We start from the raw sequence: 56,880 nt of genomic DNA, 5'->3' as shown, positions 1-56,880 counted from the left end.
ATCGACCGAACGCCCGAGTGCTGTATCGGGGGTCCATTCGCTAGGGTGAATGGCGCAATCGCTCCCGGCCGGTCGGCCGAACTGTCAGCGATGGTCGACGACGAGTGTCTAATCAGAGACGCGTGAAAGCGGGGTGATGAGGTCATGTCCAGACCCGGCGAGCCAAAGACGGCTGTCACCAAGGCCTTTGCCGCGATCCGGCGTTACGGTGAAGATCGACGCGCGCGCCGCAGGAGCGGACCCCCCGACCCAGCCGGGCGGCGTACTCAGGCTAGCGCCACCCCCGGCACACCTGCTGCCGACACACCGGACGCCGGCGTGTCGACGTCGCCGTCGAACGGCCCGTCGGCGGCGGAGACCGTGCAATTTGTCACACCGGGCTCACTTGATCAGAGCACCGACCGCAGAGAGGGCAACGACCCAGCCGTGGAAGATCCCACCCAAACCGACTTCGCCCCGGACAACACCGCTGACACCGACACCGCGCACGAGGAAAGCGCGGCGCCGACCGAGCGCCGGGACTCCGGGAACAAGCAGGACTCGGGGAACAAGCAAGATCCGGCTCCGGCACCGCCGAAGCCGAAGGGTGGACGCGGCATCGATGGCGCGACCCAGGTCATCCGCCGTGAAGACATGCCCGACACCAGCGACCTCCAGGACCTCGACGACATCGACCCGGTCGCCGCGAGCACCGACGACACCGGCGACACCACCGACGACGAAGAGTCGGCGGCGCCGGCCCGTCTGGGACCGAGCGACTCGAAGACCACGGTGATCCGGCGTGAGGACATGCCGGATACGAGCGACCTCGAGGACCTCGACGACATCGACCCGATTGCCGAGAGCGCCGACGACGCCACCGACTCGGAGTCGGACTCGGACTCCGGCTCGGGCTCGAAGGTCGCGGGTGCTGCCGGCGTTGCTGCTGTTGCCGGAGCCGCCGGTGTTGCTGCCGCGGTCGCGTCGAAGGACGACGAAAGCGATTCGGCAGCAGCAGAATCCGACGTTCCCGAATCGGAATCGGAGGAGCCCGCCGCAACAGAGTCCGACGCAGTAGAGGCCGACGCAGCAGAGGCCGATGCAGCAGAGGCTGATGCCGAGCCGGTTGCCGACGAGCCCGTTGCCGAAGAATCGGTCGCCGATGAAACAGTGTCGGAGGAGCCTGCCGCCGAGGATTCCGTCGCGCACGACCCGGTCGCAGAAGATTCCGCCACCGAGGAATCCGCCACCGAAGAACCCGCTGCCGAAGAACCCGCTGCCGAGGACGACGGTGCCGCCCAAGAATCGGCGGAGGACACCTCGGGAGCAGAGGCCGAGGCGGCCGAGCCCGAGGCAGAAACTGCGGCAGACCTCGACACTGCCGAACCCGAGGCAGACGACGCCGCAGCTGTCGACACAGAATCTGACGCCACCGAGACCGTCGACTCGGAAGACACAGACGCCACCGATGCCGATGCCGGCGCGGATGCGAAGACCGCGGTCATCGCACTCCCGGACACCGCAAAGGCGGATACCACCCCCGCGGACAGCGCAGCGACCGACACCACCGAGGCCGACGGTCCCGCCACGGAAGCGATCGCCGACCCGTCCGGTTCGGACGCCAAGACCGCGGTCATCGAGCGCCCGCAGCCTGCGCGCGTGGACACCAAATCCGACACCCCGGCGGTCGCCGAATGGTCGACCGTCGCACACGAACCGCAGGTCATCCAGGGCGCCAAGCCGGAAGAGAAGAAGGGTCGGGGCCGGCTGATCGCCGCGGCGGTGGCCGCCGTCGTGATCGTCGTGGCCGTGGTTGGCGGCATCTTTGCGTTCATCAGCCTCCGCGAGCCCGCCCCGGCGGACGAAGCGGCCGAGGTGGCGACCCAGTACACGACTGCGCTGTCGAACGGTGATCTCACCACTCTGGTCGAGATCACCTGCGGCACCGACCACGACTTCTTCGCAAGTCAGGATCCGGCGGCCTACCAGCAGACCTTCAACTCACAGAAGGCGCGCAACGAACTCGTTCAGTTCGGCGAGATCAGGGCGGTCCGCGTCGACGGCGACCAGGCCGTCGTCGAACTGCCCGCGGCTCCGGGCAACCGGCCGCAGGAGCAGGAGTTGGTCACCATCAACCTGCAGAAGTCGGGTGACGACTGGAAGGTCTGCGCGCCGCAGTGAACCGTGCCGCACCGAGTGGAGGCGACCATCGCTTCCCGGCGCAGCCCGGGCGGCCGGTGAACCCACACCCGGGCCCGGCACCAACATTCACGCCGCGGACGTTCACTCCGCCGGCGTTCACGGCGCCACCCCCGCAGTCGACGTGGCAAACACCCGCGCCGGCCGCCCCACCGCGACCGCCCTCCCGCAACGCACGATCCGCCCGCGTCCGAGCATCGCGCCCCAAGAAGCGCAGGATCGAACCCGAGGTGATCATCGCCGGCTTGGTGATGATCGCCCTCGCGCTCGCCGTGATCGTCGGGCTCATCGCGCTCTGACTTCGTCGGCAAACGCGGAGTCGAGAAGAGCGGCCAAGAAAGTGGGGGAAGAAACTTCTTCCCCCACCCTTGGTGTCCTCCCCCAGAAATTTCTAGCGGAAGACTATGAACCCCGGGGAAGAAGTTCTTCCCCTAGATTTTGCGGTCGCCCCGCTGACGCATTTTCCCAGCTCAGCAAAGCGGCAACCGGACATCAGGTCCGTATGAAGTTGTGCCCGGATACCGGGCACAACTTCATACAGATGAGATCGAGCGCGTCAGGCGCTGATCGACTTGCCGACCGACTTGAGGTCGGTGCAGGCCTCGACGACGCGCTCGCTCATGGCGGCCTCGGCCTTCTTGGACCAGACGCGCGGGTCGTAGGTCTTCTTGTTGCCGACGTCGCCGTCGACCTTCAGGACGCCGTCGTAGTTCTCGAACATATGCCCGGCGATCGGTCGCGTGTAGGCGTACTGGGTGTCGGTGTCGACGTTCATCTTCACCACGCCGTAGCTCAGCGCCTCTTCGATCTCACTCTTGAGCGACCCGGAACCGCCATGGAAGACGAAGTCGAACGGCTTGGAGCCCTCGGCCAGGCCGAGCTTCTTCACCGCGACCTCCTGGCCGGCCTTGAGCACGTCGGGGCGCAGCTTCACGTTGCCGGGCTTGTACACGCCGTGCACGTTGCCGAAGGTCGCGGCGAGCAGGTACTTGCCCTTCTCGCCGGTACCCAGGGCGTCGAGGGTCTTCTCGAAGTCCTCGGGGGTGGTGAACAGTTTGTCGTTGATCTCGGCCTCGACACCGTCCTCTTCACCGCCGACGACGCCGATCTCGCATTCGAGGATGATCTTCGCGGCGGCCGCCTTGGCGAGCAGATCCTGCGCGATCTCCAGGTTCTCCTCCAGCGGCACCGCGCTGCCGTCCCACATGTGCGACTGGAACAGCGGGTCCTTGCCCGCGTCGACGCGCTCCTGGGAGATGGCCAACAGCGGACGGACGTAGGTGTCGAGCTTGTCCTTGGGACAGTGGTCGGTGTGCAGGGCGATCGTCACGTCGTACTTCGCGGCGATCACATGTGCGAACTCGGCGAGGGCAACCGCGCCGGTCACCATCTCCTTGATACCGAGGCCCGAACCGAATTCGGCGCCACCGGTCGAGAACTGGATGATGCCGTCACTACCGGCATCGGCGAATCCTTTGATCGCGGAATTGATGGTCGACGAGGAGGTGCAGTTGATCGCAGGAAATGCGTACCCACCCTCCTTGGCCTTCTTGAACATCTCGGCGTACTGATCGGGGGTGGCAATCGGCATTTCTCACGTCCTCCAACCGGGTGGGTTTTCACGCTTTGCGAGTCGGTTACTCCTGTTCAGTATGGCAAGGCCGCGGGGGTCTCGTGCACCGGACGTCGGACCCGGCGCAGCCCGGTGTCAGGAAACACTCAGATCTTCTCGGTATCCTCGGGTTCCGTGACGAACTTCGCGATTGACGCAAACACGACAAACCTGGCATTGCTGCCCGGTTTCCTCGACCCCGTCAACCTGCTGAACTCGTTCGGCACCTGGATTCTGGCCGGCCTCCTGATCGTCGTCTTCGTCGAATCAGGACTGCTCTTTCCCCTGCTCCCCGGCGACTCACTGCTGTTCACCGCTGGTCTGATCGTGGCCGCGAAGTCCGCCGAGATCGAACCGTTCGCACCGCTGTGGGTGCTGCTCGTCACCATCCCGATCGCCGCCTTCCTCGGTGATCAGGTGGGGTATCTGATCGGCAACCGGGCCGGATACTCCCTGTTCAAGCCCGACGCGAAGGTGCTCAAAGAGAAATACATCATCGAGGCGCACGAGTTCTTCGAGAAGCACGGCCCCATCACCATCGTGTTGGCGCGGTTCGTCCCGATCGTGCGCACCTACGCCCCGCTCGTCGCGGGTGCGGCCAAGATGCGGTACCCCGTCTTCCTCACCTACAACGTGGTGGGCGCGATCGCCTGGGGTGCCGGGGTGACGCTGCTCGGCTACTTCCTCGGGCAGATCGCCTTCATCCGCGACAACGTCGACTACATCTTCTTGCTCATCGTGTTCGTGTCGGTGCTGCCGATCATCTCCGAGGTCGGCAAGCGGGTGATCCGCAGGCGGCGGGCGGTCGTCAAGGAGCCACTCGACACCGACGACGCCGTGACCGTCGACTCACGATAGCCACCGTTGCGGCTCGCTCTCAGGCTGACCGCGTAGCCTGATGAGCCGTGACGTCCACAGCTCTAGCCGAGACCACGACAAACGTGGCTCTCATGCCCGGCTTTCTCGACCCGGTGACCCTCCTCGGATACTTCGGCGGTTTCGCACTCTGGGGTCTGCTCCTGGTGATCCTGATCGAGTCGGGCGTGTTGTTCCCGGTCCTACCAGGTGATTCGCTGCTCTTCGTGGCAGGCATGGTGGTCGCCGCCGGCGGCAAGGACGGGATCGAGAGTTTCGCCACACTGTGGCAGCTGCTGATCCTCATCCCGATCGCCGCGATCATCGGCGGCCAGATCGGCTACTGGATCGGCCGCTTCGTCGGCACCGAGATGTTCAAGCCCGACGCCCGATTCCTCAAGGAGCGCTACCTCACCGAGGCGCACGAATTCTTCGAGAAGCACGGCCCGATCACCATCTTCCTGGCCCGGTTCGTGCCGATCGTGCGCACGCTCGCCCCGATCGTCGCCGGCGCGGCCCGCATGAAGTACTCGATCTTCTTCATCTACAACGTGGTCGGCGCCATCGTCTGGGGCGCCGGCATCGTGCTGCTCGGCTACTGGCTCGGTCGCTTCGAGATCGTCCAGAAGCTCATCGAACCAATCTTCATCCTGATCGTCGTGCTGTCGGTCGCCCCGATGTTCTACGAGTGGTACCGACGACGTCGGGTGGCGAAGCGGGAAGCCGCAACGACAGTCGAGACGCCGGCACCGACCGAGGAACAGACCGACACTGTCTGATCCGAAGAGATCGGTGACCACCGCGCTGAACTGGGCAAATGGGGTAGTGCCGTGCCCCCAAAATCTAGGGGAAGAACTTCTTCCCCGGGGTTCGAAGTCGTCCGCGAGAATTTTCTGGGGGAGGACTCCAGGGGTAGGGGAAGAAACTTCCTCCCCTACTTTTGTGGGCGCATGTTCTTGGCGTCGCGTTCGGCGGAACGCGACGACGGTGACTCAGATCGGTGACTGAGATCGGGCCCGTCAGCGTCCGCTTCCGGGAAATACCCGGAGGACCACCCTCAGGGGCCCGATCCTGGCCACCGGTTCGTGTGAGCCGGCGGTCTCTCGTCATCGTGCCGTCGTCAACGCCTCAGGTTGGCTCCGTTTCCACGGTTCAGGCTCAGGCAGCGGCCGCGCTCACCACGCCTGCCCGAGATCGGCGTGTTGTCGAATCCAGGAGTGCATGGCGATCCCGGCGGCGACGCCGGCGTTGATGCTGCGCGTCGAGCCGAACTGGGCGATCGACACGGTGAGGTCGGCGGCGGCCTGGGCGTCGTCGCTGACACCCGGTCCTTCCTGCCCGAACAGCAGCACGCAATCACGCGGCAGTTCAACGGTTTCCAACGGCAGTGCACCCGGCGTGTTGTCCACCGCCACCACCGTCAACCCCGAATCACGAGCCCACGCAATCAGATCCGCCACCGTCTCGTGATGCATCAGATGCTGATAGCGGTCGGTGACCATGGCGCCGCGACGATTCCACCGGCGTCGTCCGACGATGTGGACGGCGGCTGCGGCGAACGCGTTCGCGGTGCGGACCACGGTCCCGATGTTGGCGTCGTGGGCGAAGTTCTCGATCGCGACGTGGAACGGGTGACGACGGGTGTCGAGGTCGGCGACGATCGCCTCACGGGTCCAATACCGGTACGCGTCAACCACATTGCGGGTGTCGCCCTCGTCGAGAAGCGTCGGGTCGTACCGGTCGTCGGTGGGTGGCGGCGAATCATGTTCGGCCGCCCAGGGACCCACGCCTACCGCGGGGCCGGCCTGCCACTCGGTCGGGCCTGGCTCCCCGGAAATGTCAGGCAAGACCCCAGAATCAGACAAGGCCGAGGTCGCCCAGGCCCAACAGCGACCGATACGGCACGCCGAGTCCGGTGATCACGGCGTCGGCTCCGGTGGCGCGGTCCACGACGGTGGCCACGCCGACGACGGTCGCCCCCGCCTCACGCGCCGCCTCGACCGCCGCCGACGGCGACGCGCCCGTGGTGGACGTGTCCTCGACCACCAGCACCCGACGACCGGCGATGTCCGGTCCCTCGATGCGGCGTTGCATGCCATGGGTTTTCGCGGCCTTGCGCACCACGAACGTGTCGATGGCCCGACCGTCGGCATGCATGATCGAGGTGGCCACCGGATCTGCCCCGAGCGTCAGACCGCCGACCGAGTCGTACTCCCAGTCCGCGGTCAGTTCCCGCATCAGCCGGCCGATGAGCGGCGCCGCCTCGTGATGCAGGGTCGCGCGTCGGAGGTCGACGTAGTAGTCGGCTTCCTTGCCCGAGGACAACGTCACCTTGCCGTGCACCACGGACAGTTCCTGGACGAGGGCGGCCAGCCGCTCACGCGCCGACTGATCCACAGCGGGAGAAGACGAACCGGGGACAGAAGACATGACAGGAACTCTCACTCTCGGCCGGATGGCGGGTCAGTCGCGACTGTGACGATTTGGCCGCTCGATCCCGGGGTCGCTGTCAGAGCCACGCTCCCGGCGGACCGGCATGGGACTCAGCCCGCGAGCGCCACGGGTCGGCGTCGTGCCCGTCGCAGGGCTGGGTGCCGGTGCGGGCGCAGGCTGCCGGGGCTGGGCGGGCCGCCGATCGGGGTTCGGCGCAGCAGCCGGGTTGGGTGCCGCTTCCCCCCGTCGTCGGCGTTCCTTGTCCCGCATCGACTCGGTCTTCTCGTCGGCGAGTTCGGCGCGCGTCGGGCCGTGCGGGTCCCGGGGATCGGGGGTGTCCTGGGGATCGCGGACCGGCGGCAGGACGCGCAGCAGGTCGGCGAAGCGGCGCACAACTTCCAGCCCCGCGTTGAGGTGAGCAGCGTCGTTGGTCAAGGGCATCGAGCCGAGCGCCCAATTGCCCTCGTTCCAGAGCACCTCGACATACGCCGGCGCCTTGTTCGCCAGGGCGACCATGCGCCGGTCACACACCCTTCGGGCGACGTCAAGGTTGTTGGAGAACATCACGCGCGGACCCATCGCACCGAGCAGTTCGACGTCCTCTTCCATCGGGGCGAGTACGTCCTCGTGGCGCAGGTCGATCACCACTGGCGACGGCCCGGACCTGCGGACGGCGACCACGGTGGACGTGTCGACCAGGTCGAACACCACCGCTTCCGCGCCCCCGTAATGCCCGTATGCAACATCGCGAACCGCGACATGGTCCGGAACGTTCATCGTTGCGCGGTGAAAGACCTTGCGCAGCTTGGTGTCCGACTCACGGAACTTGAACTCGTGCTCGTCGCCCCACACCGCGCGCTGGTGACGCGCGACGTTGGATCGCTGCCGGTCCAGCCACAGCAGGACGACCGCGCCGGCGAGCGCCACGGCGGCTATGACGAAGTAGACGATGGTGGTCATCGCGCTACAGCCTACTATCGGCAGGCCAGCCACCGTGCTGCGTGACCCGCCACCGGCGTCGAGCGGGTCAGCGGGTCACGTATCCGCGCGCCTTGTCGACCACGTTGACCAGCGTCGACGCGAGGTCCGATGCGTCGGAATCCCGATATTTGCGCAGGTTGACGAGGATCTGGTCGGCCAGTGAGTCACGCCACCCCGCCACGTCGCCGCTCATGTGCGCCGAGATCGAGACTCCGGGCATATCCCACAGCGGACTGTCCTCGGCCAGCGGTTCGTCGTCGAACACGTCCAGCGAGGCCGCTCCGAGCGCACCCGAGCGCACCGCATCCACCAGTGCGGATTCGTCGACGAGCTGCCCGCGCCCGACGTTGACGAGGTGGGCGCCGGATTTCATGGCCCCGAGTACCCGCGCGTCGACCATCCGTTCGGTCTGCGGTGTGAGCGGCGCGACGAGGATGACGTTGTCGAAGGCGCCGATGTGATCGGCGAGGTCGGATGTGGCGATCACCTCGCCGAAGTCGGGGTCGCCGGTCCGTGCGACGCGGCCGGCCCCGGTCACCGACACCCCCACCGCCCGCAACAACCGGGCGATGGCACGTCCGATACCGCCCGTTCCCACCACGAGCGCCGACGTCCGATGCGTCGCGACCGTCTCCCGATGCCGCCACACGTGGTCACGCTGAAATCCCATCGATTCGTGTAATCGCTTGTCCCGAGCCAGGATCGAGCCCAGGACGAACTCCGCAATCGGGCGGTCGAACACGCCGCTGGCGTTCGTGACCACCACCTCGGAGGTCACCAGATCGTCGAAGAGCAGCGAGTCGACACCGGCCGCACAGACGTGCACCCAGCGCAGCGAGTCTTTCGCCACGTCCCAGTTGTCGACGAGGCCGCGGGAGAAGAAGTCCCACAGGACAAGGATGTCGGCGCCGGACAGGGCGTCGGCCAGTCCATCGGCGGTGCAGTGCCGGATGTCGGCGAGTTGGTCCAGCTCGGCCAGGTTGTAGGGCGGCGGCACGTCGTCGGCGCCGAGGAAGACGAGAACGGGATATGCGTCGGAAGCCATCGGCATCCACCCTATGCGTCCAACATTGACAGCATTCTGTCAATTATGACAGAATGCTGTCATAATCAACCGAAACCTCAGGAGGCTCCCGATGCATACCGTCCATCTCGCGCTCTACGAAGGCCTGGCCGACTGGGAGTACGGATATGTCGCCGCGGGCATCAACAATCCGGAGTTCCAGCGCGCGCCGGGGACCTTCGAGATACGTACCGTCGGCGTCACTCGCGATTCCGTCACGACCATCGGCGGCGTGCAGATGACTCCCGGGCTGACGCTCGGCGAGGTCGATCCCACCCAGAGCACCATGCTCGTTCTCCCCGGCGCGCAGAGCTGGGATGGCAACGACCCCTTCGTCGACGCCGCGTTGCGTTGGAATGCCGCAGGAGTGCCCGTCGCCGGGATCTGTGGTGCGACGCTGGGTCTCGCCCGCGCCGGACTGCTCGACCATCGACGCCACACCAGCAACGCACGGGAGCAACTCGCACCGACCGGATATCAGGGCGCCGAGCATTACGTCGACGCTCCCGCCGTCACCGACGACGGCATCATCACCGCCGCGGCTGTGGCACCGGTCGAGTTCGCACGCGAGGTGTTCGCCCTGCTCGGCATCTACGAGCCCGCGGTGCTCGACGCCTGGTGGCAGCTGTATGGCAAGAAGGATCCGGCCGGCTTCTACGCCCTGGCCGAGAACTGACGCGCGTGTCCGAACATCAACGACTGCTGTCCGACGCGGCGCTGACCGCGTTCCACCTGAACGGGCAGTTCCTCGCTCTCGCCGACGAGCTCGCACGTCCCGCCGGCCTGACGGCAACACGGTGGCAGGTTCTCGGCGCGGTCTTGGACACGCCTCGCACGGTGTCTGACATCGCCCGCGTCATGGGTATCACACGCCAGAGCGTGCAGCGCACGGCCGACATCCTGGTCGACGACGGACTGGTTGCCTACTCCGACAACCCCGCCCACCGCCGCGCGAAACTCGTTGTCGCCACCGACGTCGGACGCGCGTCGGTCGAGGCCATCACACCTGGTCATCGGGCTGCTGCCGACCGCCTTACCGCCATGCTCGGCGCGGAACAATGGGAGTCGATCATCGACGGAATGCATGCGCTGAGCCGGGCCCTCGACAGCCTCTGACCTGGCCCTGCGAGACGAACCTGTCTAATTGTTGACAATCCGACAAACTACCGTCACGGTGGAGCCATGACCGCCAGTGTTGACACCACTCCCCTGACCGTTCCGGCCGCGTCATCTCGCCAGAAGGCGTCGCTGAGTCCGTTGCTCAAACAGGCGACACCCGTGGTCGTCGACCACGCGTTCGGCTCCTGGATTCACGGCACCGACGGCAACGACTACCTCGACTTCACCACGGGGATCGGGGTCACCAGCACCGGCCACTGCCATCCACGCGTTGTCGCCGCCGCACAAGCACAGTGCGCCAAGGTGATTCACGCCCAGTACACCACCGTCATGCATCCACCGCTGCTCGAGTTGACCGAACGGCTCGGGGGCGTACTACCGCTCGGACTGGACTCCGTCTTCTACGCCAACTCCGGGTCGGAGGCCGTCGAGGCCGCGGTCCGCCTGGCGAGAATGGCCACCGCCAAGCCGAACATCATTGTCTTCCAAGGCGGATTCCATGGCCGGACGGTCGCAGCAGCAAGTCTGACCACGGCAGGCACCCGCTTCTCGGCGGGCTTCTCACCTCTGATGAGCGGCGTGCACATGGCGCCGTTCCCGTACGCCTTCCGGTACGGCTGGGACACCGACACCGCGGTCGACTTCGCCCTGAGCGAGCTCGACTACCTGCTGCAATCCCGCGTCGCACCCAATGACACCGCGGCCTTCCTGATCGAGCCGGTCCTCGGTGACGGAGGCTATCTGCCCACCCCGCCGCGCTTCCTGGCCGGCCTCCGTGAACGCGCCGACGCGCACGGCATCCTGCTGATCCTCGACGAGGTGCAGGCCGGGTTCGGACGCACCGGTCGCTTCTGGGGCCACCAGCACGCCGACGGGCTCGTGCCCGATATCCTCATCACCGCAAAGGGACTCGCCTCCGGGTTCCCCATCTCCGCCATCGCAGCGCCGACCGCACTGATGAGCAAGGCCTGGCCCGGCTCGCAAGGCGGAACCTACGGCGGCAACGCGGTCGCCGCGGCCGCCGCCATTGCCACCCTCGACGTGATCGAAAGCGAGGGCCTGGTCGAGAACGCTCGCCTCCGGGGTGAGCAACTCCTCGACGGACTACGTTCTGTGGCAGCGCCTTACAACGGCATCGGGGATGTCCGCGGGATCGGCCTGATGGCCGGCGTGGAGTTCGTCACCGCCGATGCATCCGGCGCACGAGTGCCCGACGCGGCAGCGGCAACCGCGGTGCAGCAGGCCACCACCGCGCAGGGATTGCTGACACTGACCTGCGGACCGGCCGGCAACGTCGTCCGCATGATCCCCGCACTCGTGGTGACCGAGGACGAGATCAGGCTGGGCGTCGAGCGTTTCGGTGCCGCACTGGCAGCCACACTCGGCCAGTGAGCATCGTCACCGACCTCACCACACTCGGCATCGACGCCGACGAGTCGACCCGGCGCCTGGCCGAATACTCCTACGACGCCTCGAACTATCGCGTGCCGCCGATCGCCGTCTCGTTCCCGCGATCGGCCACCGAGGTCGCCACCATTGTCCGCCATTGTCACGAGCACGGAGTACCGGTGACCGCACGAGGCGGCGGAACATCCATGGGCGGCAACGCCATCGGCACGGGCATGGTCATCGACCTGTCACGCCATCTCGCCGATGTCCTCTCGATCGACGCCGACGGCGAAACCGCTGTGGCGGGCGCGGGCATCGTGTTGACCACCCTTGCCGCGCAGGCACGCAAGGCCACCGACGGACGGCTCACCTTCGCCCCCGACCCCTCGTCGGCCTCCCGTGCCACCCTCGGCGGCGCCATCGGCAACGACGCCTGCGGCAATCATTCGGTGCGCTACGGACGCACCAGCGATCACATCATCGAGCTCCATCTGGTGACCGCCGACGGGTATGCGCTCACCGCAACGCGTTCCGGCCTCAGCGCCTCCGAGCCCGACGATGGAGCTGCCGCTGCACGTGCAGCTCAGATCACCCGGGATCTACACGATCTGACATCGGCCAACCTCGGCATCTTCCGCACGTGGCTGGAGACCATTCCACGTCAGGTGTCGGGCTATCACCTGGCAAAGCTGCTCCCGGAGAACGGTTTCGACGTCGCCCGTGCACTGGTCGGCAGCGAGGGCACCTGTGCTGTCGTGGTGTCGGCCAAGGTCCGTCTCGTCCCGGCGCCCACGTCGGCATTGTTGTTGTGCGTCGGCTACCACTCCCCGTCCGACGCGGCTCGCGACGTGCCCGCGATCCTGCCGTTTGCGCCGTCGGCCATCGAGGGTATCGACCGCAAGATCGTGGCCACCATGGCCGCCCGACGCGGACCCGACACCGTCGCCGGTCTTCCGGACGGCTCGGCCTGGTTGTTCATCGACATCGACGAGAACAGCGCCGCAACACAATCCGAAGAGGATGTGCCGGCCACGGCCAGACTGCTGCTCGACCACCTGCGCGGTCAGGGCCGAATGATCGAGGCCACCGTCGTCGACGATCCGGTCCGACGAAAGGCGTTGTGGCGCGTCCGAGAAGACGGCGCCGGTTTGTCGTCGCGCCTCGCCGACCCCGACGACGAGAACGTCGGCAGCGGCTACGAATCCTGGCCCGGTTGGGAAGACGCCGCGGTCGCCCCCGAACGCCTCGCCGACTACCTCGACGACTTCTCCGCACTCCTCGACGAGCATGGACTCACCGGCGTGATGTACGGCCACTTCGGCGCGGGCTGTATGCACGTGCGGATCACCTTTGACCTGCGGACCGAATCCGGTCGCGCGACGATGGACCGATTCTGCACCGCGGCAGCCGAACTCGTGGTCCGCCACGGTGGTTCCCTGTCCGGCGAACACGGCGACGGACGTGCGCGGTCGGCGCTGCTACCCATCATGTACGCCCCGGATATGTTGCGCGCCTTTGCCGAGTTCAAGAGGATCTGGGACCCGGCCGGCACTCTCAACCCCGGCAGCATCGTCGACCCACTCCCGATCACCACCGACCTCGCACTCGCCGACGTCCCGGATCGGCACTGGCCGACCAGTTTCAACCTCTGCCACTCCGGCGACACGCCCCTACCGCTCCCTGAGGTGCGAGCGAAGCGAGCCTCGAAGGGCCCGGCGACCACCCCGCCCGACCCCTTCACCCACGCCGTCCAAGGCTGCATCGGCGTCGGCCGTTGTCGTGCGTCGTCGGGCGGTGTGATGTGTCCGAGCTTCCGCGCCACGCGCGACGAGAAGGACTCGACGCGGGGCCGGGCGCGCGTCTTGCAAGACATGGTCCGCACCGCACCCTCGGTCGAAGAGGGTTGGCGATCAACCGATGTCGCCGACGCCCTCGACCTGTGCCTGTCCTGCAAGGCGTGCTCCACCGACTGCCCGACCGGCGTCGACATGGCCACCTACAAGTCGGAGTTCCTCGACCACCATTACCGTCGCCGCCTTCGTCCGCTCTCCCACTACTCGCTCGGCTGGATGCCCGCATGGCTCCCGACCGCCACCCTTGCCGCGCCTGTCATCAACAGGGTTCTCGCGTCGAAACTGAACCGGCTCATGGCACGGGCGGGCGGTATCGATCCGCGACGTTCCATGCCGCGGTTCGCCACACGAGCCCAACGCCGCGAGCACCTCGGAGCGCTGCCCGCGGTGAACGCCACCTCCGACGTGGTACTCGTCGCCGATTCCTTCACCAAGGCCTTCCGACCGCACGTGGCGACAGCCACCGCCGAGGTGCTGGGCGCCGTCGGCGACGCGGTCGGCTGCACCAGCGACGTCTGCTGTGGGCTCACGTGGATCTCCACCGGCCAGCTGAAACGGGCCCGTAAGACGTTGCAGCGCACGGCGTCGATCCTCGACGATGGAACAGACCGGCCCATCGTCGTCGCCGAACCCAGTTGCGCCGCAGCCCTGCGCAAGGACCTACCTGAGCTCGTCGACACCCCGGCGGCCCATCGCGTCGCGTCGAGGGTGCGCAGTTTCGCGTCGCATCTGGCCACCCTGACCGACGACGGTTGGCAGCCAACAGGACTGCCCCAGGCGGTCACTTTGCAGACGCATTGCCACGAGTACGCGGTGTTCGGTGCTGCGACGGGCGCATCGGCATTGCGGTCACTGGGTGTCGAGGTGCACAACGCCGAGGGCTGCTGCGGCGTCGCCGGAAACTTCGGGTTCGAACGTGGCCACTACGAGGTCAGCATGGCGGTGGCCGAGAACTCGCTCGCTCCGGCGCTGCGTGAGCAACCCGACCGTCCCGTCGTCACCGACGGCTTCAGCTGCGCCATGGCCGTCGATCACCTCTCGTCGGTCGACGCCGCACTCGCCTCGACGCGCAGCGTCCACCTCGCCGAACTGTTGGCCGATCCAGGAGGAAATCCCACATGACCACCATCGAATCCCGCACCGCTCCCGCGATCGACCAGGTCCATCCGGATCTCTTCATCGACGGCCAGTGGGTCCCCGCTGCCTCCGACAAGCGTTTCGATGTCGTCAACCCCGCCACCGAGGAGACCCTTGCCCGCGTCGCCGACGCCGACGCCACCGATGCCCGCCGCGCGATCGAGTCCGCGGCCGCGCACCAGAAGTCCTGGGCCGCGACATCACCGCGATCGCGCAGCGAGATCCTCTACCGCGCATATCAACTCATCATCGACCGCGCCGACGAGATCGCCGCGGTGATGACCGCGGAAATGGGCAAACCACTCGCAGAGGCGAAGGGTGAAGTCGCCTACGGTGCCGAGTTCTTCCGTTGGTTCGCCGAGGAGGCAGTACGCATCGGCGGCGATCACACCACCACCGGCGACGGCGGCAACCGGATCATCGTCACCAAACAGCCTGTCGGACCGTGCATTCTGATCACACCCTGGAACTTTCCGCTCGCCATGGGCACTCGCAAGATCGGCCCCGCGATCGCGGCAGGTTGCACGATGGTGTTCAAACCGGCCGAGCTCACTCCGCTGACCACGCTGATGCTGGCCGACATCCTCACCGAGGCAGGACTTCCCGACGGTGTGCTGAACGTGGTCACCACCACCGACCCATCCGCCGTCGTCACCGAGTGGATGGAGAGCGGCCTCGCGCGCAAGGTCAGCTTCACCGGCTCCACCGAGGTCGGCAAAACCCTGCTACGACAAGCAGCGGGCACGGTGATGCGCACCTCCATGGAGCTCGGCGGCAACGCCCCGTTCATCGTGTGTGCCGACGCCGACATCCCACGTGCCGTCGACGGCCTGATGGTGGCGAAGATGCGCAACATGGGCCAGGCGTGCACGGCCGCCAATCGGGTGTTCGTGCACCGCAGCATCATCGACGACTTCTCCACGCAACTCACCGGACGCATGTCCGCGCTGCGAGTCGGTGACGGCGCAGCAGAGGGAACACAGGTCGGGCCCCTCGTCGAACCGAAAGCGGTCGGCAAGGTAGCCCACCTCGTCGATGACGCGACTCAGCGCGGTGCCACCGTGCGCTGCGGCGGAACAACTTCCGACGAGCCCGGGTACTTCTATCCGCCGACCGTCCTCGCCGACGTCGATCCCGAATCGGAGCTGATGTCCACCGAGATCTTCGGGCCGGTCGCGGCGCTCGTCGGCTTCGGCGATGCGTCCGCACCCGACGACCCGGCCGCCGACGACGAGGTGCTCGCCCTCGCCAACGACACGCCGTGGGGTCTGGTCGGATACCTGTTCAGCCAGGACGCCGACCGGCTCGAGCGGATGTCGTCGGCGATGGAAGTCGGTATGGTCGGCATCAACACGGGTCTGGTGTCCAATCCCGCGGCGCCCTTCGGCGGGATCAAGGAGTCGGGCCTGGGTCGCGAGGGCGGCCGGCTCGGCATCGAGGAGTTCCTCGACGTCAAGTACCTCGCCATTCCCGTCCGGCGCTGAATCACCGGCGCCGATCCGACCCACGATAAGGAGGCTGCATGTATCTCGGCGCTCAGCTGTTCACCGACAGCGAGTACGAGCAGCGCCTGGTCCGGGTGCGCGAACTCATGGATCGGCAGGGTTTGTCGGCGATCATCGTCACCGACCCCGCCAACATCTTCTACCTGATCGGCTACAACGCCTGGTCGTTCTACACCCCGCAGATGCTGTTCGTCCCGATCGAGGGCGAGATGGTGTTCTTCTCCCGCGAGATGGATGCCCATGGCGCGCATCGCACCACGTGGTTGTCCGAGGAACAGATCGTCGGTTACCCGGAGAGCTACGTGCATCGCCCCCACGTCCATCCCTTCGATTGGGTGGCGTGGGCGCTTCGTCAACGACACCTCATCGCACCGGCATCCAAGGCGGGTTCGGTTGGGCTGGAGATGGACTCGCACTTCTTCTCCCCCAAGGCCTATCGTGCGTTGTACAACGCCATCCCGGAGTGGAAGCTCGTCGATTCCTTCGAACTCGTGAACTGGGTGCGCTCGGTCAAGTCCGACGCCGAGATCCAGCTGATGCGTCAGGCCGGCATGGTGTGCTCGGAGGCGATGCGCGCGGCCATCGACACCATCGATGTCGGTGTGCGCCAATGTGATGCGGCGGCCGCCATCTCCCAGGCCCAGATCACCGGGACCGACCAGTTCGGCGGCGACTACCCCGCGATCGTGCCCCTTCTGCCCACCGGCGCGGCTGCCGACACCCCGCATCTCACCTGGCATCAAGGCACGTTCACCGAGAACGAGGCGGTGGTGGTCGAACTGACCGGTGCACACAACCGATATCACTGCCCCCTCGCGCGCACCGTCGCACTCGGCAAGCCGTCCAAGGACCTCGACTACGTCGCACAGGCCACCGCCGAAGGCCTGAACAACGTCCTCGACACCATCCGGCCCGGTGTCGCCACCCGCGAACTCGCGTCGACCTGGAACTGGACTCTCGCCAAGTACGGCCTTGAAAAGCCCTCTCGCCTCGGCTATTCCATCGGCATCGGCTATCCACCCGATTGGGGTGAGCGCACCATCAGCATCCGCACCGAAGACGAGACCATCCTGGAGACCAACATGACCTTCCACATCGTCTGCGGAATGTGGATGGACAACTACGGTTTCGAGCTGTCCGAGTCGGTCCGCGTCAGCCCCACCGGCGTCGAGACCTTCACCGCCTTCCCGCGTGAATTGATCCAGAAATGACAGCCCGCATGCACAATCCGCACAATCCGCTCCCTGAGGTGCGAGGAGCGCAAGCGACGAGCCTCGAAGGGTTGGCGAGAAGATGTCGCCAGCCCTTCGAGGCTCGCTTCGCTCGCACCTCAGGGAGCGGTGAGTGCCACAACCGAGACGAGGTGAAAGCATGACCGCCACCCACACCCCCACCATCCCCCTCGCGGGCCGCGCAAAGGATCTCGTCGGCTCGATGATCGATTCGTCGACGTCGCTCTTGGCCGCGCAGTCGCACGACATCGTGCGGTTCGCGATGGGATCGCCTGCCGACGAAGCGGTTCCGGCCGACGAGTTCCGGCAGATCGCCGGGGAGATCCTCGACAACAGCTCGTTCACCTACGGCGCCACCGAAGGTGAACCCCGACTGCTGCAGTTGCTGGTGGATTACCTTGCCACCACTCCGGATCCGTCGAGTCACGAACGGCTAGTCATCACCACCGGCGGCATGCAGGGTCTGGACCTGGCCTGCAAACTCTTCGTCGACCCGGGCGACCTGGTGGTGGTCGAATCCCCCACCTACACCAACGGCAGTGCGACCGCCCTCTCCTATGGTGCGCAACTCCTCGAGGTCCCGGTCGACGACGACGGCATGCAGGTGGACCGCCTCGAAGACCTCGTCGCCCGCACCCGCCTGACCCCCAAGGCGATCTACACCATCCCGACCTTCCAGAACCCGTCCGGCGTCACACTGTCCGCGGAACGACGCCGAGAGTTGTTGCGCCTCGCCCACATCTGGGGATCGGTCATCATCGACGACGACCCCTATGGTCTGCTGAGGTTCGCCGGCACCGACCTCCCCACCTTCCAAACACTGAGTCCCGCAGATCCACTCGTGTTCTCGGTCCGCACGTTCTCCAAGATCCTCGCGCCAGGATGGCGAGTGGGGTGGGTCGACGCCGACCCGTCGCTGCGCCAGCTGCTCATCAACGGCAAGCAGGCCATGGACACGTGCACCAACGTGCCCAACCAGCACATCGTCGCCGAATACATCGCACGCGGGGGCCTCGACGACCACCTCGCCGGCATCCGGACCCTCTACCGCGAACGCAAGGACGCCATGCGCGCGTCCATCACGCGGCACCTCGGCGACCGGGTGACCACCACCGACCCCGAAGGCGGGTTCTTCCTGTGGGTGACCCTGCGCGACGAGTTCGCCGAGATCGACACCCGCGAACTGTTCGAGGTGGCGCTCGCCGACGGCGTCGCGTTCATCCCCGGACCGGCGCTGTCGCCAGGCGGTCGCTTCCGCAACTCGATGCGCCTGTGCTTCGCGTCGAGTACCCCGGAACGAATCGACGAAGGAATCCGACGCCTGACGGTGAGTCTTGAGAAGATGGCACGGTGAGTGGTGCGGACAATGGCTATACCGGGCTGACCGAGGCAGAGGAAGGCGTCTGCGGCCACATCAATGCCGACACGGTCGCCATGCTGACCGCGTCGCTGGTGGAGGCGCCGAGCGAGAATCCGGGCGGGACCGAAGCCGCTGCTGTCGAGGTACTCGAGAAGGCGTGCCGCGCCGTCGGGCTGCAGGTCACCACCACCGAGGCCGCGCCGGAGCGTCCCAACCTCGTCGCCACTCTTCCCGCAGGTCGCCGGGGTGAGGGCAGCGACGGGGCAATTCAACAGGGGCCGGGCCTGATGTTCCTCGGGCATTCCGACGTCGTGCCGGCCGGCCCCAACTGGTCGGCCGATCCGTACCGGGCCCGCTACTCCGATGGCCGCATCTACGGACGCGGCACCACCGACATGAAGGGCGGGCTGGCGGCCGTCGTCGCCGCGATGCAGGCCTTGCGGCACGCCGGCGCCTACGGGATCGAACTGTCCGGACCTGTTCGGCTGGTGTGCACGGTCGACGAGGAGGAACACGGCATCGGCGTGCGTGACTTCGTCTCCCGCCCCGCCGACCACGACTTCCTCGGCTGCATCGTCGCCGAACCCACCGACCTGCAGGTCGTGCGGGGCTGTCGTGGTGCGTCGTATCTGGAGATCGACGTCTTCGGCCGGGCCGCTCATTCCGGCCGACCGTCCGACGGGCGCAGCGCCATCAACGCCGCCGCACAGATCGTCGACCTCATCCGGTTCGACCACGAACATCTCGCCCTCACGCAGGACGAACTTCTCGGCAGCGGAACCTGGAATGTCGGCACCATCGCGGGTGGCCAGGGCATCTCGGTGGTCGCGCCAACCTGTTCGCTCGGCATCGACCGACGCCTCATGCCCGACGAAGATCCGCACGCCATCGCCGACCAACTGCGTTCGACGATCAGCCGCGCCGGCATCGACACCGACGGCATCACCGTCGACGTTCGCGTCACCATGGAGATGCCCGGGTTCGCCACTCCAGCCGACCACCCACTCGTAACCACCGCGGTCGAAGCGGTCACCAACGCTGGGACCACGACCTCGATCGGGGGTTGGAGCGCCGCCTGCGACGGCGGTTTCGTCAGCCGCGACCTCGGCGTGCCGTCGATCGTGTTGGGGCCCGGCAACATCAACACCGACGCCCACCAGCCCGACGAGTCGGTCGCGGTCGGCGACCTCGTCACCGCCGCTCGCGCCTACACCCTCGCCGCGCTCCGGTTGCTGGGTGCGAGCTGAGCCTTCCGCTGATCGAGCCGATACCGAGCCCCTGGGCGAGGCATCGTGTCGAGATCACTCAACCCTTCAGCTTCTTCTCCAACCCGTGCGCCAACGGCCACACCGACGCCCACAGGACGCGCCCCGCGACGCCCCCGACCCGCGGCCCGACACCCGCCTTGGGTGCCGTCGCGACCGTCCATTCCAGCCGCGAACCGTTGCCCTTCGGGGTGATCACGTAGTCCTCGGCGAACGAACGGATGCCCGGTCCGGTGGTCCCGACGGCGGAGAACGTCATCCGCTCTCCCTCATCCCACCGGTAGAATTCCTCACGGACAGTGAGGAATCCACCCAGCGTGACTTCGCGGATGGCGCCGACGCCCCGCGGACCCGGTTCCCAGTGCGCCCCGGTGACCAGCTTGCTCCATGAGCCCACCGCGTCGTCGGCTGCGAGAACTTCCCACACACGCGCGGGTGCCGCAGGTGTGTCGAAGCCCAGCGTCGCCCGGACCGGCGCCTCGTCGAAGAATTCGTCGCCGACCGTCACCAGCGAATGTCGAGCCATGGTGTCACCTCCCCGGAGCGCCACCGGAGCGCTCCTCCAATCGCACTATGAGATCACGAATACCTTTGTCCCGTTCCAACTTCAGATCGAGAACCGGGTTGATCAGTCCGCGCAGAACCGAATACGCCGTCCACTGCCGCGGCGCGATGACCCTCGCCCGCCGATTCGCAACCGCGCCGACGATCGCCCCGGCGGCCTGCTCCGCGGTGATCCGACGGTTGAGCGGCCAGGGCAGTTCCGCCCCGATCTCCCGGCCCAGTTCGTCGTCGTCGAGCGTTGCACGGGTCAAAGCGGTTTCGACGATCCCGAAGTAGGCCACACCGGCCGACGCGTCGTGCGCCGCCAGTTCGATCCGCAACGCTCGGCCCAGCTGTTCCACACCGGCTTTGCTGATCATGTACGCCGATCCGCCCATGCCGGGCGCGAACGCGGCGCACGACCCGATGACCTGAATATGCCCGCGCGCGGCGATGACCGCTTCGATTCCCGCACGCACCGTGTTGAACGCGCCGAGCAGGTTGACGTCGATGACGCGTCCGAAGGCCTCCGGGTCGACGGTGCGCAAGGTCGCGGGCGGCGGCGTGATGCCCGCGTTCGCGACGACGTAGTCGAGGCGACCGAACTCTCCGACGGCCTTTCCGACCGCTTCCTCCATCGAACTCAGCGCTCGCACATCCGCTTCCACCGCCAGCGCTCGAACGTCACCCAATCCTGAGGCGGCCTTGTCGAGGCGGGCAGCGTCCAGGTCCACGAGAACGACCGCCGCACCGCGCTCTGCGAACAGTCGCGCGGTCTCGAAGCCGATACCTTGTGCGGCACCGGTGATCAGCGCGACCTTGCCGTCGAACCGCTGCGTGCTCATCGGCTCACCAGTGCCCGGCCCTGCTCATCGACTGTTCGGGGACGTCCCGGAAGCCGAAGAGCGAAGTCCCCCAGTCGGAGGTGGCGCATCCGATGCCGAAGTGTAAAGGCGTATCCGGGCCAGAAGGTGAAGTTTCGGCCCGACGCGCTCAGGTAGTAACTGCTGCACCCGCCCTGATTCCACACCGAGTTCTTCAGTCCCTCGTCCACCTCGTCGACGTAGTCCCGCTGTGCCTGCGGGGTCACGTCGAGACTTCGAATACTTCTGTCGCGCATTGCCTTCAGTGTCTCGAGGATGAAGTCGACCTGCGCTTCGATGGTGACCACCTGCGAGGTGTACACCACGGAGTTGGGTCCGAGGATCATGAACATGTTGGGGAACCCGCTGACCATGGTGCCGAGGTAGGCCCGCATCTCCCCTTCCCACACGTCGGCGAGACTCCGACCATCGATCCCACGAACTCGTGTGAACCCCTCATTGGCAACGAGTTTGAACCCGGTACCGAAGATGATGGCGTCGACGCGGTGCTCGGTGCCGTCCGCGGTCACGACACCGTCGGCACTCACCTTCTCGATGCCCGACGTCACGACCTCCGAGTTCGACGCGGCCAGCGCCGGATAGTAGGTGTTGGAGAAGGTCGGCCGTTTACAACCGAACGCATAGGTCGGGGTGAGCTTGCCGCGCAACGTCGTGTCGCGCACCTGGCGTCGCAGATGCGCCCGCCCCAGCGCAGCCGCCGGCTTCAGCAGCGACGGCCGCTGCACCAGTCCCGGGACCAGCATCTCCTGCACCAGATTGAAAGCGCTTCGGACGCCGCGCTGCGTGATCGGCGCGCGCCGGAACAGCTTCCGTACGCGCGGACTCAGCGGCCGATCGGGATGCGGAAGAATCCACGTCGGGGTGCGCTGGAACAGCGTGAGCGAGGCCACCTTCGGCTGGATCTGCGGGACGAACTGCACGGCCGACGCCCCGGTTCCGATGACCGCCACCGATTTACCGTCGAGGTCGTAGTCGTGATCCCACTGCGCCGAGTGGAAGGTCCGGCCGGAGAAGTCCTCCAACCCCGGCAACGACGGCACCGACGGCTCGCTGAACGGTCCGGTGGCCAGCAGCAGGATTGTTGCCGTGCACACGGATTCGTTGCCCAGCCGGTCACGAACCACGAGCCGCCACACTTGCGCCAGATCGTCCCAGTCCGCGGCGATCACGTCGTGACCCAACCGCACATGCGGCGTGATGCCCCGCTCGTCGGCGCAACGTCGAATGTAGGTCTGGATCTCCTCCTGCAGCGGGTAGAGCCGCGTCCACTCGGGGTTGGGGGCAAAGGAGAACGAGTACAGCGCCGACGGGATGTCGCATTGCGCACCTGGATACGTGTTGGCCTGCCAAGTGCCGCCCAGCGCGTCGGCGCGTTCGAAGATCACCAGGTCGCCGAAGCCGGCTTCCTTCAGTCGGATCGCCGCACCGATGCCGCCGAATCCGCCGCCGACGATCGCGACACCGATGTGTTCGGATGCGTTCGGATCGATTGTGTTCACTTGATTCCCTTCACAGATCGAGGACGACGCGGTCCTCGGCGCGAGATACGCAGATCATCATGGAGTCTTCCCGTTCGTCACCGATCAGCACGCGGTCGCGATGCTCCACGTCACCGTCGAGCACGCGCACTCGACAGGCCCCGCAGAAGCCCTGCTGACAGCAGTACCGCACATCCGGTTTCACCCGGCGGACCGCGGCGAGGACCGTCTCGTCGGCGGCGACCTCGACATCGAGCGCGCTGCGATCGAGGCGCACGGTGAACGGGGTGCCGCCGAGAACCGGTGGCGGGCTGAAACGTTCGCTGTGCAGCTCCACCAGCGGGCCCGTGACGGCACGGAATGCGTCCAGCATCGCCGATGGCCCGCAGAGGTACACCGAGCCGTCCGACCCGACATCGGCGAGCAGCTCGTCGACGTTGGGCCGGCCGTACTCATCGTCGGGCCGGACCTGTACTCGCGCTTCGTCGATAGCGACCAGTTCGTCGACGAATGGCATCGACGATCGGGTGGCGCCCGTGTAGATGAGACGCCAATCGGCACCCGCCGCGGCCGCCGCGCGCACCATCGGCAGGATCGGCGTGATGCCGATGCCGCCGGCGACAAACAGGTAGCCCGGCGCGGGGGCGAAGTTGAAGGCGTTGCGCGGTCCGCGGATTCGCACCATGTCGCCGACGCGCAGGTCGTGCATCTCCACCGAGCCGGTGCCGTCGGGTAGCTTGCGGACCGCTATGCGATAGGTGTCGACGTCGGCCGGATCGCCGGTGAGCGAATAGTGGCGCTGGCGTCCCGACGGCGTGAAGACGTCGAGGTGTGCTCCCGGTGACCACCGCGGCAGCGGTGTCCGATCCGGGCGCGCCAGGGTGATGGCGCGGACGTTGTCGGCGACCTCGACGGTGTCCGACACCATCAGACGCAGGTCGAAACCGGTATGGCGGATCTGCGCGGGGGGCGAAAGCCGTTCAGCGAAACGGCTTTCCGCAAAGACCCGGGAGTAGCCGCGGGCAATCCGGCCCATGGCGTGCAGGACGGGCGTCGGGTTCTCGACATCCGTCATCGGTGCGGGCAGATAGTTCACGCCTCCGCCGCCCGTGCCGCAGGCGAATGTGCCAGGTAGCGAACGGCCTTGCCGATGTCGCCCATCCGCGAAGGGTGGAAGCCCGGGCGCAGGTACAGGTAGATCTGCACGAACAGGAACGACAGACCCGGGATGAGGTGTCGGCGCGAGGCCCGCGCGAACGCCCACGGCCAGGGGCGACGGCGCTTCACCGTCGTGTCGTTGCGATACAGGTAGGCCGCGGTGGAGAACCAGAGCAGAGCGAGACCGCTGCAGGCGATCACGGCCGTGCGAGCCCGTCGGAGATAGCTGCCGTCGACATACTGGAAGGCGTCGAAGGCCACATTGCGGTGTTCGAGTTCTTCGGCACCGTGCCAGCGCAGGAGATCGAGCATCGTCGGATCGACGCCGACGCGGTCGAATTCCTCGTTGTCCAGAATCCACTCGCCGACCACTGCGGTGAAGTGCTCGGCGGCCGCATACACACCGAGGCGCTCGGAAAGCCATGCCTTGCGGGCACGTTCGTTGGTGATGCCGTGGTCGCCGAAGATCTTCTGCACCGCGTACTCGATCCGTTGCATGATCGGTTCGATCTCGACGCCGCCGGCCTGCAGGTACTGACGGAAGCCCTCGTGCGACGATGCGTGGGTCGCCTCCTGCCCGACGAAGCCGACGACCTCTTCGCGCAGACGCTCGTCGTCGATGTACTCGAGGGCTTGCGCGAACACGTCGGCCATCGCACGTTCCCCTTCGGGGAGGACGAGGTGCATGACGTTCCAGAAATGCGTGGCGTAGGGCTCGCCGGGAATGTATTCGAGCGGAACCCCGGTCCAGTCGAAACTGACCGGTCGCGCGTTGATCGCGTACTCCTCATCGACATATTCCAGGCTGACGTGTGCAGTACTGACGTCTTTGGGGCTGACGTTCGCGGTCACAGACCTTCTCCTCTCAGAGCGATGATACGGAGATACATATTACATCTCATTGTTTCACTGTCTAGGGTCCGATAGTCTCGGCTCATGTCAGTTCCCGGTCTGTTCTCGCAGCCGGCCCCGTCCACCGACGATTCGGATCCCATCCTCGACGCGGCCCTCGATGTCTTCGCCGACATCGGGGTGCGTCGCGCCACCGTCGACGAGGTCGCCCAGCGCGCAGGCGTCGGCCGGGTGACCGTCTATCGGCGGGTCGGCGGCAAGAACGAGATCCTGGCCGCGGTGATGATCCGGGAGTCGCAGCGCCTGTACGCGGCGGTCGGCGCTGCGGCAGCAGCGGCCGACAGCTTCGAGGACCGGGTGGTACACGCCTTCGCGACCACGGTGACGACGGTGCGCTCCAACCGGGTCTGGAATCGGCTGCTCGAACTGGAATCCGCGACGGTGCTCGACCAGCTCACAGTGAACGCGTCGATGGTGCTCGCCGGTGCCGTCGCCGCGACCGCCGAGGTCCTGCGCGGACCCGACATGTCCCTCGACGACGACGAACTGCTCGCCCGCGCCGAGATCCTGGTGCGCATCACCCATTCGATCCTGCTGACGCCTCGCATCCGCCTGCCGCTCGGCACCTACGAGGATGTCGAGGCCTTCGCGCGCCGGCACCTGGTCCCCATCGCCGCGCTGCCGACGTGAGCTCCCCACCGCTCACCGCTCCTAGTTCGGTGACTAGCGCTCTGACCTGCACATAAGCGTCCACCACCCCACGCTCTCGGAGGTGCCCGAGGCGTCAGCCGAAGGGATGCCTCGAAGGCAGGCGAACGGGCCACGTCAGCGAGCCACCGGACCACTGAAAGTAGGGGAAGGTTCTTCCCCTACTTTCTGCCCCTGCTTGTTGAGTCGCCCGCGAGAAAACTCGCGGGGAGGACTCCAAGGGTAGGGGACGAGTTTCTTCCCCTATTTTCTTGTGGGTCATAGCCGCCGCGTCCCGCTCGACGGCGCTCTTCCTGCGTCCATGATCGTCGGCAAGGCCGACGGAGGGTCGCTGATCCACAAATGCCCATTTGCCCCGGTCACGACGCCACCCCGTGGCCGCAACACTGAGGTGCGAGGAGCGCTAGCGATTCGCTAGCGGTGAGCAGGCTCGCACCTGAGCCAGCGGGAGAGGCTCGCACAGCCGGCGGCAGGGAATCTAATCCCGGCTCAGGTACGGAAGCAGCGCTTGGGTTTTCGCATCGGACCAGCCGGGCGGATTCAGGATCTTCGACCACGCGTACGGGATGGCCGAGAGATAGTCGTGGCCGTGACCGTCGGGCACGCCCGTGGACACCGCCATGTCGGCGGAGACCTGGAGGAAGGTCACGAACGGAATCCACTGCATCGAGCTCAGCACGTCGCGCCCGCGCGGCTCGGAGAGCCAGTCGGGTTTGTTCAGGATGAGCCGCGGCGACCACCAGGTGATGGGGTCGCTGGCGTGCTGCAGGTAGACGATGCGTTTCGCCTCCCACTCGGTGGCGGGACGTCCGAGATCGGTCTCGTCGGCGATGAAGCGGACCTTCTCGCCGTTCTCGTAGATGGGCATCACCTGAGGTGAGCCGTCGTCGCGCTGGCGTGTGGTGTCGTTCCACAGCGTGTTGTTGAAGGTCGGGCCGGAGAACAGTGCGCCGTCGGTGCGCGCGGCGACGTCCGGGATGGTGCCGAACGGGGCCTCCCCGGCGAACGAGCCGAGACTCTCGCCGAACACCACCAGCTTGGGCCTGGTCTGCTCGGGCATCGCCTGCACGCGATCGGAGATCGCCTCGAACAGCGCGAGCCCGGCCTGGCGGGCACGTTCCTTGTCGACGAGGAACGAGATCCAGCTCGGGAGGTAGGAGTACTGCATCGCAGCGATCGCGGTGTTGCCGTTGTACATGTACTCGAGGCTGTCGACGGTGCCCTTGTTCACCCATCCGCTGCCCGTGGTGGATCCGACCGCCACCACCGCACGCTGCAGTCCACCGGTGCGTTCGAGTTCACGCGCCACCAGCTGGGCGTTCTCCTTCACGGAGTCGGTGGACTCCAGCCCTGCGTACACCCGGATCGGTTCCATGGCCGGCGCTCCGTTGAACGCCGCGAGTTCGGCCTGCGTCGGCCCCTTGGAGATGAACACCCGACCCTCACGCCCGAGGGATTCCCAGGTGACCAGCGAACCGGGTCCGCCGGATCGCAGCGACGACGTCGGCGCCACCGAATCCGGTTTCGTCTCGTCGTTGGCGGCGGCGAATGACGCGTTCAGCGCCTGCATACCGTAATTGGCGATCACGCCGTTGAGTGCGAAGAAGGTGACCAGGACGACGACAAACGCCGCGGTCGCGGCCGAGATACGGGGAGGCACGAAGCGAGTCAGCCAGCGGCTCAACGCGCGCACGCCGGCACCCCACGCCTGACCGATCGACATCAGCAGGACGAACGTGAAGAACGTGACAAGGGTGACGATCGGGACCGCGGTCCAATCCAACCGTACGACGCCCATCAGATCGCGAATCTCGTTCTGCCAGTGATTGAACCAGAGAAACATCACCACCGTGCCGACCAGTGCGACCACCGCCAGGACCAACCATGCCCACCGGGGCGGACGCGGCCACGGCTCCTCGCGGGACACCAGGTAGCGCGCCAGCCAGGTGAAGAACACGACCACGCCGTAACCGATCGCGGCCGACCCGCCACTGACCAGCCCTTGAAACAGCGGCCCACGGGGCAGCAACGACGGTGTGGCGGCGAGCCACAGGAACACCAGGGCGCCGATCATGCCGCCGAACGCGTAGCGGTGCAGTTGCCGACGCCAGGCTCCCGACACGCGCTCCTGAAAACCTGGCTTGGCCGAATCCGCAGCGGCGTCGGGACCGGTCGGATCTTCCGGCACGGTCTCGTCAGCGGCTGTGACCGACTCACTCGTCATGCGAACCCCCAGGTATGTGGCGTACGGGCTCGCATCCTATCCGCAGGCGGCACAATCGACGAGTGCCGACCAACCCTCGCAGGCGCCGACTCAAAGGTGCGCTGATCGTCGCCGCGATCATCGTCGCCCTGACGGCCGCTGATCTGCTCGCGCACTACACGCACGCCCCAGTCTCGTACTTCGTCGTGCCGGCCACGGCCGCGGTGCTGGTGGCAGCGGCTCTGATGGCCGGGCTGACGTGGACCGATCTCGGTCTGTCGCGGCAACAGTTCCGAAACGGCATCGCCTACGCTCTGGCCGCGATCATCGTGGTGGGCGCGATCGTCTCCGTCGCCGTCGCGGTTCCGGCCAGCCGCGACTTCTTCATGTCCGACCGGTACGCCGACCCGTCCGACGCCCTGCTCGCCGCCTTCGTCGTCATCCCGCTGCAGACGGTGATCCCCGAGGAACTGATCTTCCGCGGCGTGTTGCAGGGCACCCTGATGAAGTTCTTCGCCACCCGCGTGGCGCTGACCATCGGCGCGGTGGCCTTCGGACTGTGGCATCTCACGTCGTCACTGGGCCTGACTGCTGGTAACGAAGGACTCTCCGACGCAGTCGGCAGCGGAACGTTCGGACAGATCGCGGGCGTGATCGGCGCGGTGGTGGCGACGACGCTCGCCGGCTTCGTCTTCGGCTGGCTGCGCCGGCGCAGCGACAGCCTGCTCGCCCCGGTGGCGTTGCACTGGGCGCTCAACGCCACCGGCGCGATCGGCGTCGCCGTCGCGTGGCACCTCGGCTAGTGTCGCGTGACACGCGACACTAGTTTCCGACCTTCTCACCGGCGAGCGCGTGAAAGTCGTTCTCGCGGCTCGGGATCTGCGTTCCGCGGATCGAACAGCCCGCGGTCTCCTTGAGGAAGACCAGCGCAACCATACCGATGGCGCACGCACCCATCATGTAGACCGCCGGGAAGAGATTCCATCCGGTGTTCTCCACAACGGCATCGTTGACCAGCGGCGCGGTGCCACCGAACGCGGCCGTCGCGACGTTGTAGGAGATCGCGAACCCCGCGTAGCGGACCTGCGTCGGGAACATGGCCGGGAAGGTCGCCGAGATGGTGGCGAGCTGAGGAATGTAGAGCAATCCCAAGATCACGAAACCGACTATCGCCCAGGCGAATCCCTGTCCCATCAGCCAGTACAGCGGCAACGACAGCGCGAACAGGCCGATCAGCGAACCCCACCACATGGGTTTACGGCCGGTCGAATCCGACCATCGGCCGAAGAACGGGATCATTACCATCATCACGAGCTGGCCGATCAGAACCACCGTCGATCCCGAGGTCTCAGACAGTCCGATGGTGTCCTTCAGGTAGGTCGGCTGATAGGCGAGCAGTGTGTAGTTCGCGACGTTCAACGCGATCACCATGCCGAACATGATGAGGATCGGACGCCAGTAGTTGCCGAGCAGATCCTTGAACCGGGTCCACGCGGTGCCCTCGATCTCGTCTTCTTGCTCAAGTTCCTGGAAGACCGGGGTGTCCTCCATCTGAGAGCGCAGGTACAGGCCGACCAGACCCAGCGGCAGCGCGATGAGGAACGGGATACGCCAGCCCCAGGTCTGCATCGCGTCGTCGGAGAGCAGCAGTTCGAGGAACAAGACCATGGCGGTACCGCTGCAGAAGCCGGCCAGCGTGCCGAACTCCAGGAACGAACCGTACCTGCCGCGTTTGTCGTCGGGGGCGTACTCGGCCATGAAGGTCGCGGCACCGCCGTACTCACCGCCGGTGGAGAAGCCCTGGATGACCCGGAGCAGGATCAGCAGGACCGGTGCCCACACCCCGGCCACCGCGTGCGTCGGCAGGAGACCGATCAACGCGGTGGCACCCGAGATGAGCAGGATCGTCATCGCGAGAACGGATTTGCGGCCGATCCGGTCGCCGATCGGACCCCACACCATGCCACCGAGCGGACGCAGGACGAAGGAGATCGCAAAACCCAGCATCGTACCGATGGAACCCAGGTCACCGGGAAAGAAGGCGTGGGTCAAGTAGGTTGCGGCGGCCGCGTATACACCGTAGTCGTACCACTCTGTCGCATTACCGATCGCAGATGCGCCAATCGCCTTGCGGATCAGCTTCTTTCCCTCGGGTGACTCCGGATCGGGAGCCAAATCCTCATAAATGTGGGATGAGGATGCCTCAGCCATCTCTGTGCCTCCTGATTATCGTTCGGCCAGTTGTCGTCGAGTCGATGTGTGGTGATGGATAACGCGATATCGCCACGGACACAGCACGGACGAGGCCTTTCTCAACCCGCGTCGGCGGTGTCACGATCGGCACCTTCATCACCGATCAGGCGCCGCAGACCATCCGCCATGTGTGCGATCATCAGCGTGTCCGCCCGGGGTGCATCCCCGGCGGCTATGGCGTCCACCAACGCCTGATGTTCGTCGATCCGTTCCTTTCCCGAGGCGTAGGTTCCTCGCATGGCCCGCAGGCACATTCGGGTCTCCACGAGAATTGTCTCGTGCAGGCGCGAAAGTCGCTGACTTCCAGCAGATTCCACCAAAATCTGGTGGAAGTGCATATCTGCCTCTGCCATTCCCGCGCCGTTCGGTTCCGCGACGAACTCACGCATCGCGGAGACCGCGCGGGTCAACGCCGACACAGCATCGGGTTCGGCACGCGCGATCACCCGTTCGATCGCCGCTCGTTCGACGGCCGTCCGGGCGATGTACATGTCACGAATGTCGTCGTCGTCCATCGACACCACGAACAGCCCACGGTTGCGGTGGCTGACCAGCAGGCCCTCCGCGGTGAGCCGTTGCATCGCCTCACGCAGGGGACCTCGACTGACGCCGAGATCGGCGGCGAGCCCTGACTCGGTGAGCTGTGCACCGGGTGCAAAGTCGCCGTTCGCGATGGCATTGTGCAACTTACGCGCAATGATCGCCGGTGTCGACTCCTGCACGAGCGGCGTGAGCACCCCCCGGCTACCCCCAACACCGCTTTCGCGCTGCTGAGCGGCCGTTCTGCCGTCACTGATCGCCACCGTCATCACCTCTTTCTTACCCCGAATACCTCGCGTAGGAGAGCGTTTCACCGCGCGCCCCGCCCATCCAGATGTCGTTGCAAGCTGCCGCCAGATCGTCGAGACCCTCGATGATCGTCGCGAAGACATTGCCGGGAACCCACCCGACATCCCCGTTGACCAGCAAGTTGTTGCGGCCGTAGAAGACTGCCAGATCGATCAGCAAACGATGTTCTGCGGGAGCCGAATCCGGCGCATATCCGTAGGCCGGATTATCGAGCACGCCATCGAAGGTGAAGTAGCAGAGGTCACCCGGGATCGGCGTCACCGTGGTGTTCTCGAATCCAGGCTCGGCGTCGGCGAAAGCTGTTACCAGGGTGTAGATCTCGTTGCGCGCGAACTTTCCGTGGAATACCTGACCACCTAGTGGAAGTGCATCCCACACAGCCGCCGCGGTGCGCGGCGCCTGGTCGTCGAGGAGCCGGGCGACGGCGCTCACCCCACGTTTGGCGAGCGTGACACTGATGTATCGGTCGGTCATGGCCGCCGTCCCATCGTGGCGAACCCGCCGACCGCCCGCTCGTAGGCGGCGGCCGCCCGCAGAACCACCAGGTCACGATGGCGGGCGCCGACGAACTGCACGCCAGTGGGCAGACCATTGTCGAATCCGCTCGGCACCGTGACGGCCGGCTGCCCCGTCAGGTTGAAGGGATAGGTGTACGGCGTCCAGGACGTCCACTCCGGCGAGGCCGATCCCGGCGGCACCGTTGCACCTGCCTCGAAGGCGACGGCGGGCATCGACGGCGTGACGAGGATGTCGACGTCCTCGTGCAGACGACCCATCGTCGTGCCGAGTTCCATCCGGAGGGCAACCGCGTCCAGATACTCGGCGGCCGAGATGTCGTGGTGCCGTTCGATGGCGGCGAGCAGGTCCGGGTCCACGCGCTCGGCTGCCTCGGGACCGAACGCGGAGAGCACTGCGGCCGCCCCCGAGTACCACAGCACGTGGTAGGCCCACACCGGGTCGTCCCAACCCAGATCGACCTTCTCCACCGCGGCGCCGAGTCCTTCGAGGACGGCGACCGCTCGCTCCGTATTGGCATGCACACCAGCGTCGTTGGTTCCGAACGCCAGGTCCGCGCTGTATCCGACGCGGACGCCCGACAGGTCGGATGCCTCGGCGACGGCGTCGACGGCGCGGCCGGTCGGTGTCGCCAGTGCCGACCAGTCGCGCGGATCGTACCCACTGATGGTGTCGAGCAGCAGCGCGCAGTCGGCGACGGTCCTCGCCATCGGTCCGACGTGCGCGACCGGGGCAAACGGACTCGGCGGGTACATCGGCACTCGGCCCAGCGTCGCCTTGAATCCGACGACCCCACAGAACGCCGCGGGAATCCTGATCGATCCGCCGCCGTCGGTGCCCACCGACAGCGGGCCGAGACCTGCCGCGAGGGCCGCCGCTCCACCACCGCTGGAACCCCCGGACGTGCGCGACGTGTCCCAGGGATTGCGGGTCACCCCGGTCCGGGGACTGTCGGTGACGCCCTTCCAGCCGAACTCCGGTGTCGTCACCTTGCCCAGCAACACGGCACCGCCCTCGCGCAGCCGGGCCACCGCCGGTGCGTCGACATCCCAGTCCATGTCGCCGGGCTCGATCATCAGCGACCCGCGCAGCGTCGGCCAGCCCTTGGTGAGCAGCAGATCCTTGATGCTGACCGGCACTCCGTCGAGCGGGCCGATCGGTTTTCCGGCGGCGTGTCGCGCGGCCGACGCACGGGCGTCGGCCATCGTCGCATCCGGATCGACCAGACAGAACGCGTTGATGCCGCGGTCGACGGCGCCGATGGTGTCGAGCAATTCGGTGGCCACAGCCTCGGGAGACAGCTCGCCGGAGCGATACTCCGAGGCGAGTTCGGTCGCCGACAGCCAGCGCGCGTCCGGCATGCGTCTCCCTCCCACTGATTGGTAGATTGTTGACAATCTACTCGGGAGGTGTGGGAGTGACAACCACAGTCGCGATGCTCTACCCCGGCCACGCGGCCGAGGACGACTACGCCCTCATCGAGACCGCACTCGCCGACCGTTCGATCCGACTGCCGGTGGTCATCACCGAGGTGGAGTCCGACGACCACACGGTCGAGGCCATGCTGTCGGTCGGCGAGAGCGACCGACTGCTCGACGGCGCCCGGCGCGCCGCGGTCTGGGAGCCGACCTCGGTGATGTGGGCCTGTACGTCCGGGAGTTTTCTCTACGGATGGGAGGGCGCCCACCAACAGGTGGATCGCCTGACCGAGTCGTGTGGGCTACCTGCGTCGTCGACGTCGCTCGCCTTCGCCGCAGCCTGCGCGGCATTGGGGATGACCCGCGTCGCGGTGGCGGCCACCTATCCGTATGCGGTGGCCGCGGGGTTCGGCGAGTTCATGACGGCAGCGGGTGTCGAGGTCGTCGCCCTGCACGCTCATGACGTCGAAACCGCTTCGGAAGCAGGGACTCTCGATGGTGACGGGCTCTTCGACATGCTCTCGATGTCGGATTCCGACGACGCGCAGGCACTCCTCATCCCCGATACCGCGCTGCATACCGCGATGTGGGTGAACGGACTCGAGGAGAAGTTCGGCAAACCGGTCCTCACCGCCAACCAGGTCACCGTCTGGCAGGGCCTCCGATTGTGCGGAATGTCGGTGTTCGCACCGGAATTGGGGTCACTGTTCGCTTCGCACTGACAAGGAGATCGCCGACCTCATGCCACCGCGCTTCGGGCGAACAGCGATTGTCCGTGCGCGTTCGGTGACGCCGACAGCGGAATCCGGGTTTCGCCGAGTACACCCGCATCGACCAGCGTCGCCCACGCGGTGACCTGATTGGCCGAGAGCACCGGCTTGCCCAACTCGGCCTCCATCTCGGCCAGAATGTCGTAGGTCCACAGGTTGGTGCAGGAGACGAAGATCGCGTCGGCCTCGGGGTGGTCGGCGGCGCGGATGAGGTCGGCGGTGGCACCGTAGGGAATGGTCCAGATCTCATGATCGCGGCCGAGTTCCGCATGCGCGACGACCGACCGTCCCGATTCTGCGACGAAGTCACACAGCAGGGCGGTCAACGCGGAGGTGTACGGCGTCGCGACCGCGAGGCGGCCCACGTCCAGCACGTCGAGGGCTCGCAGCATCGCCTCCGACGTCGTGACCGCCTGTGCCGCACCGGCAGCGCGCATGCAGTTCGACAGTTCCACTGCCCCGGCGAGTCCGTAGACGAAGCTCCCGGACGCGCACGCATATCCGAAGGCCCGCGGTCTCACCGAGGCGACCGCACGCACAGCTGCGGCGATCTCCGCATGGTTGTTCAAGTCGCGACAGAGTTCGACGTCGACCGGCGAGTCGATGAAACCCGTGCGCGTGAAGTACAGCGACACCGACTCGGGCATCCACCGCCAGAGCTCGCGGTCGAGCGCCATGTCGAACGGACACACCATTCCGATGCCGATCTGCGCCTCCATGCAGGCAGAATGCCACATCGTCGGATTGTCTACAATCGCTGCGCGATCACGCTCGCACGAATCGATAACCCATCCCGGCCTCGGTGAGCAGATGCTTGGGATGTGCGGGATCGTCTTCGAGTTTGCGACGCAGACTCGCGAGATACACCCGCAGGTAATTGGTCTGCGTGCCGTACGACGGCCCCCACACCGACTGCAAGATCTCCTTCTGCCCCACCAGCTTTCCCTCGTGGCGGACCAGGATCTCGAGGATCCCCCACTCGGTCGGCGTCAGGTGAACGGCCGCGCCGTCCCGGGTCACCGATTTCGCCGCCAGGTCCACGACGAACGCACCCGCGTCGACGACCGGCACCTCCGGCGAATCGGCAACCACCGACCCGCGCCGGACGGCGGCCCGCAGCCGAGCCAGAAACTCCTCCATACCAAAGGGTTTGGTGACGTAATCGTCGGCCCCGGCGTCGAGCGCGGCCACCTTGTCGGCGGCATCGCTGCGTGCGGACAACACGATGACGGGCACGTTGGTCCAGCCCCGCAGTCCCTCGAGCACGGTAAGGCCGTCGATGTCGGGCAGGCCCAGATCGAGGATCACCACCTGCGGATTGGTGCGCGCCGCGGCGGACAACGCCTCGGTGCCAGTGGCCGCGGTGGTGACCGCGAAGCCACGTGCGTTCAGGTTGATACGTAAGGCCCGCAGCAATTGCGGTTCGTCGTCGACGACGAGGACCCGCACGTGGGCGGTCATGCGCTCACCCCCGACATCGGGAGGGTGGCGACCATCGTCGTCCCGCCCCCGGGTGTCTCGGTCACCTCGAGTGTGCCGTCCATCGCGGTGATGAACCCACGCGCCACCGAAAGCCCGAGCCCGACACCCGAACTCGCGCCATTCCGATCACCGTGCTGGTGGAATGACGTGAAGATCTCCGCGCGCTGGTCCACCGGAATCCCGGGGCCGTGATCGATCACCCGGATCACGCACAGCGGTTCCCCGTCGCCGGTGCCGATTCGGGCGTCGACGGTCACGTCGTCACCGCCGTGCCGCAACGCGTTGTCGATGAGATTCGCGAGGGCCCGCTCGAGCAGTCCGGCGTCGGTATACACCCATGGCTGTTCGAGATTCATCGAGACCGCGGGAACCGACGGATCGCGCCGGTACACCGCCGCCATTGCACGATGCACCACCTCGGCGAGATAGGTCTGCTGCATCTTGGGCCGCACCGCACCCGCCGCGAGCCGCGACGAATCCAGCAGATTCCCGACGAGCGAGGCCAACTGGTCGACGGATTCTTCGACGGTGGCCAGCAACTCCGCGGTGTCCTCGGCGCTGAAGGTGACGTCGGTGCTGCGCAGACTCGACACCGACGCCTTCGCCGCAGCCAGCGGAGTACGCAGGTCGTGGCTGACGGCCGCGAGCAATGCCCGACGCAGTTCGTCGGTCTGCGCCAGCGCGGTGGCCTCGGCCGCCTCGGCCTCGAGTTGGTGACGCTGAACTGCACCCGCGGCCTGGGTGGCGACGCTGATGAGAACCCGTCGGTCGCGTCCGCCGAGTTTCGGCCCGTTGAGCCACAATTCGAAGCGCCCATCCGGAACCGGGCACACGGTCACGGCATCACCTTCGGCGGCGGGCGGATTGGACCCGACCTTCTCGACGATCTCCGGCGAACCGCGGTCTACCCGTCGGACGAGCGAGACACCTTCCTGATCATAGGTTTCCCGAACGCGTTCGAGTAGCGCCGACACATCCGCGCCACCGAGAACGGCGCTGGAGAACAGCGACAGCAGTTCGGCATCCCGCGTTGCTTGTTGCGCCTGGACGCGTCGAACCGTCGCCGAATCCACGAGTACCGCAACAGCAATGGCGATCACCAGCATCACCAGGATGGTGATGAGGTTGTCGGGCTCGTCGATGGTGAACGTGAATCGAGGATCGGTGAAGAAGTAGTTGAGCAGCAGACCCGACACCACCGCCGACAACGCGGCCGGACCCACGCCGCCCAACATCGACACTGCGAGAACGGTGACGAAGAACAGCGCCGACTCGCTGGCGAAGCCGAGCCACCGGTCCAGGATGGCGAGGACACCGGTCACCGCGATGGGCACCGCCACCGCGGCGGCCCAACTCAGCGGACGGTGAAATCTCGTGTCCCGGATGTCGAGTCGGTTACGACGACGTGTTTCGTCGTGCGTGACCATGTGCACGTCGATGCGCCCCGACTCGCGGACGACCGTCGTGCCGACTCCTTCGTCGAGGATGCGCTGCCACCGCGGCCGACGCGAGGTACCCAGCACCAACTGGGTCGCGTTGACTCCACGCGCGAAATCCAGGAGCGTCGCCGGGATGTCGTCGCCGACGACGGTGTGGATCTTGGCACCGAACCCGGCTGCCAGTTCCCGCAGTGCGGAGATGTCGACCGAGGTCTTGGCGGCCAAACCGTCACCGCGCACGATGTGCACCACCACCAACTCGGCACTCGACCGCGATGCGATGCGGCTGGCCCGACGCAGAAGCGTCGCCGACTCCGGCCCGCCCGTGATCGCCACCACGACCCGCTCGCGCGCCTCCCACGTGTCGGTGATCGAATGTGCCGCACGGTAATCGGCGAGGTTGTCGTCGACCTGATCGGCCAGCCACAGCAACGCCAACTCTCGCAGCGCGGTGAGGTTGCCCTGCCGGAAATAGTTCGACAGCGCACCTTCGATCCGCCCGCCCGGATACACCTTTCCCGCCGCGAGCCGCTGACGCAGCGCCTGCGGGGCGATGTCCACCAGTTCGATCTGGTCGGCGGCCCGGACCACGTCGTCGGGCACGGTCTCGCGCTGGGTGATGCCGGTGATCTGGGCGACCACGTCGTTGAGGCTCTCCAAGTGCTGGATGTTGATCGTCGACAGCACGTCGATGCCGGCGTCTCGCAGCGCCTCGATGTCTTGCCAGCGTTTGGCGTTGGCCAACCCGGGCGCATTGGTGTGGGCCAGTTCGTCGACGAGCGCCACCTGCGGTTTGCGCGCCAGCACAGCGTCGAGATCCATTTCCTCGAGAACCGTGCCGCGGTAGGAGACGCTGCGCCTGGCAACGACCTCGAATCCGTCGACGAGGGCGGCGGTGGCCACGCGACCGTGTGATTCGACCACGGCCACAACCACATCCGCACCCTCGTCGACGAGGAGCCGTGCGGTGGCGAGCATCTCGTAGGTCTTGCCGACGCCCGGTGCACACCCCAAGAAGACCTCTAACCGTCCCCTGGCATCACCTGCGTTGGCCATGATCACCAGTGTATGTCTCGAACAATCACGCCGAGCACGGTGCACGGTGGCCCAGTGCGAGGTTGACTTCGAGAACGTTGACGCGCGCCTGCCCGAGGAAACCGATCGTGCGGCCCTCGGTGTGGTCGTCGACGATCTGCTGCACCTGCGCCGGGGACTTCCCGGTCACGCGAGCGATCCGCGGTACCTGTAGACGTGCGTACTCGGGGCTGATGTGCGGGTCGAGGCCCGATCCCGACCCGGTGACCGCATCCGCCGGAACCGCCGCCGGCGCAACGCCCTCACGCTGGGCGATCTCTGTGCGCCGCGCCTCGATCCATGCCTTGAGGTCCTCGTTGTTCGGCCCCTTGTTGCTCGCCGCCGACGCAGCCGGATCACCGGCCGCCATCGGGTCGTCGGAGGAACCGAGCACCCGGGCATGGAGATTCGGATCGGGCGCTCCCGCAGGCACCTTCGGATCGATGCCGATGAGCGTGGAACCCACCGGGCAGCCGGCGGAATCGGTTACCTGCGAACCGTCGGCGGAGTTGCTCCCGACCCTCGAGACCACCCAGACCGCTGCCGGGTACACCACGCCCAGCAGCAGTGTCAGCGCCAGCAGAATGCTTGCCGCTGCAACGCATTGCCGCACAAAGCCAGATACGAGCGTGTTCATGACCGTTACCCCATTCCCGGGAGAAAGCGCACCACGAGGTCGATCAGCCAGATCCCGATGAACGGGGTGATCACTCCTCCGATGCCATAGACCAGCAGGTTGCGACCGAGCAGCTTCGACGCCGACGACGGGCGGTACCGCACGCCGCGCAACGACAGCGGGATCAGCGCGACGATGATGAGCGCGTTGAAGATCACCGCCGAGGTGATCGCGGATTCCGCCGAGTGCAGCCGCATGATGTTGAGCGCGTCGAGTTGCGGATAGACCGCCGTGAACAGCGCCGGCAAGATGGCGAAGTACTTCGCCAGGTCGTTGGCCAGCGAGAACGTCGTCAGCGCACCGCGGGTGATCAGCAACTGCTTGCCGATGGCCACCACGTCGATCAGCTTGGTCGGGTCCGAATCGAGGTCCACCATGTTGCCGGCTTCCTTGGCCGCCGACGTACCGGAGTTCATCGCGAGCCCGACGTCGGCCTGCGCGAGTGCGGGCGCGTCGTTGGTGCCGTCACCGGTCATCGCGACCAGACGCCCACCCGACTGTTCCTTGCGAATCAAGGCCAGCTTGTCCTCGGGAGTCGCCTCGGCGACGTAATCGTCGACGCCGGCCTCGTCGGCGATGGCGCGCGCGGTCAGCGGGTTGTCGCCGGTGACCATCACGGTCCGGATTCCCATCGCGCGCAGCTGTGCGAAGCGTTGGGCCATACCGGGTTTCACCACGTCCGAGAGCTGGATGACACCCAGCACACGGGCCGGTGCGTCGGCATCGCGAACACCCACCACGAGCGGTGTCCCGCCTTCGCCGGAGATGGCCGCCACCTCGCGGGCCACGGCCGGGTCCACGCGACCGCCGCCGGCCTCGACCCAGCGGCCCAGCGCATCTGCGGCACCCTTGCGGAACTCGCGTACCCCGCCCGACTCGTGGACGTCGATGCCGCTCATGCGGGTTTCCGCGGTGAAGGGCACGATCTCGTACTCCGGATGCAGCCGACGGCGAGCGGCCGCCGCGGTGTCGGGGTCGATCTCGATGACGCCGAAGGACTGCACACACAGGTCGACGATGCTCCGGCCTTCGGGAGTGTCGTCGGCGAGGCTGCAGCGATAGCTGATGTCGGCGAGTTCGGATTTCTCGACGCCGGGTGCCGGCACGATGTCGGTGGCCCGACGGTTGCCGAACGTGATGGTGCCGGTCTTGTCCATCAGCAGCGTGTCGATGTCACCGGCCGCCTCGACCGCGCGCCCCGACATCGCGAGCACGTTGCGCTGCACCAGCCGGTCCATGCCGGCGATGCCGATGGAGCTGAGCAACGCCCCGATCGTCGTCGGGATGAGGCAGACCAACAGAGCGATCAGCTTGATCGGATCGGCGGACTGCCCCGCGTACTCCTGCATCGGCCCGACCGCGACCACCGCCATCAGGAAGATGATCGTCAGGCTCGTCAGCAGGATGTCGAGTGCGATCTCGTTGGGAGTCTTCTTGCGGGATGCGCCTTCGACGAGGGCGATCATGCGGTCGACGAAGCTCTCCCCCGGCGCGGTCATGATCTTCACGACGATCCTGTCGGAGAGCACCACGGTTCCGCCGGTGACCGCCGATCGGTCGCCGCCCGATTCGCGGACCACGGGGGCCGACTCGCCGGTGATGGCCGACTCGTCCACCGTCGCGATGCCGTCGACGACGTCGCCGTCGCCGGCGATGACCTCACCCGCCTCGACGACGATCAGGTCACCGATCCGCAGCTCTCCGCCGGGCACCTCGGTGGTCGAACCGTCCTCGGACAGGCGTCGGGCCATGGTGTCCTGCTTGACTTTGCGGAGGCTGTCGGCCTGCGCACGACCCCGGCCCTCGGCAACCGCCTCGGCCAGATTGGCGAACACAACGGTGAACCACAGCCAGGCTGCGACCGCCCACGAGAACCAACTCGGTTGCAGCGCAGCGAGAACAGTGGTGACGATCGCGCCCAGATACACCACGAACATGACCGGGTTACGAGCCTGGGCACGCGGCGTGAGCTTGCGCACCGCCTGCGGAAGCGACGAGATCAGCTGGCGCGCATTGAATGCACCGGTCGTGACCAGTTCCTCGCCCGCGTTCGACGAGGCGTCGACGTCCGCTGCGTGGGCTGTCTTCTCTTCTATGACAGGAGTACTCACAACACTGCCTCTGCGATCGGTCCCAGCGCCATGGCCGGGAAGAAGGTGAGTCCGGCGACCAACAGGATGGTTCCGGCCAGCAGTGCGCCGAACAGCAATCCGTGGGTCGGGAGAGTCGATGCGTCGTCCTCGACGCGCACTGGTTTCCGCTGAGTCGCTACCATTGTGGGCGCACCGCCTGATGCCGCCGCCGGCGCGGACACCGTGCTGCCCACCGCCGTCTCGCGATTGCGCGGACGCTGTTTGGCCAGCAGACCGGCGAGAGCGAGCACGAAGACGATCGGCAGGAAGCGCCCGAGCAGCATCACAATTCCAAGCGATGTCTGGAACCAGTCGCTGGTCACGGTGAGGCCACCGAAGGCGCTGCCGTTGTTGTTCGCGGCCGACGCGTAGGCGTAGAGCACCTCGCTGAAGCCGTGGATCGAGCCGGGTGTGCCGGGATCGCCGCTGTTGCCCTGGAATCCGGTTGTCGTTCCGAGGATCACCGAGATCGAGGTGCCGGCCAGCACCAGCGCGGGCATGACGAGGACGTAGAGCGCCGCCATGGTGATCTCATGCTGGCCGATCTTCTTGCCGAGGAACTCCGGCGAGCGGCCGACGAGCAGACCTCCGACGAATACCGTGATCACGGCCATGATGAGGACGCCGTAGAGGCCGGCTCCCACACCGCCGGGTGCCACCTCACCGAGGAGCATGTTCCAGATCAGCGCGCCACCCCCGGCGGCCGAGAAGCTGTCGTGCGCGGAATTCACTGCACCCGTGGATGTCCCGGTGGTCGAGACCGCAAACAGCACCGAACCGGGGATGCCGAAACGCTGTTCCTTGCCCTCCATCATGGCGCCCGCGGCCTGCGCGGCGATGCCGTCGGTGCGGGATTCGAAGACCCACACGACTGTCAGCATCACACCCCAGATGGCGGCCATGACCCCGAGCAGGGTCAGCCCCTGACGCCGATCGCCGACCATCGTTCCGTACGTGCGGGTGAGGCACACCGGGATGATGAGGAGCGCAAGGATTTCGACGATGTTCGACAGCGGCGTCGGGTTGGAGAACGGATGTGCGGAGTTCACCGAGAGGGTGCCGCCACCGTTGGTCCCGAGCTCTTTGATCGCCTCTTGCGACGCGAACGGCCCGAGCACACTGTGCGCTTGCCTGCCGTCGAGCGTCGTGAAGTCGAATCCGGTCTTGAACGACTCGATGGCGCCCTGGGTGAGTAGGATGAGCGCGACGATGAAGCTGAGCGGCAACAGGATTCGCACGCATCCGCGGACCAGGTCGACCCAGAAGTTGCCGATCTCGCCGCTGCCCCGCCGGTTACGGATGCCGCGGATCACGGCGACCGCGACCGCCATACCGACTGCAGCGGAAACGAAGTTCTGCACCGCGAGCCCGATCATCTGCGTGAAGTTGGTCATCACCACTTCGGGCGAGTACGACTGCCAGTTGGTGTTGGTCACAAAGGAAACCGCGGTGTTGAACGCCATCGACGGCGTCACACCCGGCTTTCCGTCCGACCACGGCAACACACCCTGGAGGCGCTGGATCGCGTACAGGAACAGGAACGAGATCAACGAGAAGGCCAGTACCGCAAGCGCATAGCCGACCCAGGTCTGCTCACGACGCGGATCGATGCGTCCGACGCGGTAGAACAGTTTCTCGAAGCGCAGGTCGCGTGCCGAGTCGTACGCCCGGGCCATGTAGTCACCGAGTGGCACGTAGGCAGCGGCGAGAATGAAAAGCAGCAATGCCAGTTGCAACAAGCCGGCCACCGTCGCAGACATGTCAGAACCTCTCGGGTGCGATGAGCGCGGCCACGAGATAGACGACGACTGCTGCGGCGAGCACCAACAGAACGATGGTGGTCACACCGTCGGCGGTCATCGCCCGGTCCTCGCATCGATTGCGCGCACGGTCAGCAGGCACAGCGCGATCGAGACGATCGCGACCAGCAGAAAGAGCAGGTCAGCCACTCGAACTCCATTTCCGAACTATGTACCCGGCCACGCAGAAACCTGCGAAGCCGCGACTGACAGGATCACTCGCGAAAGACGTCTGAAAGAGTTCGTTAACGGAATCCATACGCGTCGCGCCGGCAATTTGACGCGCGCTTTGCGGACGTTGCGACCGGCGTCAAGATCGCGTCAACAAGCCCTGGCGGCCCGTGTAGATCGCGTTCAGATTCGCGTCGGCGTTTCCGTCGGAGAGTACGACGGAAAGCATGAACAAGGTCACCGGCCAACAACCACTGACGGTCGCGACCGTGACCGGCCCGCCCCCGATCCGCGGCCGCTTCTTGCGGGGCGCGGACTCGTGGGGCGTCTTCCGGGTCGGGTTCGCCCGTCATCTCGTCCAGTTGCGTGTCTGCGTGTATCCGCCGGGCGTGACCGACCACGAGCGCACGATGCTTCGCCTCTGGTACTCGGCGCCGATCTGGGGTGTCATCGGCTGGCTGGCGCTCTGGCCGGCGATCAGCGCCGTGAGCCCTGTCGATCCGCCGTTCTCGATTCTCGCGGCAGCCGCCGTCATGCTGTCCGTCGTCTGGGTGGTCGGCCACCAGGCCTGGCCGGTGCGGAAATCAGTGCGCTCCATGGTCCTCTGGATCGACGACGACGAAGATCCCACGACACGACGCCGAGCCGACCAGTTGCTGCGGATCGTCGATTCGTTACGGGTGGCCGACCGCGATCTGCGCGAGGGCCGGATCGATGCCGTACGGCACGAAGCGATCTGGGCGCGCTGCTACGACGACCTCGCCTGACCGTCGGGACCCTCCCGCCGGCTGAGGTGCGAGGAGCGCAAGCCGCCGGGCTGAGGTGTCCCGTGCGAGGTACGAGCATGGAGCGTCTCGAAGTCGACGAGCCTCGAAGCCCCTGGTGAGATGACATCGTCGTCTCACCAGCCCTTCGAGGCTCGCTCCGCTCGCACCTCAGGGAGCGGTTGGAGGCTCAGAAGCGGTGGAAGGCCATGGAGCGAGGCGGAAGTCAGGAAGCACCCGCACTCAACGCGAGCCCGACCGTCCCGCCACTGCCGCGTCGAAGAGTGCTCGCCTTGATGGTGATCCAGCCGAGGATGCCGTACTTCTTGGAGATCAGTTCCCGTGTCCGCGCGGTGCCGGCGTCATCGAGGACTTCGCCTGTGCCCTCGACCGGTTCGCCGGTGACCTTCTTGCCGCGCGCATCGCAGGCCTGCACGATGATGCGCGGATCTCGCCGCAGACGTTTGACCTTCCACGAGTCCGCGACGGTCCACACGAGGAGGCGGTCGCCGTCGATCGTGGCCCACACCGGCGTCGACACCGGTGTGCCGTCCTTGCGAAAAGTGGTCAGCTGCACGTACTTCGCGGTTGCGGCGGCACCGAAGTCAGAGGTCATGCCGCCATGGTACCGACCTACTGGTCCTGCTCTTCGAGCCCGAACACAATGACCCGGCGCGGATATATCCGGATGAGTGCGTCATCGACGCCGCCGCGCGACTCTGTACCGCCGACGATCGCCTCGGCGTGACCCCGAATCTCGACCATCCTGACTCGCCACGGCTTGAGCGACGCGATGTCGTCGACGACGAACGCAACCTTGTCATTCCCCTTGAGGTTGCGAAACTTGCGGGACGACGCGAGGTTGTAGCCGACGATGTCGACGGTCCCGAGTTCGCGATTGACGGCGAAACCGACGGGATTGTTCTGCGGCGCGCCTTCCTTGTCGACGGTGGCGAGCCTGCCCAGCCGTTGCGTCTCGAGGTAACTCAGCACCTCGGGATCGAGCAATTCTTTGTGCCTCATGCGCGCACTCCAGTCGGCAGTTCCGCGGCAATGGGTGTGTTCTGTCCGGCGGCGACCCACCAGGAGCCGTCCCGTTCGACGAGCACATACATCGCCATCTCGGAGAATCCGCCACCTCGCGCATGCCTCCCGATGTGCGCGACCGCGACCCCCGGCGCCGGGTTGATCACCTCCGTCACCGAGAAGTCCGACGGCGGTGCCACCTGCTTGGCGAACAGCTGATGATGGATCTCGTTGAGCGGGGCGTGGCCGCGCAGGACGGCGCCTTTGGGGGAACCCCACACGATGTCGTCGGCGAACATCGCGTCGTAGGTGTCGGCATCAGAGTTGTCCATGCCGGCCTGCAACGTCGCCATAAGTGCGTCGACGGCAGCGAATGCACCGGGTTCGTAGAGGTTGAGTGATGGTCGGTCTCGTGTCATACCCCGACGCTAAGAGTTCAAGTTAACTTGAGGTCAAGGCCTCGCGGCGATCGCTGTCGCCACGTCGTCGCGGATGACGCAGTCGTAGGCGTGGTCGTTGACCATGCCGGTGGCCTGCATGAGTGCGAACATCGTTGTCGGCCCGACGAATCGCCAGCCCCGCTTCTTCAGATCCTTGGACAGGGAAACCGATTCCGGTGAGGTCGTCATCGATCCCGGCTTGTGGTCGGGACCGGGCGCAAACCGCCAGAAGTACTCCTCCAGCGACCCCTCGGCGTCGACGAGATCGCAGGCATGCCGGGCGTTGTTGATCGAGGCCTCGATCTTGCCGCGGTGCCGGACGATCCCCGCGTCGCCCAGCAACCGCTCCACGTCGGCCTCACCGAACCGGGCGACCTTCTCGAAGTCGAACCCGCTGAACGCGGCCCGAAAATTCTCCCGCTTGGTGAGGATGGTCCGCCAGCTCAGGCCGGACTGAAATCCTTCGAGGCATACTCGCTCGAACAGCGCGACGTCGCCGACGGTCGGAAATCCCCATTCGGTGTCGTGATACGTGGTCTCCGGCTCCTTGGCCGCCCACCCGCACCGCGCCCGACCGTCCTCCCCGATGACCACATCCGACATGGGCGATCTCCTCTCGAATCACTTGAACGGAGAGTACCGACGGCCACCGACACCTGATTGCGCTCCCTCACCGAATCGACCCCACGCCCACCGGGCGAAAATTTACTATCTCCTCATCGGGGGCACCTCGAAGGGAACGTCATGCGCAGACCGATCCGCCTCGTTGGAGCAATCTTGCTCGCCTTCGGCCTCGTCGCCACGCTGTCGGTGGCCACGCCGCAACCGCGTGCCGCTGCGTTCGCCGAGGACATCTGTTACACCCCCGGCGCCCCGCCGCACAGTTGCGGCCCGCTTCCCATCACCTGTTCCCTCGAGAATGCGGACGCCCCGATCTGCGGCCTGCGCGCCTTCTTGCGATACGCCTACACACTTCGTCAGCCGCTCGGCGGTCGCAGCCTGATTCACACGGACTCCAGCTACATCATCGCGAGGTCCGTCGGCTTCTCCGTCGCGGACGCCTATTGGATCGCCGCGTACAGCGAGGCGACCGACCTCGGCACCTTCGCCCCGCGCGACATGCGCGGCAACCTGGTTCCGAATTCGCGGCGGCTGACGACCAAGGACATCAGCGGCCTGGTACGTACGCATTTCGCCACCGGGGGCTTCCTGTTCCATTTCCTGCCGACGCTCCGAGGCCCACGCGCGCCGATGCCGAATGGGTTGCGCCCCGACGTCAACGACACACGGCACGAGATCATGCTGACCCATCTGCGACGCTGGGCGACAGCGGGCCCGGGATCCTCTGCGCCCCTGTGCACCGGAGGATTCACCAACCGCTCACCGGGAGGCGACTACGCGACGGGCGAGGGTTGCTATGGCGGCGCGAACCCCGTCCCGATCAACGGCACGTACAGCATCGTGTCGCCGGCTAACTTCCCCTTCACCAATTCGACTGGGCAACAGGTCATCACCGACGGAGTCCTGTCGTCGAAGTTCGATCAGTGGGTGGGCGGGCAGTCGGCGAACGCGCGAATCGGGATCTACATCCACGCCCTGGGAGACCGCATCTCACACCATGCGTGCACCGATGCCGGCACCATCGCACCGCCTACCCCGCGCCATCGGGCGTTCCGGATCGATCTGAACAAACCGTCGTGCGATCAAGGGCCACATGCGATTCGGCACGAGTTCGAGACCGGCGTCGACTTCCACGGTCTCGAGCCCGAGGACCGAACGACCGAGGCGGCGTTGTCAAAGGTGTACGACGAGCTGGTCTACTTCGCGCGGTTGCGCGGCACGCTGAATCCCACCGCGACCACGTCCGCCGCCAAAACCCGGGTCGTCACGAACGGACTCGTCCCGGCACTCGAGCACCGCAATCCGATGGTTCGGCTTCGTTCGGTGACCGCCGCCGGGTGCCGACTCGGCGTACCCGCATTTCCGGGCTCGCCCTCATGCCGGTGAGGTAGGCCGCGGGTCACCCGACGATCGGCATCTGTAGCTCGGTCCGCCAGTTCTCCTCGGGTTCGGGGTGAGTCGCGAGGTAGACCTCGCGCGCAGTGCCGTCGGTGCGGTAGCCGTTGTCCTCGATCCAGGTGGCGAGCGTCTGATAGCCCTCGCCGATGTCGACCATCCTGCCCACGTGCAGGTGGCACGCGGCCCGCTCGACGCCCGGCAATGTCACCGACTCGAGCCCGTCGACACTGACGCCGTCAGCCACCGGGCATGCCGCGGTCACCGTCAGTCCTTCACCGTCGGGGACGTAGGTGGCGATCGCCTCACCCGCCGGCGCGATACCGGCAGGCCCGAGAATCTCGAACATCCGCCCGAACAGTCCCCGGATCACCGGGCCCACGTCTTCCGGATCCGAACTCGCCGACACGTCCGTCAATGTGAGAACCCGAACCGGAGCAACACTTTTCATGACAACCGAGCTGGTACTCATGGTGCCTTCCCTTTCGATGATGCGGAGTCTCGCCTCGATCCGGGTGAGCCGATCCCGGTCTGCCGCAATCTGTTCGGCCACCTGCGCACGACGCAGACGTAGCATTCCCCGCAGTTCGGCGGGGTCGACGTCGGCGTCGATGATGCGGGCGACCTCGGCGAGGGTGAACCCGAGATCTTTGAGGGCGACCACGCGGTTGAGGCGTCGTAGCTGATCGGCCTCGTAGTAGCGGTACCCGGTGTGATCGTCGACCCGCGCCGGTTGCAACAGGCCGATCTGGTCGTAGTGTCGAAGCATCCGGATCGACACCCGGCCCATCGTGGCGAAATCTCCAATGGTGAACATGACACCGACCACGCTCCTGTCTCACATGGTGTGAGGGTCAACCCCGGCGCACCGAGAAGGCGCACCGTTACCGTTTCGTGACCCTCGGTTGCGAATGCATCCCAGTGCCACGTCCACCCGTGAGCTTGCCACCCGCCGCTCCTAGCGTCGATCACATGACGACACCGCGCACGCACCCCGACCCCTCGCCCGGCGAGTTGTCGTTGCTGGTCAAACGCGTCGCCGACGGCGATCGTCAAGCATTCGCGCAGTTGTACGACCTCACCTCACCACGCGTCTACGGCATGGCCCTACGGGTGATCCGTGATGCGGGATTCAGCGAGGAGATCACCCAGGAGGTGTATCTGACGGTGTGGCGGACCGCGGCGTCGTACGACACGAGCGGCTCGGTGATGGCCTGGCTGCTCACGATGGCCCACCGCCGATCCGTCGACCGCATCCGTTCGGAGACCGCCAGCCGACGCCGCACCCTGACGCATGGTCGGGAATCGGTGACACCGGCCTTCGACGAGGTCGCCGAGATCACCGAACGACGCGAGACGGTGCGGCTCATCCGAGCCGGACTCGCACACCTCACGCCCGTGCAGCGCGAGTCCATCGAACTCGCCTACTTCGACGGCCTGACGTATCGCGAAGTGGCCGAACGCCTCCAGGTCGCCCTGCCCACCGTGAAGTCCCGCATCCGCGACGGCATGCGGCGACTGCGGCTCAGCGTTGTCGACGCAGCCGCGTAGACGACATTCGTTTGCGCGAGCGGCGGTGTGCGGAAAAGCGAACCAGGCAACGGAGGGCACTACTGAAAACGGGCCCCTGACGGCACTCCTCCGAGATTGTCCCGGAAGGCACCCGTCAGGGGCCCGTTTTCAGTCACTCTCAGATCAGCCGAGCACCAACGACTCTCCGTCGGCACCGACGTTCACCGGCACCACGTCGCCGTCGCGGATGTCACCGGCCAGCAACGCCTTGGCGAGGCTGTCGCCGATGGCCTGCTGCACCAGCCGCCGTAGTGGGCGTGCACCGTAGAGCGGATCGAATCCGCGCTCGGCCAGCCATTCCTTGGCCTTGGGCGTCACTTCCAGTTCCAGTCGACGCTGGGCGAGGCGCTTGGCCAACTGCCGCAGCTGAATGTCGACGATGGAGACCAGTTCCTCGGGGCTCAGCGCGTCGAAGACGATGACGTCGTCGAGGCGGTTGATGAACTCCGGCTTGAACCGCGCGCGCACCGCCGCCATCACCTGGTCCTTGTCACCGCCGGCGCCCAGGTTGGACGTCAGGATGAGGATGGTGTTGCGGAAGTCCACGGTGCGGCCCTGACCGTCGGTCAGCCGACCCTCGTCGAGTACCTGCAGCAGCACGTCGAACACGTCCGGGTGGGCCTTCTCGATCTCGTCGAACAGGACCACCGTGTACGGGCGACGCCGCACCGCCTCGGTCAGCTGACCGCCGGCCTCGTAGCCGACGTAGCCGGGAGGGGCACCGACAAGCCTTGCCACACTGTGCTTCTCGCCGTACTCGCTCATGTCGATGCGAACCATGGCGCGTTCGTCGTCGAACAGGAACTCCGCCAGCGCCTTGGCCAGCTCGGTCTTGCCGACACCGGTCGGGCCGAGGAACATGAACGATCCCAGCGGCCGGTTCGGGTCGGCGACACCGGCCCGCGCACGACGCACGGCGTCGGACACGGCGACCACGGCGTCCTTCTGTCCGATGACGCGATGGCCCAGTTCGTCCTCCATGCGCAGCAGCTTGGCGGTCTCGCCTTCGAGCATCCGGCCGGCGGGGATTCCGGTCCACGCCGACACGACCTGAGCCACGTCGTCGGGTCCGACCTCCTCCTGCAGCATCACGTCTTCGCTCGGGTCGGTGCCGGTCTTCTCGATCGCGGCCTCGAGTTCCTTCTCCAAGCCGGGGATCGTTCCGTACCGCAACTCGGCCGCACGTCCCAGATCGCCGCCACGTTCGGCCCGATCCGCCTCTCCACGAAGCCGTTCCAGCTCCTCCTTGGTGTCGCGGACCGCGTCGATGGCGGTCTTCTCCGACTGCCAGCGGGCGCTCAGTTCGTTGAGCTTCTCCTTCTGGTCGGCCAGTTCCTGACGCAGCTTGTCGAGCCGCTCCTTGGAGGCCGCATCCGTTTCCTTCTGCAGCGCAACCTCTTCGACCTCCAGACGGCGGACGATTCGCTCGACCTCGTCGATCTCGACGGGGCGCGAGTCGATCTCCATCCGCAGCCGCGACGCGGCCTCGTCAACGAGGTCGATGGCCTTGTCGGGCAGGAAGCGGGAGGTGATGTAGCGATCGGAAAGCGTTGCGGCAGCAACCAATGCGGAGTCGGTGATGCGTACACCGTGGTGCACCTCGTAGCGTTCCTTCAGTCCGCGCAGGATGCCGATGGCGTCCTCGACCGACGGTTCGCCCACGTACACCTGCTGGAAACGACGTTCGAGTGCCGCGTCCTTCTCGATGTACTTGCGGTACTCCTCGAGGGTGGTCGCACCGACCAGCCGCAGCTCACCGCGGGCGAGCATCGGCTTGATCATGTTGCCGGCATCCATCGCGGAATCGCCTGTCGCACCGGCACCCACGATGGTGTGCAGCTCGTCGATGAAGGTGATGACCTGGCCGGCCGACCCCTTGATCTCGTCGAGCACGGCCTTGAGCCGCTCCTCGAATTCGCCGCGGTACTTGGCACCGGCGACCATCGAACCCAGATCCAGGGAGATGACCGTCTTGTTGCGCAACGACTCCGGCACATCGCCTTCGACGATCCGCTGGGCCAGGCCCTCCACGATCGCGGTCTTGCCGACGCCGGGCTCACCGATGAGCACCGGGTTGTTCTTGGTACGACGACTCAGCACCTGCACGACGCGTCGGATCTCGGTGTCGCGACCGATGACCGGGTCGAGCTTGCCCTCGCGAGCAGCCGCGGTCAGGTCGGTGGAGTACTTCTCCAGCGCCTGATACGTCGACTCCGGGTCCTCGGAAGTGACCCGCGCGGTTCCGCGCACGGCGACAAACGCCTCGCGAAGCGCCTGGGGCGTCGCGCCGACGTTGTGCAGCAGTTTGGCGACGTCGGAGTCGCCGGTCGCCAGACCGACCAGGATGTGTTCGGTCGAGACGTACTCGTCGTCGAGTTCCCCGGCAAGCTGCTGCGCTGCCGAGATCGCCGCGATCGACTCGCGGGAGAGTTGAGGCTGCGCGCTCGCGCTGGACACCGTCGGAGCACGATCGACCATCGCCTGGGCTTGGCTACGAACGCTCGACGGGTCCACGCCCACCGCTTTGAGCAGCGGCGACGCGATGCCGTCGGACTGATCGAGCAGCGCCACCAGGATGTGGGCCGGTCGCACGTCGGGGTTTCCTGCGCTTGCCGCCGCCTGCACAGCAGCACTCAACGCTTGCTGTGTCTTGGTGGTGGGGGTGAAGCTGTCCACTCGCGTGCACCTTTCTCTTTAGTCCAACAGGCTCAAGTATGAGCCATCCGAAGGGTGCAACGCCATCAAAGTTGAGTACATTCCGCTCAAGTCCGACAATAGTGTGATCTAGATCACTTCATACGGTGTATGCTCAGCGAGTCATTTGTTGCGCGCCGCCGACGAACCCCTGGTGAGAATCGCGGGCCCGGATCAGCGACGACTGACTTCGGGGAGGTTGCCATGCTGCATCCTGAATCGCGAAGAGCCCACGCCCTGAGTTCGCGCGGGACGTTCCGATTGCGGATAGTGGTCGGCCTCGCCATCGCGTCGCTTGCCCTCACCTTCGGAGTGCACGCGCCGGCCGACGCGGCGCCGCCCCCCACGCTGTGGCTGTGCAGTTCGGCGATGACCGCCGACCCGTGCGACCTGCCGCAGGACACCACCGATCTGCTAACCGGACGCGTAACCAACCCACTACCGGTCACCGCTGCCCAACGGTCGGTGGATTGTTTCTACGTCTATGGGACGGCGACCAACACGTTGTCCCTCAACGCCCCACTGGTTGCCGCTCCGGAAATCAAGTCTGGAGCGGAGCTCCAGTCGGCCCGGTTCAACAGCATGTGTCGGATCTTTGCTCCGGTCTACCGGCAGATCTCGCTGCCGGGCCTCGTGGCAGTGAATCTCGGCGCTACCACCGAACCAGTGGCAATCGCCTACCGCGACGTACTCGCCGCGTGGAACAACTACCTCACCCACGCGAACATGGGTCGCGGCGTGGTCTTCATCGGCCATTCCCAGGGCACGTTCCTGCTTCGCAAACTGATTCGCGAACAAGTCGATCCCAATCCTGTGGTGCGTGCACGCCTCGCCGGCGCCATCCTGTTGGGCGGAAACGTGAAGACCGCGCCCGGGAGGACGGTCGGTGGCGACTTCAACAACATCCCCATCTGCACCCGGCACGGTCAATACGGATGTGTCACCGCGTATTCCACGAATATCGTCTATCCGCCACTGTCCTTGCTCGGCAATAGCTCGCTCGATATCGTCTCGCTGCGTTTCGGATTGCCGATGGGGCCGAACTATCAGGTGGCCTGCACCGATCCGGCCGTGCTGAGTGGAAGCCGCAGGCCGGTCGGCATCACCGTGCCCAGCAAGCCGTATGCGCCGGGCGCCATCGCAATCGCGCTGGGCTATACGACTTTTCCCGAGGCATGGCCGACGTCGTCATCGACCTGGACGATCGGACGCGGTCGCGGCGTCGGCCGCTGCGAAGAAGTGAACGGCTACCGGCAGTATCACATTCGCATGGTTGTGCCCCAACAGATCAACGAGGCACCGCTTTTCGACTTGCATGCGCTCGACATCAACTTCGGATTGGATCGCCTGGTCGCCATCGCCTCTCAACAGGCCGCGAGCTGGCACGCGCACTCTCACTGACCCTCTTCAACCGTGAGCGTGTCGACGACGACGTCTCCCAGCCACGCCTCCAATTGCTCAAGGCTCCAACCGCATCGGCGTACCAGGCGGTCGGCGACTTCGATTGATGTTGCGGTCCAGAGGATGTCGGTCGCAGTGGTGGGCGTCAGGGTGTCGGGCAGACCGAAGCGGTCGGCGATGTGCCTGACCACGGATGCGTTGCCGGTGCGGCGTTCCCGTTCGATCGTGTCGACGAACTCCGTCAGTGCCCGGTCGGCACCCGGCCCCTCACCGAGAAGGACACCGAGCAGCGGGCCCACGCGGTGATACATGAGGCAACCCATGTGGATGTAGGCACGCAGTGTCGATGCGGCATCGGGTTGCTCGAAGACCCTGGTCATCATCGGCCGGATCGCGATGGGCTCCGGTTCGTCGTCGCCGGCCAGCAGCACGTCGTACACCGCTTTCACCACGGCCGCCTTCCCGCCGACAGAGTTGTAGATCGTCTGCGGACTCACTCCGGCTTCGCGGGCCAGGGACGCCACTGTCATCGAGTGATAGCCATGCCGGAGTAACTGGTCCTTGGCTGTGGCGAGCACTCGTGCTCTCGTCTCGCGCGCCGCCTGCTCGCGTTGCGGACTCACGTATGACCGAGGTGTTGACACCAAGCCCCCTTTGGGTGGATTATCATTCCACTGGAATAGTCTTCTAGCCAAAATCATAGCCCAAAGGAAACCCTCATGTACGACACTTCGAACCCCGCTCTGCCTTCGGTGCATCGCATCTTCGACGCGATCAACACCGGCCAATTGGACGCTATCCCAGAGGTGGTCACCGACGACTTCGTCGACCATGGGTCACCCGTACCGCTGCCACCCGGTCCGGCCGGGTACACCCAGATCCTTGGGTTCGTGACCGGCGTGCTGGATGTGCGCTACGAGATCGCCGACATCGTCAGCACCTCGGACCGAATCATCGTCCGCGCCAAGGCCTACGGTCGCGGCGTTTCAGCCGTACACGGCGAGGCCGGCGCCGGGAAGCCGTACGAGATGGACACCCTGCACATCTACCGCACCGAAGGCACGCGGCTGGCCGAGCATTGGGGTGTACGCGACGAGCTCGGGGTGTTGATCCAACTCGGCGTCGTTCCCGCACCGCAGCTGCCGCCGCTGCCGGAGGTCGGGGCGAGGTGATGACCCCGCACGTTCGCGCTGCACGACAACGACCGGGTCACCGCACGGCGTGTATCACACATGCATGCGCTATTCATGCTAGTTTCATGAAGTGAGCACTCTTCAGATCCGCAACCTGCCGGAGGACCTTCACGCTCAACTCAGCGAGCGCTCGGCCAAGCTGCATATGTCCATGTCTGAGTACGTCACCAAGCTCCTGCGCGACGACATGAGTCGTCCATTGTTCAACGAATGGGCCGCAACTATCCGAAGCGAAGGGCCGGGACGCAGTATCGACGTCGTGGGCGCCCTCGATGCAGTACGCGATGAATATGATGCCGGCGAGAAATGAGGCGAGTGGTCGACGCGAGCGCGCTGGTCGACGCCGTACTGCCGTCCGCACGGCAGGCAGCCGCCCTGCGATCAATGTCGGGCTACGAACTCTGGGCACCGACAATACTCGACATGGAAGCATTGTCGGCGATCTGGCGACTTCAGCGGACATCGCAGATCAGCTCTGCGGAGGCCGAGCGCGCGGTCAAAGCGGTGTGGACAGCTCCGATCCGACGTGTCGAGAGTGTTCAAATATCAAGCGCAGCATGGGATCTGAGAACTTCGGTGCGAGTATCCGATGCGTTCTATGTCGCCACCGCCAGATTCTATGATGCCGACCTCATCACGTCTGATGCGCGACTATCCCGCTCCCCCGACATTGGAGTTCCGATTGTGGTTCTGCCGCAATGAAGCTCGGCATCGCTGCTGGAGAAGTGGCGATCTCCTGCGCCCGTGGTCACCCCTGCTTTGTCAGTAACGCATAGCCCTGTCGATGCAATCGGTGGTGTCTCGGCCACTGGGTGAGCATCCACGCCGGATCACTGAATCCGGCCTGGGACACTGCCGTGGTCGCGGCCTCGAGTTCGAACTCCAGTCGTCGGCGACGTCGGCCGGCATCGGCCGGACCGTCAGCCTCGACCGCCTCGATCGCGTCGACGACACGCCGCTCGGAATCCAGCAGCACCGCGCGATACCCGCGCGGGCGCACACACCACAGCGTCACGACCGCCACCCCGACCCCGATGACGGTCTCCGCGATTCGCCCGATGACGGCCTCCGACAACGGCTCCTGCGGCGCAAGTGCGCCCAGCGTCATGGCCAGCGGGGTGATGAACACCATCGCAATCGCGTAGTTGACCACCAGGAAGATCTCGGTACCCGCCATCAGGACAACCACCGTCAGGATCAGCAGCACCGCAGACCCCAGCACCGGGGTGATCACGGCGAGCACACCCACTCCGATCACGGTGCCGACACAACGATTCAACGCACGCCAGCTGCCCGTGACGCGATCAGGCCCCTGGTGCAGGATCATGGCCGCGGTGATGACGGCCCAGTCCGGCCGGCCGAGGTCGACGGCGATCGCGATGCCGCCGGCGACCACGCACGCGACGGTGAGCCGCAACGCGAGCACGGGGATTCGCGGCCGGCGGAGTCCCCACCGCAATCGTTCGCCGACTCTGGCGCGTGGAAGCACCATCAGGTCGAGTTCTTCTTCAGACACACTCGTCTCGACCTTCTGGTCCTCGGCAAAGGCGATCACTGCCAGCAGCCGACGATGGATCCGGCTCAGCGCATCGGTCGGCGCGACCGCCTGGCCCCGGAGCCCGGCATCATCGAGACAGTCCCACGCCTCGTGAAGTGCATGAATCGCTCTGCGTCGCAGCAGGTCATCGTGTGGCTGGCGTGCGAGCGCATCGACGGCCGCGCCCGCCCGGGTCACCGCTTGCGCCTCCGGACCGTGACGGTCGAGCAATGCCGGCGTCATCGCAACGCCGAGTGCTACCACCGCGCCGATCGCGGTCCACAACACCACAGCGGGCGCGCTCGCGGTGCCGTCGAGCACCAACACCGCGGAGAGTTCAGCGCACAGCAGTAGCAGAAACGAGCCGGGAGCACGCTCCCGCAACGCGTCCACCCAGATTGCCGCGAGCACCACGACTGCCGTCATCATCGCGATGACTGCGATCCAAGCGCCGACCGACGCCGCACCCGCGAGGTGCCCGACTCCGGCGCCTACGGTGGCGCACGAGATCAGCGCCAATCCGTATCCTGCGACGACCTTCCATCGCGTCCGATACGGTCGACGTTCGCCATACACGACGGCGAACGCACCCAACGCCGACAAGGCCGCGGCCGCTCCGTGCCCGTTCGCCAGACCCACGGCGGCCGGGATCGCTACCGCCAGCGCGGCCCGGAACGCGCCGACCGCACGTTCACCGACTCCGGAGACCTCCAGCAGAACCTGCCGAAGCCCCGGGCGTTGCGGGAAGCCGGGTTCGGTTTCGGCGGTCATCTGATGATCCAATCATCGCGGCAGAGGTGCCTGCGACTTGCACGGTCACCGACTCAAGAGGCACCGTATTCGACGTGGAGCCCAACGTCGTACTGCGTGGCCGGTTGCTCTGTGCCGATGATGACGAAGCGGCCATCGTCGTGCGCCTACTCCCCCGACACATCGAACTCACCCGCGCCGAACCCGGGTGCCTGTCATTCACGGTGCAACAGAATGCCGAGGACCCGCGCACGTGGGATGTCGACGAGCGTTTCGTCGACGCAGCTGCATATCAAGCGCACCAGGACCGGGCCAGGTCGAGCGAATGGGGACATGCGACCGCCGGCATCCGACGCGACTACACCCTCGAGTAGTCGTGCGCGTAGGGACTCTGTACGAGTCAGATTGTGTAACTGCATATTCCACTTCGCTCTGCTGGCGCGTACAGATTTCGGCGCGAGTGTCGATTGCCAGCCTTGCCGCCGCTCCTTGAGGTGCGACGAGCGTTAGCCGCCGGGCTGAGGAGCCCCATGCGAGGTACGAGCACGGAGCGTCTCGAAGTCGAGGAGCCTCGAAGGGCTGCGAGCAGTCCCGCCAAAGCCCGCAACGCGTGGCTCTCCCAACATCATTCGATGATCGACATTCTTGTCGGTGGCGTGTTCTACCCTGGATGCAGTCGATCGGGGAGGGTCACGATGCGCGGAGTTCAGTCGGAAAATGCTGCACAGTCAACGATTTCGCGTGCTTAGTCCACAACCAGATTCTGGGCGACGAGAATTGTCGGTGGCCCGTTCTAGTCTGAATCCGGTCAATCGGAAAGGGGGTGACAGGGGATGTCGATTGAGGAGTACGCAGACGACGCGGTGTACTGGCCGCAGGTCGATGCCGCGGTGTTGGGGGTTCCGGATCTCGCGGTGATCGACGACGACAAGGCCGTGTCGATCAACGACATGGTCGCCTCGTTCGGTCACATCGAAAGAGGGAAATCCTACTTCTCCTGGCTCTCGTATCAGATTGCGGCCGAACTACATACCCGGCTGGTGGAGCCGACGATGGATGACGACACCGACTGGATCGATCAACGTGCGCAGTGCGCGATG

The 56,880-nt window shown here is 66.0% G+C and carries 54 protein-coding genes (1 of these 54 cut by a window edge); 24 read left to right on the top strand and 30 right to left on the bottom strand.

What is annotated here, in order from left to right; translation table 11 throughout:
* The first annotated feature begins 426 nt into the window (after positions 1–426).
* The gene (locus ACWDTF_RS15715) at positions 427–2,160 is read left to right on the top strand and encodes an Rv0361 family membrane protein (protein WP_449754632.1); all 1,734 of its coding nucleotides are present in this window, start codon (positions 427–429) and stop codon (positions 2,158–2,160) included.
* Positions 2,157–2,477, top strand: a complete 321-nt coding sequence (locus ACWDTF_RS15710) for a hypothetical protein (RefSeq protein WP_433256406.1) — start codon at positions 2,157–2,159, stop codon at positions 2,475–2,477. The genes ACWDTF_RS15715 and ACWDTF_RS15710 overlap by 4 nt, the downstream gene beginning before the upstream one ends.
* 257 nt (positions 2,478–2,734) lie before the next feature.
* Here the strand turns inward: ACWDTF_RS15710 and fbaA are convergent, their stop codons facing one another.
* Positions 2,735–3,769, bottom strand: a complete 1,035-nt coding sequence (gene fbaA / locus ACWDTF_RS15705; RefSeq protein WP_240859365.1) for a class II fructose-bisphosphate aldolase — start codon at positions 3,767–3,769, stop codon at positions 2,735–2,737.
* A gap of 156 nt (positions 3,770–3,925) precedes the next feature.
* On the opposite strand from fbaA, the gene ACWDTF_RS15700 reads away from it, so the two are divergent.
* The gene (locus ACWDTF_RS15700) at positions 3,926–4,648 is read left to right on the top strand and encodes a VTT domain-containing protein (RefSeq protein WP_240859367.1); all 723 of its coding nucleotides are present in this window, start codon (positions 3,926–3,928) and stop codon (positions 4,646–4,648) included.
* 47 nt (positions 4,649–4,695) lie between these two features.
* Positions 4,696–5,424 (top strand): DedA family protein, encoded by a 729-nt coding sequence (locus ACWDTF_RS15695; protein WP_240859370.1) that lies wholly within the window; start codon positions 4,696–4,698, stop codon positions 5,422–5,424.
* A gap of 396 nt (positions 5,425–5,820) precedes the next feature.
* Here ACWDTF_RS15695 and ACWDTF_RS15690 read toward each other — a convergent pair whose 3' ends face one another.
* The 4 genes from ACWDTF_RS15690 to ACWDTF_RS15675 all read right to left on the bottom strand — a co-directional run bounded on the left by ACWDTF_RS15690 (position 5,821) and on the right by ACWDTF_RS15675 (position 9,104).
* Positions 5,821–6,492, bottom strand: coding sequence for a TrmH family RNA methyltransferase (locus ACWDTF_RS15690; protein WP_240859372.1), 672 nt, complete (start codon positions 6,490–6,492; stop codon positions 5,821–5,823).
* A gap of 10 nt (positions 6,493–6,502) precedes the next feature.
* Positions 6,503–7,075: an orotate phosphoribosyltransferase gene (gene pyrE, locus ACWDTF_RS15685; RefSeq protein ID WP_240859374.1), complete on the bottom strand. Its 573-nt coding sequence runs from the start codon at positions 7,073–7,075 to the stop codon at positions 6,503–6,505.
* 33 nt (positions 7,076–7,108) lie between these two features.
* Positions 7,109–8,038, bottom strand: coding sequence for a type III secretion system chaperone family protein (locus ACWDTF_RS15680; RefSeq protein ID WP_240859377.1), 930 nt, complete (start codon positions 8,036–8,038; stop codon positions 7,109–7,111).
* A 67-nt stretch (positions 8,039–8,105) separates the two neighbouring features.
* Positions 8,106–9,104 carry a D-2-hydroxyacid dehydrogenase gene (locus tag ACWDTF_RS15675; RefSeq protein ID WP_240859379.1) on the bottom strand — a complete coding sequence of 333 codons (999 nt, stop codon included), beginning with the start codon at positions 9,102–9,104 and terminating at the stop codon, positions 8,106–8,108.
* Between the two features lie 91 nt (positions 9,105–9,195).
* On the opposite strand from ACWDTF_RS15675, the gene ACWDTF_RS15670 reads away from it, so the two are divergent.
* The 8 genes from ACWDTF_RS15670 (at position 9,196) to ACWDTF_RS15635 (ending at position 19,964) form a co-directional block, all read left to right on the top strand.
* Positions 9,196–9,798 (top strand): DJ-1/PfpI family protein, encoded by a 603-nt coding sequence (locus ACWDTF_RS15670; RefSeq protein WP_449754631.1) that lies wholly within the window; start codon positions 9,196–9,198, stop codon positions 9,796–9,798.
* Between the two features lie 5 nt (positions 9,799–9,803).
* Positions 9,804–10,238: a MarR family winged helix-turn-helix transcriptional regulator gene (locus tag ACWDTF_RS15665; protein WP_240859382.1), complete on the top strand. Its 435-nt coding sequence runs from the start codon at positions 9,804–9,806 to the stop codon at positions 10,236–10,238.
* Between the two features lie 66 nt (positions 10,239–10,304).
* A complete protein-coding gene (locus tag ACWDTF_RS15660) occupies positions 10,305–11,633 on the top strand; it encodes an aspartate aminotransferase family protein (RefSeq protein WP_240859385.1) in 1,329 nt (442 codons plus the stop codon).
* Entirely contained in the window at positions 11,630–14,605 is a 2,976-nt protein-coding gene (locus tag ACWDTF_RS15655) for an FAD-binding and (Fe-S)-binding domain-containing protein (protein WP_449754630.1), read from the top strand. The genes ACWDTF_RS15660 and ACWDTF_RS15655 overlap by 4 nt, the downstream gene beginning before the upstream one ends.
* Positions 14,602–16,104 (top strand): NAD-dependent succinate-semialdehyde dehydrogenase, encoded by a 1,503-nt coding sequence (locus tag ACWDTF_RS15650; protein WP_355275411.1) that lies wholly within the window; start codon positions 14,602–14,604, stop codon positions 16,102–16,104. The genes ACWDTF_RS15655 and ACWDTF_RS15650 overlap by 4 nt, the downstream gene beginning before the upstream one ends.
* 38 nt (positions 16,105–16,142) lie before the next feature.
* Positions 16,143–17,336, top strand: a complete 1,194-nt coding sequence (locus ACWDTF_RS15645) for a M24 family metallopeptidase (RefSeq protein ID WP_240859394.1) — start codon at positions 16,143–16,145, stop codon at positions 17,334–17,336.
* Positions 17,337–17,496: 160 nt separating this feature from the next.
* Positions 17,497–18,711: an aminotransferase-like domain-containing protein gene (locus ACWDTF_RS15640; protein WP_449754629.1), complete on the top strand. Its 1,215-nt coding sequence runs from the start codon at positions 17,497–17,499 to the stop codon at positions 18,709–18,711.
* Between the two features lie 80 nt (positions 18,712–18,791).
* Positions 18,792–19,964 (top strand): M20 family metallopeptidase, encoded by a 1,173-nt coding sequence (locus tag ACWDTF_RS15635; protein WP_449754640.1) that lies wholly within the window; start codon positions 18,792–18,794, stop codon positions 19,962–19,964.
* A 58-nt stretch (positions 19,965–20,022) separates the two neighbouring features.
* Here the strand turns inward: ACWDTF_RS15635 and ACWDTF_RS15630 are convergent, their stop codons facing one another.
* From ACWDTF_RS15630 to ACWDTF_RS15610, 5 genes are read right to left on the bottom strand one after another with little or no spacing between them, the layout of a single operon-like run.
* Positions 20,023–20,508 (bottom strand): SRPBCC family protein, encoded by a 486-nt coding sequence (locus ACWDTF_RS15630; protein ID WP_240859398.1) that lies wholly within the window; start codon positions 20,506–20,508, stop codon positions 20,023–20,025.
* 4 nt (positions 20,509–20,512) lie between these two features.
* The gene (locus tag ACWDTF_RS15625; RefSeq protein ID WP_449754628.1) at positions 20,513–21,370 is read right to left on the bottom strand and encodes a short-chain dehydrogenase/reductase; all 858 of its coding nucleotides are present in this window, start codon (positions 21,368–21,370) and stop codon (positions 20,513–20,515) included.
* Entirely contained in the window at positions 21,367–22,908 is a 1,542-nt protein-coding gene (locus ACWDTF_RS15620) for an FAD-dependent oxidoreductase (protein ID WP_433256427.1), read from the bottom strand. The genes ACWDTF_RS15625 and ACWDTF_RS15620 overlap by 4 nt, the downstream gene beginning before the upstream one ends.
* 10 nt (positions 22,909–22,918) lie before the next feature.
* On the bottom strand, positions 22,919–23,983 hold the full coding sequence (locus ACWDTF_RS15615) for a PDR/VanB family oxidoreductase (RefSeq protein WP_449754627.1): 1,065 nt from the start codon (positions 23,981–23,983) through the stop codon (positions 22,919–22,921).
* A complete protein-coding gene (locus ACWDTF_RS15610) occupies positions 23,980–24,897 on the bottom strand; it encodes a metal-dependent hydrolase (RefSeq protein ID WP_240859408.1) in 918 nt (305 codons plus the stop codon). The genes ACWDTF_RS15615 and ACWDTF_RS15610 overlap by 4 nt, the downstream gene beginning before the upstream one ends.
* A gap of 84 nt (positions 24,898–24,981) precedes the next feature.
* Between ACWDTF_RS15610 and ACWDTF_RS15605 the strand changes: the two genes are divergently transcribed.
* Positions 24,982–25,587 carry a TetR family transcriptional regulator gene (locus tag ACWDTF_RS15605; RefSeq protein ID WP_433256429.1) on the top strand — a complete coding sequence of 202 codons (606 nt, stop codon included), beginning with the start codon at positions 24,982–24,984 and terminating at the stop codon, positions 25,585–25,587.
* Positions 25,588–26,083: 496 nt separating this feature from the next.
* On the opposite strand, the gene ACWDTF_RS15600 is transcribed toward ACWDTF_RS15605, so the two are convergent.
* Complete coding sequence (locus tag ACWDTF_RS15600) at positions 26,084–27,829, bottom strand: alpha/beta hydrolase (protein ID WP_449754626.1); 1,746 nt, start codon at positions 27,827–27,829, stop codon at positions 26,084–26,086.
* A gap of 62 nt (positions 27,830–27,891) precedes the next feature.
* Between ACWDTF_RS15600 and ACWDTF_RS15595 the strand changes: the two genes are divergently transcribed.
* Positions 27,892–28,611, top strand: coding sequence for a CPBP family intramembrane glutamic endopeptidase (locus ACWDTF_RS15595; RefSeq protein WP_449754625.1), 720 nt, complete (start codon positions 27,892–27,894; stop codon positions 28,609–28,611).
* A gap of 19 nt (positions 28,612–28,630) precedes the next feature.
* Here the strand turns inward: ACWDTF_RS15595 and ACWDTF_RS15590 are convergent, their stop codons facing one another.
* The 4 genes from ACWDTF_RS15590 to ACWDTF_RS15575 all read right to left on the bottom strand — a co-directional run bounded on the left by ACWDTF_RS15590 (position 28,631) and on the right by ACWDTF_RS15575 (position 32,787).
* Entirely contained in the window at positions 28,631–30,019 is a 1,389-nt protein-coding gene (locus ACWDTF_RS15590) for an MFS transporter (protein ID WP_355275419.1), read from the bottom strand.
* 101 nt (positions 30,020–30,120) lie between these two features.
* A complete protein-coding gene (locus ACWDTF_RS15585) occupies positions 30,121–30,858 on the bottom strand; it encodes a GntR family transcriptional regulator (protein ID WP_449754639.1) in 738 nt (245 codons plus the stop codon).
* A gap of 22 nt (positions 30,859–30,880) precedes the next feature.
* Positions 30,881–31,384: a DUF3830 family protein gene (locus ACWDTF_RS15580; RefSeq protein ID WP_355275421.1), complete on the bottom strand. Its 504-nt coding sequence runs from the start codon at positions 31,382–31,384 to the stop codon at positions 30,881–30,883.
* Positions 31,381–32,787, bottom strand: a complete 1,407-nt coding sequence (locus ACWDTF_RS15575) for an amidase (RefSeq protein ID WP_449754624.1) — start codon at positions 32,785–32,787, stop codon at positions 31,381–31,383. The genes ACWDTF_RS15580 and ACWDTF_RS15575 overlap by 4 nt, the downstream gene beginning before the upstream one ends.
* Before the next feature lie 56 nt (positions 32,788–32,843).
* Between ACWDTF_RS15575 and ACWDTF_RS15570 the strand changes: the two genes are divergently transcribed.
* Positions 32,844–33,566: a maleate cis-trans isomerase family protein gene (locus ACWDTF_RS15570; protein ID WP_355275425.1), complete on the top strand. Its 723-nt coding sequence runs from the start codon at positions 32,844–32,846 to the stop codon at positions 33,564–33,566.
* Positions 33,567–33,583: 17 nt separating this feature from the next.
* Here the strand turns inward: ACWDTF_RS15570 and ACWDTF_RS15565 are convergent, their stop codons facing one another.
* Genes ACWDTF_RS15565 through ACWDTF_RS15535 form a run of 7 tightly spaced genes read right to left on the bottom strand, consistent with a single transcriptional unit; the run spans position 33,584 to position 42,277 of the window.
* Complete coding sequence (locus ACWDTF_RS15565; protein ID WP_355275463.1) at positions 33,584–34,333, bottom strand: maleate cis-trans isomerase family protein; 750 nt, start codon at positions 34,331–34,333, stop codon at positions 33,584–33,586.
* A 46-nt stretch (positions 34,334–34,379) separates the two neighbouring features.
* On the bottom strand, positions 34,380–35,075 hold the full coding sequence (locus tag ACWDTF_RS15560; protein WP_449754623.1) for a response regulator: 696 nt from the start codon (positions 35,073–35,075) through the stop codon (positions 34,380–34,382).
* Complete coding sequence (locus ACWDTF_RS15555) at positions 35,072–37,591, bottom strand: DUF4118 domain-containing protein (protein ID WP_449754622.1); 2,520 nt, start codon at positions 37,589–37,591, stop codon at positions 35,072–35,074. Before ACWDTF_RS15555 ends, ACWDTF_RS15560 begins: the two co-directional genes overlap by 4 nt.
* 25 nt (positions 37,592–37,616) lie before the next feature.
* Complete coding sequence (locus tag ACWDTF_RS15550) at positions 37,617–38,246, bottom strand: potassium-transporting ATPase subunit C (protein WP_449754621.1); 630 nt, start codon at positions 38,244–38,246, stop codon at positions 37,617–37,619.
* Positions 38,247–38,251: 5 nt separating this feature from the next.
* Positions 38,252–40,381 (bottom strand): potassium-transporting ATPase subunit KdpB, encoded by a 2,130-nt coding sequence (gene kdpB, locus ACWDTF_RS15545; RefSeq protein ID WP_449754638.1) that lies wholly within the window; start codon positions 40,379–40,381, stop codon positions 38,252–38,254.
* Positions 40,382–40,392: 11 nt separating this feature from the next.
* Entirely contained in the window at positions 40,393–42,177 is a 1,785-nt protein-coding gene (gene kdpA, locus ACWDTF_RS15540; protein WP_433256442.1) for a potassium-transporting ATPase subunit KdpA, read from the bottom strand.
* Between the two features lies 1 nt (position 42,178).
* A complete protein-coding gene (locus ACWDTF_RS15535) occupies positions 42,179–42,277 on the bottom strand; it encodes a potassium-transporting ATPase subunit F (RefSeq protein ID WP_240859433.1) in 99 nt (32 codons plus the stop codon).
* Positions 42,278–42,614: 337 nt separating this feature from the next.
* Between ACWDTF_RS15535 and ACWDTF_RS15530 the strand changes: the two genes are divergently transcribed.
* Positions 42,615–43,154: a DUF6611 family protein gene (locus ACWDTF_RS15530; protein ID WP_240859434.1), complete on the top strand. Its 540-nt coding sequence runs from the start codon at positions 42,615–42,617 to the stop codon at positions 43,152–43,154.
* A gap of 223 nt (positions 43,155–43,377) precedes the next feature.
* Here the strand turns inward: ACWDTF_RS15530 and ACWDTF_RS15525 are convergent, their stop codons facing one another.
* The 4 genes from ACWDTF_RS15525 to ACWDTF_RS15510 are packed head-to-tail and all read right to left on the bottom strand — an operon-like array spanning position 43,378 to position 45,220.
* Positions 43,378–43,767, bottom strand: coding sequence for a PPOX class F420-dependent oxidoreductase (locus ACWDTF_RS15525; RefSeq protein ID WP_355275436.1), 390 nt, complete (start codon positions 43,765–43,767; stop codon positions 43,378–43,380).
* A gap of 17 nt (positions 43,768–43,784) precedes the next feature.
* Complete coding sequence (locus ACWDTF_RS15520; protein WP_449754620.1) at positions 43,785–44,174, bottom strand: PPOX class F420-dependent oxidoreductase; 390 nt, start codon at positions 44,172–44,174, stop codon at positions 43,785–43,787.
* On the bottom strand, positions 44,171–44,596 hold the full coding sequence (locus ACWDTF_RS15515; RefSeq protein ID WP_240859450.1) for a YybH family protein: 426 nt from the start codon (positions 44,594–44,596) through the stop codon (positions 44,171–44,173). Before ACWDTF_RS15515 ends, ACWDTF_RS15520 begins: the two co-directional genes overlap by 4 nt.
* Before the next feature lie 33 nt (positions 44,597–44,629).
* A complete protein-coding gene (locus ACWDTF_RS15510; RefSeq protein WP_240859452.1) occupies positions 44,630–45,220 on the bottom strand; it encodes a DNA-3-methyladenine glycosylase I in 591 nt (196 codons plus the stop codon).
* A gap of 141 nt (positions 45,221–45,361) precedes the next feature.
* Between ACWDTF_RS15510 and ACWDTF_RS15505 the strand changes: the two genes are divergently transcribed.
* Entirely contained in the window at positions 45,362–46,624 is a 1,263-nt protein-coding gene (locus ACWDTF_RS15505) for a hypothetical protein (RefSeq protein WP_240859454.1), read from the top strand.
* Positions 46,625–46,637: 13 nt separating this feature from the next.
* On the opposite strand, the gene ACWDTF_RS15500 is transcribed toward ACWDTF_RS15505, so the two are convergent.
* Positions 46,638–47,450, bottom strand: a complete 813-nt coding sequence (locus ACWDTF_RS15500) for a MerR family transcriptional regulator (RefSeq protein WP_240859456.1) — start codon at positions 47,448–47,450, stop codon at positions 46,638–46,640.
* Between the two features lie 155 nt (positions 47,451–47,605).
* On the opposite strand from ACWDTF_RS15500, the gene sigK reads away from it, so the two are divergent.
* Positions 47,606–48,184, top strand: a complete 579-nt coding sequence (gene sigK, locus ACWDTF_RS15495; RefSeq protein WP_240859458.1) for an ECF RNA polymerase sigma factor SigK — start codon at positions 47,606–47,608, stop codon at positions 48,182–48,184.
* Positions 48,185–48,328: 144 nt separating this feature from the next.
* Here the strand turns inward: sigK and clpB are convergent, their stop codons facing one another.
* Positions 48,329–50,881 carry an ATP-dependent chaperone ClpB gene (gene clpB / locus ACWDTF_RS15490; RefSeq protein WP_240859460.1) on the bottom strand — a complete coding sequence of 851 codons (2,553 nt, stop codon included), beginning with the start codon at positions 50,879–50,881 and terminating at the stop codon, positions 48,329–48,331.
* 222 nt (positions 50,882–51,103) lie between these two features.
* Between clpB and ACWDTF_RS15485 the strand changes: the two genes are divergently transcribed.
* Positions 51,104–52,300: a DUF3089 domain-containing protein gene (locus ACWDTF_RS15485; RefSeq protein WP_240859462.1), complete on the top strand. Its 1,197-nt coding sequence runs from the start codon at positions 51,104–51,106 to the stop codon at positions 52,298–52,300.
* Here the strand turns inward: ACWDTF_RS15485 and ACWDTF_RS15480 are convergent.
* Positions 52,294–53,001: a TetR/AcrR family transcriptional regulator gene (locus tag ACWDTF_RS15480; protein ID WP_449754619.1), complete on the bottom strand. Its 708-nt coding sequence runs from the start codon at positions 52,999–53,001 to the stop codon at positions 52,294–52,296. The two genes, ACWDTF_RS15485 and ACWDTF_RS15480, sit on opposite strands and share 7 nt — an antisense overlap.
* 18 nt (positions 53,002–53,019) lie before the next feature.
* On the opposite strand from ACWDTF_RS15480, the gene ACWDTF_RS15475 reads away from it, so the two are divergent.
* The 3 genes from ACWDTF_RS15475 to ACWDTF_RS15465 all read left to right on the top strand — a co-directional run bounded on the left by ACWDTF_RS15475 (position 53,020) and on the right by ACWDTF_RS15465 (position 54,195).
* A complete protein-coding gene (locus tag ACWDTF_RS15475; RefSeq protein WP_240859468.1) occupies positions 53,020–53,472 on the top strand; it encodes an ester cyclase in 453 nt (150 codons plus the stop codon).
* Positions 53,473–53,563: 91 nt separating this feature from the next.
* A complete protein-coding gene (locus ACWDTF_RS15470) occupies positions 53,564–53,803 on the top strand; it encodes a FitA-like ribbon-helix-helix domain-containing protein (protein ID WP_240859469.1) in 240 nt (79 codons plus the stop codon).
* Positions 53,800–54,195, top strand: a complete 396-nt coding sequence (locus ACWDTF_RS15465; protein ID WP_449754618.1) for a type II toxin-antitoxin system VapC family toxin — start codon at positions 53,800–53,802, stop codon at positions 54,193–54,195. The genes ACWDTF_RS15470 and ACWDTF_RS15465 overlap by 4 nt, the downstream gene beginning before the upstream one ends.
* Before the next feature lie 46 nt (positions 54,196–54,241).
* Here ACWDTF_RS15465 and ACWDTF_RS15460 read toward each other — a convergent pair whose 3' ends face one another.
* Positions 54,242–55,801 carry an FUSC family protein gene (locus ACWDTF_RS15460; protein ID WP_449754617.1) on the bottom strand — a complete coding sequence of 520 codons (1,560 nt, stop codon included), beginning with the start codon at positions 55,799–55,801 and terminating at the stop codon, positions 54,242–54,244.
* A gap of 74 nt (positions 55,802–55,875) precedes the next feature.
* Between ACWDTF_RS15460 and ACWDTF_RS15455 the strand changes: the two genes are divergently transcribed.
* On the top strand, positions 55,876–56,154 hold the full coding sequence (locus ACWDTF_RS15455; protein ID WP_240859476.1) for a putative quinol monooxygenase: 279 nt from the start codon (positions 55,876–55,878) through the stop codon (positions 56,152–56,154).
* Positions 56,155–56,613: 459 nt separating this feature from the next.
* Positions 56,614–56,880, top strand: the 5' end (the start) of a protein-coding gene (locus tag ACWDTF_RS15450) for a DUF222 domain-containing protein (RefSeq protein WP_449754616.1). Its footprint extends 1,704 nt past the window's final position; the window shows 267 of its 1,971 coding nt (coding positions 1–267); its start codon is at positions 56,614–56,616; the stop codon falls past the right edge of the window.

The sequence above is a fragment of the Gordonia sp. NPDC003422 genome (assembly GCF_053588675.1).
Note: the sequence above shows the minus strand (reverse complement) of the source record. Positions and strands in the feature narration are given on the sequence as shown.

What these genes read in the sequence shown, in the direction of transcription:
- fbaA (WP_240859365.1), bottom strand. Translation starts at nt 3,769, where the DNA reads ATGCCGATTGCCACCCCCGATCAGTACGCCGAGATGTTCAAGAAGGCC.
- pyrE (WP_240859374.1), bottom strand. Translation starts at nt 7,075, where the DNA reads ATGTCTTCTGTCCCCGGTTCGTCTTCTCCCGCTGTGGATCAGTCGGCG.
- ACWDTF_RS15680 (WP_240859377.1), bottom strand. Translation starts at nt 8,038, where the DNA reads ATGACCACCATCGTCTACTTCGTCATAGCCGCCGTGGCGCTCGCCGGC.
- ACWDTF_RS15675 (WP_240859379.1), bottom strand. Translation starts at nt 9,104, where the DNA reads ATGGCTTCCGACGCATATCCCGTTCTCGTCTTCCTCGGCGCCGACGAC.
- ACWDTF_RS15670 (WP_449754631.1), top strand. Translation starts at nt 9,196, where the DNA reads ATGCATACCGTCCATCTCGCGCTCTACGAAGGCCTGGCCGACTGGGAG.
- ACWDTF_RS15660 (WP_240859385.1), top strand. Translation starts at nt 10,305, where the DNA reads ATGACCGCCAGTGTTGACACCACTCCCCTGACCGTTCCGGCCGCGTCA.
- ACWDTF_RS15650 (WP_355275411.1), top strand. Translation starts at nt 14,602, where the DNA reads ATGACCACCATCGAATCCCGCACCGCTCCCGCGATCGACCAGGTCCAT.
- ACWDTF_RS15645 (WP_240859394.1), top strand. Translation starts at nt 16,143, where the DNA reads ATGTATCTCGGCGCTCAGCTGTTCACCGACAGCGAGTACGAGCAGCGC.
- ACWDTF_RS15640 (WP_449754629.1), top strand. Translation starts at nt 17,497, where the DNA reads ATGACCGCCACCCACACCCCCACCATCCCCCTCGCGGGCCGCGCAAAG.
- ACWDTF_RS15635 (WP_449754640.1), top strand. Translation starts at nt 18,792, where the DNA reads ATGCTGACCGCGTCGCTGGTGGAGGCGCCGAGCGAGAATCCGGGCGGG.
- ACWDTF_RS15630 (WP_240859398.1), bottom strand. Translation starts at nt 20,508, where the DNA reads ATGGCTCGACATTCGCTGGTGACGGTCGGCGACGAATTCTTCGACGAG.
- ACWDTF_RS15625 (WP_449754628.1), bottom strand. Translation starts at nt 21,370, where the DNA reads ATGAGCACGCAGCGGTTCGACGGCAAGGTCGCGCTGATCACCGGTGCC.
- ACWDTF_RS15605 (WP_433256429.1), top strand. Translation starts at nt 24,982, where the DNA reads ATGTCAGTTCCCGGTCTGTTCTCGCAGCCGGCCCCGTCCACCGACGAT.
- ACWDTF_RS15600 (WP_449754626.1), bottom strand. Translation starts at nt 27,829, where the DNA reads ATGACGAGTGAGTCGGTCACAGCCGCTGACGAGACCGTGCCGGAAGAT.
- ACWDTF_RS15590 (WP_355275419.1), bottom strand. Translation starts at nt 30,019, where the DNA reads ATGGCTGAGGCATCCTCATCCCACATTTATGAGGATTTGGCTCCCGAT.
- ACWDTF_RS15580 (WP_355275421.1), bottom strand. Translation starts at nt 31,384, where the DNA reads ATGACCGACCGATACATCAGTGTCACGCTCGCCAAACGTGGGGTGAGC.
- ACWDTF_RS15575 (WP_449754624.1), bottom strand. Translation starts at nt 32,787, where the DNA reads ATGCCGGACGCGCGCTGGCTGTCGGCGACCGAACTCGCCTCGGAGTAT.
- ACWDTF_RS15565 (WP_355275463.1), bottom strand. Translation starts at nt 34,333, where the DNA reads ATGGAGGCGCAGATCGGCATCGGAATGGTGTGTCCGTTCGACATGGCG.
- ACWDTF_RS15560 (WP_449754623.1), bottom strand. Translation starts at nt 35,075, where the DNA reads ATGACCGCCCACGTGCGGGTCCTCGTCGTCGACGACGAACCGCAATTG.
- ACWDTF_RS15555 (WP_449754622.1), bottom strand. Translation starts at nt 37,591, where the DNA reads ATGGCCAACGCAGGTGATGCCAGGGGACGGTTAGAGGTCTTCTTGGGG.
- ACWDTF_RS15550 (WP_449754621.1), bottom strand. Translation starts at nt 38,246, where the DNA reads ATGAACACGCTCGTATCTGGCTTTGTGCGGCAATGCGTTGCAGCGGCA.
- kdpA (WP_433256442.1), bottom strand. Translation starts at nt 42,177, where the DNA reads ATGTCTGCGACGGTGGCCGGCTTGTTGCAACTGGCATTGCTGCTTTTC.
- ACWDTF_RS15535 (WP_240859433.1), bottom strand. Translation starts at nt 42,277, where the DNA reads ATGACCGCCGACGGTGTGACCACCATCGTTCTGTTGGTGCTCGCCGCA.
- ACWDTF_RS15530 (WP_240859434.1), top strand. Translation starts at nt 42,615, where the DNA reads ATGAACAAGGTCACCGGCCAACAACCACTGACGGTCGCGACCGTGACC.
- ACWDTF_RS15525 (WP_355275436.1), bottom strand. Translation starts at nt 43,767, where the DNA reads ATGACCTCTGACTTCGGTGCCGCCGCAACCGCGAAGTACGTGCAGCTG.
- ACWDTF_RS15520 (WP_449754620.1), bottom strand. Translation starts at nt 44,174, where the DNA reads ATGAGGCACAAAGAATTGCTCGATCCCGAGGTGCTGAGTTACCTCGAG.
- ACWDTF_RS15515 (WP_240859450.1), bottom strand. Translation starts at nt 44,596, where the DNA reads ATGACACGAGACCGACCATCACTCAACCTCTACGAACCCGGTGCATTC.
- ACWDTF_RS15510 (WP_240859452.1), bottom strand. Translation starts at nt 45,220, where the DNA reads ATGTCGGATGTGGTCATCGGGGAGGACGGTCGGGCGCGGTGCGGGTGG.
- ACWDTF_RS15505 (WP_240859454.1), top strand. Translation starts at nt 45,362, where the DNA reads ATGCGCAGACCGATCCGCCTCGTTGGAGCAATCTTGCTCGCCTTCGGC.
- ACWDTF_RS15500 (WP_240859456.1), bottom strand. Translation starts at nt 47,450, where the DNA reads ATGTTCACCATTGGAGATTTCGCCACGATGGGCCGGGTGTCGATCCGG.
- sigK (WP_240859458.1), top strand. Translation starts at nt 47,606, where the DNA reads ATGACGACACCGCGCACGCACCCCGACCCCTCGCCCGGCGAGTTGTCG.
- ACWDTF_RS15485 (WP_240859462.1), top strand. Translation starts at nt 51,104, where the DNA reads ATGCTGCATCCTGAATCGCGAAGAGCCCACGCCCTGAGTTCGCGCGGG.
- ACWDTF_RS15480 (WP_449754619.1), bottom strand. Translation starts at nt 53,001, where the DNA reads ATGATTTTGGCTAGAAGACTATTCCAGTGGAATGATAATCCACCCAAA.
- ACWDTF_RS15475 (WP_240859468.1), top strand. Translation starts at nt 53,020, where the DNA reads ATGTACGACACTTCGAACCCCGCTCTGCCTTCGGTGCATCGCATCTTC.
- ACWDTF_RS15465 (WP_449754618.1), top strand. Translation starts at nt 53,800, where the DNA reads ATGAGGCGAGTGGTCGACGCGAGCGCGCTGGTCGACGCCGTACTGCCG.
- ACWDTF_RS15460 (WP_449754617.1), bottom strand. Translation starts at nt 55,801, where the DNA reads ATGACCGCCGAAACCGAACCCGGCTTCCCGCAACGCCCGGGGCTTCGG.